At 60.0% G+C, this 57,671-nt stretch carries 45 protein-coding genes, 4 tRNA genes and 1 pseudogene (1 of these 50 running past the window's edge); 22 read left to right on the forward strand and 28 right to left on the reverse strand.

Going from position 1 to position 57,671, the window contains the following annotated elements; all coding sequences use genetic code 11:
* The 4 genes from dnaA to gyrB all read left to right on the forward strand — a co-directional run bounded on the left by dnaA (position 1) and on the right by gyrB (position 6,075).
* Positions 1-1,371, forward strand: a complete 1,371-nt coding sequence (dnaA, locus tag KYK33_RS00005; RefSeq protein ID WP_005893135.1) for a chromosomal replication initiator protein DnaA — start codon at positions 1-3, stop codon at positions 1,369-1,371.
* Positions 1,372-1,454: 83 nt separating this feature from the next.
* Positions 1,455-2,558: a DNA polymerase III subunit beta gene (gene dnaN, locus KYK33_RS00010; RefSeq protein WP_042043994.1), complete on the forward strand. Its 1,104-nt coding sequence runs from the start codon at positions 1,455-1,457 to the stop codon at positions 2,556-2,558.
* Positions 2,559-2,560: 2 nt separating this feature from the next.
* On the forward strand, positions 2,561-3,664 hold the full coding sequence (gene recF, locus KYK33_RS00015) for a DNA replication/repair protein RecF (RefSeq protein ID WP_224431645.1): 1,104 nt from the start codon (positions 2,561-2,563) through the stop codon (positions 3,662-3,664).
* On the forward strand, positions 3,661-6,075 hold the full coding sequence (gyrB, locus tag KYK33_RS00020) for a DNA topoisomerase (ATP-hydrolyzing) subunit B (RefSeq protein WP_224431646.1): 2,415 nt from the start codon (positions 3,661-3,663) through the stop codon (positions 6,073-6,075). The genes recF and gyrB overlap by 4 nt, the downstream gene beginning before the upstream one ends.
* Positions 6,076-6,192: 117 nt before the next feature.
* On the opposite strand, the gene KYK33_RS00025 is transcribed toward gyrB, so the two are convergent.
* Positions 6,193-7,191 carry a GlxA family transcriptional regulator gene (locus tag KYK33_RS00025; protein WP_224431647.1) on the reverse strand — a complete coding sequence of 333 codons (999 nt, stop codon included), beginning with the start codon at positions 7,189-7,191 and terminating at the stop codon, positions 6,193-6,195.
* Positions 7,192-7,277: 86 nt separating this feature from the next.
* Complete coding sequence (locus KYK33_RS00030) at positions 7,278-8,048, reverse strand: MBL fold metallo-hydrolase (protein ID WP_042043986.1); 771 nt, start codon at positions 8,046-8,048, stop codon at positions 7,278-7,280.
* A gap of 264 nt (positions 8,049-8,312) precedes the next feature.
* Here KYK33_RS00030 and KYK33_RS00035 point away from each other — a divergent pair, with 264 nt between their 5' ends.
* Together KYK33_RS00035 and KYK33_RS00040 are read left to right on the forward strand one after the other, a co-directional pair.
* On the forward strand, positions 8,313-8,726 hold the full coding sequence (locus tag KYK33_RS00035; protein WP_042043983.1) for an Hsp20 family protein: 414 nt from the start codon (positions 8,313-8,315) through the stop codon (positions 8,724-8,726).
* 75 nt (positions 8,727-8,801) lie between these two features.
* Positions 8,802-9,239, forward strand: a complete 438-nt coding sequence (locus tag KYK33_RS00040; protein WP_042043982.1) for an Hsp20 family protein — start codon at positions 8,802-8,804, stop codon at positions 9,237-9,239.
* A 63-nt stretch (positions 9,240-9,302) separates the two neighbouring features.
* Here KYK33_RS00040 and KYK33_RS00045 read toward each other — a convergent pair whose 3' ends face one another.
* Positions 9,303-10,574 (reverse strand): valine--pyruvate transaminase, encoded by a 1,272-nt coding sequence (locus KYK33_RS00045; protein ID WP_224431648.1) that lies wholly within the window; start codon positions 10,572-10,574, stop codon positions 9,303-9,305.
* Between the two features lie 283 nt (positions 10,575-10,857).
* Between KYK33_RS00045 and KYK33_RS00050 the strand changes: the two genes are divergently transcribed.
* Positions 10,858-11,091, forward strand: a complete 234-nt coding sequence (locus KYK33_RS00050; RefSeq protein WP_224431649.1) for a hypothetical protein — start codon at positions 10,858-10,860, stop codon at positions 11,089-11,091.
* Here KYK33_RS00050 and KYK33_RS20170 read toward each other — a convergent pair.
* From KYK33_RS20170 to KYK33_RS00090, 8 genes and pseudogenes are all read right to left on the reverse strand, one after another.
* Positions 11,057-11,466 (reverse strand): annotated as a pseudogene (locus tag KYK33_RS20170) (AraC family transcriptional regulator); the annotation flags it as partial. The gene KYK33_RS00050 and the pseudogene KYK33_RS20170 sit on opposite strands and share 35 nt — an antisense overlap.
* A 115-nt stretch (positions 11,467-11,581) precedes the next feature.
* The gene (locus KYK33_RS00060; protein WP_042043976.1) at positions 11,582-12,265 is read right to left on the reverse strand and encodes a response regulator; all 684 of its coding nucleotides are present in this window, start codon (positions 12,263-12,265) and stop codon (positions 11,582-11,584) included.
* Between the two features lie 45 nt (positions 12,266-12,310).
* Positions 12,311-14,926, reverse strand: coding sequence for a sensor histidine kinase (locus KYK33_RS00065; RefSeq protein ID WP_224431651.1), 2,616 nt, complete (start codon positions 14,924-14,926; stop codon positions 12,311-12,313).
* A complete protein-coding gene (locus KYK33_RS00070) occupies positions 14,919-15,443 on the reverse strand; it encodes a potassium-transporting ATPase subunit C (RefSeq protein ID WP_224431652.1) in 525 nt (174 codons plus the stop codon). The genes KYK33_RS00065 and KYK33_RS00070 overlap by 8 nt, the downstream gene beginning before the upstream one ends.
* Before the next feature lie 85 nt (positions 15,444-15,528).
* Complete coding sequence (gene kdpB / locus KYK33_RS00075; protein ID WP_042043972.1) at positions 15,529-17,583, reverse strand: potassium-transporting ATPase subunit KdpB; 2,055 nt, start codon at positions 17,581-17,583, stop codon at positions 15,529-15,531.
* Complete coding sequence (kdpA, locus tag KYK33_RS00080) at positions 17,580-19,259, reverse strand: potassium-transporting ATPase subunit KdpA (protein WP_042043971.1); 1,680 nt, start codon at positions 19,257-19,259, stop codon at positions 17,580-17,582. Before kdpA ends, kdpB begins: the two co-directional genes overlap by 4 nt.
* Positions 19,260-19,652: 393 nt before the next feature.
* Positions 19,653-21,002 (reverse strand): glutathione-disulfide reductase, encoded by a 1,350-nt coding sequence (gene gorA, locus KYK33_RS00085; protein WP_224431653.1) that lies wholly within the window; start codon positions 21,000-21,002, stop codon positions 19,653-19,655.
* A gap of 136 nt (positions 21,003-21,138) precedes the next feature.
* Positions 21,139-23,106 carry an ATP-binding protein gene (locus KYK33_RS00090; RefSeq protein WP_224431654.1) on the reverse strand — a complete coding sequence of 656 codons (1,968 nt, stop codon included), beginning with the start codon at positions 23,104-23,106 and terminating at the stop codon, positions 21,139-21,141.
* A gap of 203 nt (positions 23,107-23,309) precedes the next feature.
* On the opposite strand from KYK33_RS00090, the gene prlC reads away from it, so the two are divergent.
* The 3 genes from prlC (at position 23,310) to KYK33_RS00105 (ending at position 28,857) form a co-directional block, all read left to right on the forward strand.
* Entirely contained in the window at positions 23,310-25,352 is a 2,043-nt protein-coding gene (prlC, locus tag KYK33_RS00095; RefSeq protein WP_224431655.1) for an oligopeptidase A, read from the forward strand.
* 133 nt (positions 25,353-25,485) lie between these two features.
* On the forward strand, positions 25,486-28,035 hold the full coding sequence (locus tag KYK33_RS00100) for a putative bifunctional diguanylate cyclase/phosphodiesterase (RefSeq protein ID WP_224431656.1): 2,550 nt from the start codon (positions 25,486-25,488) through the stop codon (positions 28,033-28,035).
* A gap of 51 nt (positions 28,036-28,086) precedes the next feature.
* Entirely contained in the window at positions 28,087-28,857 is a 771-nt protein-coding gene (locus KYK33_RS00105) for a class I SAM-dependent methyltransferase (RefSeq protein ID WP_157014104.1), read from the forward strand.
* Between the two features lie 87 nt (positions 28,858-28,944).
* Here the strand turns inward: KYK33_RS00105 and KYK33_RS00110 are convergent, their stop codons facing one another.
* Genes KYK33_RS00110 through rhlB form a run of 3 tightly spaced genes read right to left on the reverse strand, consistent with a single transcriptional unit; the run spans position 28,945 to position 32,022 of the window.
* Positions 28,945-29,202 carry a Rho-binding antiterminator gene (locus tag KYK33_RS00110; protein WP_224431657.1) on the reverse strand — a complete coding sequence of 86 codons (258 nt, stop codon included), beginning with the start codon at positions 29,200-29,202 and terminating at the stop codon, positions 28,945-28,947.
* 22 nt (positions 29,203-29,224) lie between these two features.
* Positions 29,225-30,721 (reverse strand): guanosine-5'-triphosphate,3'-diphosphate diphosphatase, encoded by a 1,497-nt coding sequence (gene gppA, locus KYK33_RS00115; protein WP_224431658.1) that lies wholly within the window; start codon positions 30,719-30,721, stop codon positions 29,225-29,227.
* Positions 30,722-30,732: 11 nt separating this feature from the next.
* Positions 30,733-32,022 carry an ATP-dependent RNA helicase RhlB gene (rhlB, locus tag KYK33_RS00120; protein ID WP_042043964.1) on the reverse strand — a complete coding sequence of 430 codons (1,290 nt, stop codon included), beginning with the start codon at positions 32,020-32,022 and terminating at the stop codon, positions 30,733-30,735.
* Between the two features lie 114 nt (positions 32,023-32,136).
* On the opposite strand from rhlB, the gene trxA reads away from it, so the two are divergent.
* From trxA to fre, 5 genes are all read left to right on the forward strand, one after another.
* Positions 32,137-32,463, forward strand: a complete 327-nt coding sequence (trxA, locus tag KYK33_RS00125; protein WP_042043962.1) for a thioredoxin TrxA — start codon at positions 32,137-32,139, stop codon at positions 32,461-32,463.
* Between the two features lie 208 nt (positions 32,464-32,671).
* Positions 32,672-33,937, forward strand: a complete 1,266-nt coding sequence (rho, locus tag KYK33_RS00130) for a transcription termination factor Rho (RefSeq protein WP_042043959.1) — start codon at positions 32,672-32,674, stop codon at positions 33,935-33,937.
* Between the two features lie 243 nt (positions 33,938-34,180).
* The gene (locus KYK33_RS00135) at positions 34,181-35,194 is read left to right on the forward strand and encodes a hypothetical protein (RefSeq protein WP_224431659.1); all 1,014 of its coding nucleotides are present in this window, start codon (positions 34,181-34,183) and stop codon (positions 35,192-35,194) included.
* A gap of 32 nt (positions 35,195-35,226) precedes the next feature.
* Entirely contained in the window at positions 35,227-36,714 is a 1,488-nt protein-coding gene (gene ubiD / locus KYK33_RS00140; RefSeq protein WP_224433065.1) for a 4-hydroxy-3-polyprenylbenzoate decarboxylase, read from the forward strand.
* Positions 36,715-36,764: 50 nt separating this feature from the next.
* Positions 36,765-37,463 (forward strand): NAD(P)H-flavin reductase, encoded by a 699-nt coding sequence (fre, locus tag KYK33_RS00145; protein WP_042043957.1) that lies wholly within the window; start codon positions 36,765-36,767, stop codon positions 37,461-37,463.
* 87 nt (positions 37,464-37,550) lie between these two features.
* Here fre and ubiK read toward each other — a convergent pair whose 3' ends face one another.
* Entirely contained in the window at positions 37,551-37,808 is a 258-nt protein-coding gene (ubiK, locus tag KYK33_RS00150) for a ubiquinone biosynthesis accessory factor UbiK (RefSeq protein WP_224431660.1), read from the reverse strand.
* Between the two features lie 291 nt (positions 37,809-38,099).
* Here ubiK and KYK33_RS00155 point away from each other — a divergent pair, with 291 nt between their 5' ends.
* Positions 38,100-40,526, forward strand: a complete 2,427-nt coding sequence (locus tag KYK33_RS00155; RefSeq protein ID WP_224431661.1) for a VolA/Pla-1 family phospholipase — start codon at positions 38,100-38,102, stop codon at positions 40,524-40,526.
* Positions 40,527-40,750: 224 nt separating this feature from the next.
* On the opposite strand, the gene glpG is transcribed toward KYK33_RS00155, so the two are convergent.
* Both glpG and glpE read right to left on the reverse strand, forming a co-directional pair.
* Positions 40,751-41,584, reverse strand: a complete 834-nt coding sequence (glpG, locus tag KYK33_RS00165; protein ID WP_224433066.1) for a rhomboid family intramembrane serine protease GlpG — start codon at positions 41,582-41,584, stop codon at positions 40,751-40,753.
* 29 nt (positions 41,585-41,613) lie between these two features.
* Positions 41,614-41,937 carry a thiosulfate sulfurtransferase GlpE gene (glpE, locus tag KYK33_RS00170; protein WP_042043952.1) on the reverse strand — a complete coding sequence of 108 codons (324 nt, stop codon included), beginning with the start codon at positions 41,935-41,937 and terminating at the stop codon, positions 41,614-41,616.
* A gap of 173 nt (positions 41,938-42,110) precedes the next feature.
* Here glpE and KYK33_RS00175 point away from each other — a divergent pair, with 173 nt between their 5' ends.
* Positions 42,111-42,704 carry a LysE family translocator gene (locus tag KYK33_RS00175; protein ID WP_224431662.1) on the forward strand — a complete coding sequence of 198 codons (594 nt, stop codon included), beginning with the start codon at positions 42,111-42,113 and terminating at the stop codon, positions 42,702-42,704.
* Between the two features lie 35 nt (positions 42,705-42,739).
* Here the strand turns inward: KYK33_RS00175 and KYK33_RS00180 are convergent, their stop codons facing one another.
* The 6 genes from KYK33_RS00180 to KYK33_RS00205 all read right to left on the reverse strand — a co-directional run bounded on the left by KYK33_RS00180 (position 42,740) and on the right by KYK33_RS00205 (position 48,691).
* On the reverse strand, positions 42,740-43,621 hold the full coding sequence (locus KYK33_RS00180) for an AraC family transcriptional regulator (RefSeq protein WP_224431663.1): 882 nt from the start codon (positions 43,619-43,621) through the stop codon (positions 42,740-42,742).
* A 42-nt stretch (positions 43,622-43,663) separates the two neighbouring features.
* Positions 43,664-44,365, reverse strand: coding sequence for an ABC transporter ATP-binding protein (locus tag KYK33_RS00185; RefSeq protein ID WP_042043951.1), 702 nt, complete (start codon positions 44,363-44,365; stop codon positions 43,664-43,666).
* Between the two features lie 10 nt (positions 44,366-44,375).
* Positions 44,376-45,143: a high-affinity branched-chain amino acid ABC transporter ATP-binding protein LivG gene (gene livG / locus KYK33_RS00190; protein WP_042043949.1), complete on the reverse strand. Its 768-nt coding sequence runs from the start codon at positions 45,141-45,143 to the stop codon at positions 44,376-44,378.
* Between the two features lie 91 nt (positions 45,144-45,234).
* Positions 45,235-46,491: a high-affinity branched-chain amino acid ABC transporter permease LivM gene (locus tag KYK33_RS00195; RefSeq protein ID WP_224433067.1), complete on the reverse strand. Its 1,257-nt coding sequence runs from the start codon at positions 46,489-46,491 to the stop codon at positions 45,235-45,237.
* 85 nt (positions 46,492-46,576) lie between these two features.
* Positions 46,577-47,503, reverse strand: coding sequence for a high-affinity branched-chain amino acid ABC transporter permease LivH (gene livH, locus KYK33_RS00200; RefSeq protein WP_042043944.1), 927 nt, complete (start codon positions 47,501-47,503; stop codon positions 46,577-46,579).
* Between the two features lie 69 nt (positions 47,504-47,572).
* On the reverse strand, positions 47,573-48,691 hold the full coding sequence (locus KYK33_RS00205; protein WP_224431664.1) for a branched-chain amino acid ABC transporter substrate-binding protein: 1,119 nt from the start codon (positions 48,689-48,691) through the stop codon (positions 47,573-47,575).
* Between the two features lie 420 nt (positions 48,692-49,111).
* Between KYK33_RS00205 and KYK33_RS00210 the strand changes: the two genes are divergently transcribed.
* The gene (locus KYK33_RS00210; protein WP_224431665.1) at positions 49,112-50,116 is read left to right on the forward strand and encodes a substrate-binding domain-containing protein; all 1,005 of its coding nucleotides are present in this window, start codon (positions 49,112-49,114) and stop codon (positions 50,114-50,116) included.
* A gap of 177 nt (positions 50,117-50,293) precedes the next feature.
* Here KYK33_RS00210 and KYK33_RS00215 read toward each other — a convergent pair whose 3' ends face one another.
* Genes KYK33_RS00215 through KYK33_RS00225 form a run of 3 tightly spaced genes read right to left on the reverse strand, consistent with a single transcriptional unit; the run spans position 50,294 to position 55,084 of the window.
* Positions 50,294-53,374: a multidrug efflux RND transporter permease subunit gene (locus tag KYK33_RS00215; RefSeq protein WP_042043939.1), complete on the reverse strand. Its 3,081-nt coding sequence runs from the start codon at positions 53,372-53,374 to the stop codon at positions 50,294-50,296.
* A 15-nt stretch (positions 53,375-53,389) separates the two neighbouring features.
* Positions 53,390-54,496, reverse strand: coding sequence for an efflux RND transporter periplasmic adaptor subunit (locus KYK33_RS00220; RefSeq protein WP_042043937.1), 1,107 nt, complete (start codon positions 54,494-54,496; stop codon positions 53,390-53,392).
* 24 nt (positions 54,497-54,520) lie between these two features.
* Positions 54,521-55,084: a TetR/AcrR family transcriptional regulator gene (locus tag KYK33_RS00225; protein WP_042043935.1), complete on the reverse strand. Its 564-nt coding sequence runs from the start codon at positions 55,082-55,084 to the stop codon at positions 54,521-54,523.
* Between the two features lie 235 nt (positions 55,085-55,319).
* On the opposite strand from KYK33_RS00225, the gene KYK33_RS00230 reads away from it, so the two are divergent.
* The 4 genes from KYK33_RS00230 to KYK33_RS00245 all read left to right on the forward strand — a co-directional run bounded on the left by KYK33_RS00230 (position 55,320) and on the right by KYK33_RS00245 (position 55,772).
* Positions 55,320-55,396 (forward strand) — tRNA-Arg (locus KYK33_RS00230).
* Between the two features lie 48 nt (positions 55,397-55,444).
* A tRNA-His gene (locus KYK33_RS00235) sits at positions 55,445-55,520 on the forward strand.
* A 32-nt stretch (positions 55,521-55,552) separates the two neighbouring features.
* A tRNA-Leu gene (locus tag KYK33_RS00240) sits at positions 55,553-55,637 on the forward strand.
* A 58-nt stretch (positions 55,638-55,695) separates the two neighbouring features.
* A tRNA-Pro gene (locus KYK33_RS00245) sits at positions 55,696-55,772 on the forward strand.
* Positions 55,773-55,858: 86 nt separating this feature from the next.
* Here KYK33_RS00245 and pyk read toward each other — a convergent pair.
* Positions 55,859-57,310, reverse strand: a complete 1,452-nt coding sequence (pyk, locus tag KYK33_RS00250) for a pyruvate kinase (protein ID WP_224431666.1) — start codon at positions 57,308-57,310, stop codon at positions 55,859-55,861.
* A gap of 82 nt (positions 57,311-57,392) precedes the next feature.
* On the reverse strand, positions 57,393-57,671 hold the end of the coding sequence (locus KYK33_RS00255) for an MFS transporter (RefSeq protein ID WP_224431667.1). It continues 1,059 nt past the right edge of the window; the window shows 279 of its 1,338 coding nt (coding positions 1,060-1,338); its start codon lies off the right edge, out of view; the stop codon is at positions 57,393-57,395.

The raw sequence follows: 57,671 nt of genomic DNA on the forward strand, positions 1-57,671 counted from the left end.
GTGACTGCTTCGCTATGGCAGCAGTGCCTTCACCGGCTGCAAGATGAATTGCCCTCGGCAGAATTCAGCATGTGGATCCGGCCGCTTCAAGCGGAGTTGAGTGACAATACTCTGACCCTGTATGCACCGAATCGCTTCGTCCTGGACTGGGTACGTGACAAGTACCTGCTCCGGGTCAATGGCATCATCACCGAGATCTGTGGTGTTGATGGCCCCACCCTGCGTTTTGATATAGGCAATCGTCCCCACCCCGTCGCCGTTGCGAGAGCCCCGGTGCGCGGTGCCGCGCCTGTGAATAACTTGCAGAAGAGCTGGGAAAGCAAGGACGCCGCCAAGCCGGAACCGAACCACAAGAGCAACACCAACGTAAACTACACCTTCGAGAATTTCGTCGAGGGTAAGTCGAACCAGTTGGCCCGTGCGGCGGCCCGTCAGGTGGCCGATAATCCGGGCGGGGCCTATAACCCCCTGTTCCTCTATGGCGGCACCGGTTTGGGCAAGACCCACCTGCTGCACGCCGTTGGCAATGCCATCAAGGAGCGCAAGAAGGATGCCAAAGTCATCTATATGCACTCCGAGCGCTTCGTCCAGGACATGGTGAAGGCGCTGCAGAATAACGCCATTGAAGAGTTCAAGCGTTATTACCGTAGCGTCGATGCCCTGCTCATCGATGACATCCAGTTCTTCGCCAACAAGGAGCGCTCCCAGGAGGAGTTCTTCCACACCTTCAATGCCTTGCTGGAAGGTAACCAGCAGATCATCCTGACCTCGGATCGCTATCCCAAGGAGATCAACGGGGTCGAAGATCGCCTCAAGTCCCGCTTCGGTTGGGGGCTGACGGTGGCGATCGAGCCGCCGGAGCTGGAGACCCGGGTGGCCATTCTGATGCGCAAGGCGGACGAGAACCAGGTCCATCTGCCGGACGAGGTCGCCTTCTTTATCGCCAAGCGACTGAGATCCAACGTCCGTGAACTGGAAGGCGCCCTCAACCGGGTCATCGCCAACGCCAACTTCACCGGCCGGGCCATCAACATCGACTTCGTGCGTGAGGCATTGCGCGACTTGCTGGCGCTGCAAGAGAAGCTGGTGACCATCGACAACATCCAGAAGACGGTGGCCGAGTACTACAAGATCAAGCTGGCTGACCTGCTCTCCAAGCGGCGTTCCCGCTCGGTGGCCCGCCCTCGTCAGCTCGCCATGGCCCTGGCCAAGGAGCTGACCAACCACAGTTTGCCGGAAATAGGGGATGCCTTCGGTGGCCGTGACCACACCACAGTCCTTCATGCCTGTCGCAAGATAGAGCAGCTGAAGGAGGAGAGTCACGACATCAAGGAAGACTATTCCAACCTGATCCGTACCCTTTCGTCCTGATCACGGAACGGAGTGCACAGATGCAGCGCGAATATTCCAACCTGATCCGAATCTTTTCCTCCTAATCACAACGGAGAGCACAGATGCAGCTCGAAATTAGCCGCGAGGCCCTGTTACGTCCCCTGCAACTGGTGTCCGGCGCCCTGGGTGGCCGACCGACACTGCCCATCCTCGGCAATGTCCTGCTCGAGGTGAGCCATGGCTTGCTGTCGCTGACCGGCACCGATCTCGAAGTCGAGATGATAGGGCAGGTCCATCTAGAAGGCGCAAGCCAGGATGGCCGCACGACAGTGCCGGCTCGCAAGCTGCTCGATATCTGCCGCGGCCTGCCGGAAGGGGCTGAGATACGCTTCAATACCGAAGGCGAGCGACTCATCATTCGTTCCGGTCGCTCCCGCTTCAACCTGTCGACCCTGCCGGCGACCGAATACCCCAATATCGAAGATTGGGAATCCGTGCTCGAATTCGACATCAGTCAGCTGGAGCTGAAGCGACTGATCGAGGCGACCCAGTTCTCCATGGCCAGCCAGGATGTGCGTTACTACCTCAATGGCATGCTGTTCGAGAGCGAGGGCCACGGCCTGCGCACCGTCGCGACCGATGGTCACCGTCTCGCCACTTGCCGCCGGGAGGTCGTGGAAGATTCGCTGCCCGATCATCAGGTTATCCTGCCCCGTAAAGGGGTGCTGGAGCTGGTGCGGCTGCTGGAGGCGGAAGACAAACCGGTACGCTTGCAGATTGGTCGCAGCAACCTGCGCGCCGCCCTCGATGGTTTTATCTTTACCTCCAAGCTGGTGGATGGCCGCTTCCCCGATTGGCGCCGTGTCATCCCCCGTGGCAGCGACAAGGCCCTGATCGCCGGACGAGAAGATCTGCGTCAGGCATTTTCCCGGGCCGCCATTCTCTCCAACGAGAAATTCCGTGGGGTGCGTCTCAATTTGCAGCAGCATTTGCTGCGGATCACCGCCAATAACCCGGAACAGGAAGAAGCCGAGGAGCTGCTTGACGTACAATATGACGCCAGCGAGCTGGAGATCGGCTTCAACGTCTCCTATGTGCTCGACGTGCTGAATACGTTAAAATGTGACCAGATCCGGGTCAGCCTGAGTGACTCCATCAGCAGTGCCATTATTGAGGATTTTGATAGTCAGGACGCTCAATACGTGGTCATGCCGATGCGGATCTAGTCGTGTCCCTGGTCAAGCTCCAGCTCAACGACTTTCGCAATATCCAGCAAGCCAGTCTCACGCTGTCCCCCGGACTCAATATCCTGGTGGGGTGTAACGGCAGCGGCAAGACCAGCGTACTGGAGGCTATTCACTACCTTGGTCTGGGCCGCTCCTTTCGCACTCATCTCACTGGGCGAGTTGTCCGTCAGGGCGAGAAGGGATTTGTCTTGTTCGCCCAGTGCGAGCTCGACGGGCGCACCGTTCCCATCGGTCTGGCCAAGGAAAAAAACGGCGACACCCAGCTCAAGATCGCCGGGGCCCAGGCCCAGCGGTTGGCTGACCTGGCCGAGCTGCTGCCAGTGCAGTTGATCCATCCCGATGGCTTCGACCTGCTGACCGGCGGTCCCCAGCCACGTCGTGCCTGGCTCGACTGGGGCGTGTTTCACCAGCAGCCGGGATTCTTCTCCTTGTGGGGGCGAGTACGGCGGCTGCTCAAGCAGCGCAATGCCCTGCTGCGCACTGCGACCCAGTATCGCCAGCTGGCATTCTGGGATCAGGAACTGGCTCGGCTAGGTGATGAATTAGCAGGCTTTCGCGCCAGCTATTGTCAGGCTATTACGCCGCTCATCCAGGAGATGACGGCGGATTTTCTGCCGGAGTTCGATATCAGCCTCGGCTTTTATCGCGGCTGGGAGAAGGATACCCCCCTCGGCGATCTGCTGGCGGCGGGATTCGAGCGGGATCAAAACCTGGGTTATACCGGCGTTGGCCCTCAGAAGGCCGATGTGCGCCTCAAGGCGAATGGAGTACCCGCTCAGGATATTTTGTCCCGGGGTCAGCTGAAGTTGTTGGTCTGTGCCATGCGACTGGCCCAAGGGCTCTATTTGAATCAACATAGCAGCCGTGGCTGTATTTTTTTAATTGACGATTTTGCCTCTGAACTGGATATCGACAAACGCCGTCTGTTGGCCGCAAGGCTGAAGCAGTGTGCGACTCAGGTGTTTATCACCGCCATCGATACCGGCCAGCTCGCAGACATGATGGATGCGAATGACTGCAAGTTGTTCCACGTGGAACAAGGCAAGATCTCCGAAACGCTAGAGAAGGCAGAGAGTAAGCTATGAGTGAAAATACTTACGACTCCTCGAATATCAAGGTGCTTAAGGGGCTGGATGCAGTCCGTAAGCGCCCGGGGATGTATATCGGCGATACGGACGATGGCTCGGGTCTGCACCACATGGTGTTCGAGGTCGTCGATAACTCCATTGACGAAGCTCTGGCTGGCTACTGTTCCGATATCCAGGTCAAGATCCATTCCGATGGCTCCGTCTCAGTGCGTGACAATGGCCGGGGCATCCCGGTCGACATGCACGAAGAAGAGGGTCGATCCGCTGCCGAAGTCATCATGACGGTACTGCACGCCGGCGGTAAGTTCGATGACAACTCCTACAAGGTATCCGGCGGCCTCCATGGCGTGGGTGTCTCCGTAGTTAACGCCCTGTCTGACAAGCTGCTGCTGACCATTCGTCGCAACGGCCATGTCTATGAGCAGACCTACCACCTCGGTGAGCCGCAGGCGCCGCTCAAGCAGATCGGCGACAGCTCGTCCGGCACCGGTACCGAAGTGCGTTTCTGGCCGAGCTCGACCATCTTCAGCGACACCCTGTATCACTACGATATTCTGGCCAAGCGTCTGCGGGAACTCTCCTTCCTCAACTCCGGGGTCTCTATCCGCCTCGAAGATGAGCGTGATGGCCGTGAGGTGCACTTCTGCTACGAGGGGGGCATCAAGGCCTTCGTCGAATACCTGAACCAGAACAAGACGCCGATCCACCAGAAGGTGTTCCACTTCACCACCGAGCAGGACGGTATCGGGGTCGAAGTCGCCATGCAGTGGAACGACGCCTATCAGGAAGGGGTGTACTGCTTCACCAACAACATTCCCCAGCGCGATGGCGGCACCCACCTGGTGGGCTTCCGTACCGCACTGACCCGTACCCTCAACACCTATATGGACAAAGAGGATTACAGCAAGAAGGCCAAGTCGGCCGCCAGTGGCGACGACGTGCGTGAGGGTCTGATTGCCGTCATCTCGGTCAAGGTGCCTGATCCCAAGTTCTCCTCCCAGACCAAGGACAAGCTGGTCTCTTCCGAAGTGAAGACCGCCGTTGAACAGGCGATGGGTGAGAAGCTGAGCGAATTCCTGCTGGAAAACCCGGGCGATGCCAAGATCGTGGTCAACAAGATCATCGATGCGGCCCGTGCCCGTGAAGCAGCCCGCAAGGCCCGTGAGCTGACCCGTCGCAAGGGCGCGCTGGACATCGCCGGCCTGCCCGGCAAGCTGGCAGACTGCCAGGAGAAAGACCCGGCCCTCTCCGAACTCTACATAGTGGAAGGGGACTCTGCTGGCGGCTCCGCCAAGCAGGGTCGCAACCGTAAAAACCAGGCCATCTTGCCGCTCAAGGGCAAGATCCTGAACGTGGAGCGGGCCCGTTTCGATCGCATGATCTCCTCCCAAGAGGTGGGCACCCTGATCACGGCCCTGGGCTGTGGCATCGGTCGTGACGAATACAACCCGGACAAGCTGCGCTATCACAACATCATCATCATGACGGATGCGGACGTCGATGGTGCGCACATCCGTACCCTGCTGCTGACCTTCTTCTATCGCCAGATGCCGGAAATCATCGAGCGTGGCTATGTCTATATTGCCCAGCCGCCGTTGTATAAGGTCAAGAAGGGCAAGCAGGAGCAGTATCTGAAAGACGAGAGCGCCCTGCTGCAGTACCAGACTGCCATGGCGCTGGACGGTGCGACCCTGCACGTCAACGAGTCTGCACCGGCCATCGGTGGCGAGGCGCTGGAGCGACTGGTCAACCAGCACCGTGCCGTGTCTCACCTGATCACGCGCATGTCCCGCCGCGCCCCGGATGCCGTCCTGACCCAGCTGATCTATCAGCCTGAGTTGAACGAAGTCCTGCTGGCCAGCGAGAGCGATCTGCTGGCCTGGTGCCAAGCCATGGAACTCGTGCTCAACGAGAGCAACCATGGCATCCAGTACCAGATCCAGGTGCGCCGTGACGAAGAGCGTCGTCTGTTCGTACCCCACGCCGTGGTACGTCAGCACGGTGTCGATCGCGAATACCCGATCAGCTATGACTTCCTGCAGTCCAATGAGTACCGCCAGCTGGTCTCCCTGGGCAAGGAGATCGCCAACCTCATCGAGGAGGGTGGTTTCATCAAGCGGGGCGAGAAGGTGAAGCCGGTCGACAACTTCGTGGAAGCCGTCGAGTGGCTGATGGGCGAAGGCAAGCGTGGCATCTACATCCAGCGCTATAAAGGGTTGGGTGAGATGAACCCGGAGCAGTTGTGGGAGACCACCATGGATCCGGAAGCGCGTCGCATGTTGCGCGTCACCATAGAAGATGCCGTCGGTGCCGACCAGCTGTTCTCCACCCTGATGGGGGATGCGGTCGAGCCGCGTCGTGAATTCATCGAGACCAACGCCCTGCGGGTGGCCAACCTCGACGTCTAAGCAATGCCCGTTGCATCAACGCAACCCTGAAAAAGCCGGTCCCTGTGACCGGCTTTTTGTTTGCGTGGCGTTTGCCAAAGGGCAGCGAAATGGCTGAACAATGCGGTGAGAAAGTGCCTAGACCCTGTCGAGCAAGGGCGCCGGATCCCGGCCTCGGAAGGTTCGGCGCCACTCACTTGGCGAGACCCCGAAGCGGACACGAAAGTGCTGGCGAAGGGAGGTTGCGGTACTGAAGCCCACCAGCTCGGCGATGCGCTCTACGGCGTGGCTGCTGGCTTCCAGCAGCTCCTGACTGCGTCTGAGGCGCTCGGCAAGCAACCACTCCCCGACGGATAGACCGGTTGCCTGCTGGAAGCGACGGGTAAAGGTGCGCCGGCTCATCAGGCAGTGGTCGGCCAGGCTGTCGAGGGTATGGGGCTGCGCCAGATGGGTACGCAAGTGATCGAGCAGCTGGTTGATGCGGGCATCCTGGGTCGATGCTGGCACGGGTCGCTCGATGAACTGGGCCTGACCGCCTTCTCTGTGGGGCGGGATCACCAGTCGCCGCGCCAGCTTGTTGGCAAGGCGGCTGCCATAGTGCTGGCGCACCAGATACAGGCAACAGTCCAGACCGGCCGCCGTGCCTGCCGAGGAGATCAGCCGATCATCATCCACGTAGAGTGCATTGCTATCGAGCTGAACACGGGGAAAGCGCTGGACAAAATCCTGTTCAAACTCCCAGTGAGTGGCAGCCCTATGGCCATCGAGGATCCCTGCATAGGCGAGCACGTAGGTGCCAAGGCAGAGCCCGACTATCTGAGCGCCCCTCGCTCGGGCGGCGACCAAGGCTTCAAGCAGCGCGGGCTCTGGACGCTCGGCCGGGTTGCGCCAGAAAGGGATGATGATGATATCGGCATCCGCCACAGCCGCCAGCGGCAGCAGGCTGTCGATGAGGAAGCCTTGGGGAGATCGCAGTTGACCAGATTCACCGGCGCAGAGCCTGAGCTCGAATAACGGCGGGCCCGGCAACATGCTGTCACCGAAGATGAGGCAGGGTACCGAGAAGTGGAAGGGGCTGAAGTGGTTGAAGGCCAGGATGGCGACGACCGGCACTGTGGTGGAAGTAGAGGTGGGCATGAGGCGGATCCCTGGCGACTCTTTGCGCCATCATATGCGGGTTGACGGAAAAGTCGAAGGGCCATGGCATGCCATGGCCCTCCTGTTTAGAGGTGGATCACTGCACCGTCTGCCGGTATCAGCACCCGGTCCGTCATTGCCTGCTCTGTCAGAAAGTCGCTCAGCTCGGCACGGGATAGCATGGCGTGATTGACCGCCTCCATGTGGCTGGCAATCAGGGTGGCCTGCGGCGCCGCCTGGTAGACAGCATGGAGATCTTCCTTGTTCATGATGATGGAGCCCAGGCCGGGGATCTGGGCATCGCCGCTGTTGAGGATGATGACCTCGGGCTGGTGGCGCTGCAGGCTCATGGCCACATCATGATTCCAGACGGTGTCTCCTGCCAGATAGAGTGATTTCTCCTGGGGATGGTTGAAGATGATGCCACACACCTCACCCAGCCTGTCTCCCAGCGCACCCATGATCTCATCGCTGCCATGCTGGCCCGCCGTCTTGAGCAAGCTGATGCCTGAGAATGTCAGCTCCTCTTCCAGGATGCGCACATCCTCGAAGCCGGCCGCTTGAATGGTTTCGGCATCTTTCTGGTGCTGCACGAACAGAGGCAGTCTCTTGGGGATCAGCCGCTGGGCTGTCTCATCCCAGTGATCGAGGTGATCGTGGGTGACGATGACGGCATCGACATCGAGCAGCTGGGCCATGGGCAGGGGCAGCTCGACCAAGGGGTTGCGCAGATGGCTGTTGGCCGTTCCTTCGAAGGCGGGATAGCTGCCCTTGGGGGCCAACATGGGATCCACGAGGAAGCGTGTACCGGCATAGTCGATGAGCAGGGTGGCATTACGAACCTGAGTAATCTTCATGGCTGACTCCGTGATATGGGTGAATGTGCGACCAGTATGGGGGAGTCTATGGATCGGCAGCAGTGGCCCATGGGTCGATATTCGATACAATCGGGCCAATATTGCTGAACGGGAAAGTGATATTTCTTTTATGACCGACTCTTGAAAGCCGATTTGATGACCTTATATAGAGGATAAGGCTGAAACGCTCACTAGAGGTTTCGACCAGGTGCCCGTCCACTGGGAGGGCAAACAGCAAGCTATCGCTCAAAAGAGGATACTTTTATGCGTTCTATCGATTTTTCTCCGCTCTATCGTTCTGCTATCGGTTTCGATCGTCTGGCCAATCTCATTGAGTCGGCGGCCAGCAACGGCAATGCCGGTTATCCCCCCTACAACATCGAACAGTTGGGCGAAAATGACTACCGCATCAGCATGGCGGTGGCGGGCTTTACCCAGGATGAGCTGGAGTTGAGCTTCCAGGAGAACCTCCTGACCGTGAAGGGGAGCAAGCAGGCCGACACCGATCGCAACTATCTCTACCAGGGCATCGCCGAGCGTGGTTTCGAGCGTCGCTTCCAGCTTGCCGACTATGTGCGAGTCAAGGGGGCAGATCTCAAGAACGGCTTGCTCCATATCGAGTTGATGCGTGAAGTGCCTGAGGCGATGAAGCCGCGCAAGATTGCCATCAACGGTTGAGACCCTGTGAATTGTTCGGGTGCCGTCACCGGGCTCGTTGAAAACTGACCTGTTGCTTATTAGAAGGATAGGATTATGCGCAACCTCGATTTATCTCATCTCAATTCCAATGCCGTCGGCTTCGATCGCATGGCTCATGAACTGAAAGCACTGCATGAGCAGAAGAATGCGTATCCCCCTTACAACATCGAGAAGCGGGAGCAAGACAGCTATCGCATCACCATAGCCGTCGCTGGTTTTGAGCAAGACGAACTGGAGCTTGAAACCGAACTGGGCACCCTCAAGGTGAAGGGCCGCAAGGCGGCCATTAAAGAGGATCGCCACTTCCTCCATCAGGGGATTGCCGAACGTGACTTCGAGCTGGCCTTCAAGCTGAGCCAGCATGTCGAGGTGCAGGGGGCCAGACTCGAGCATGGTCTGCTCACCATCGACCTGGCCCGTGAGCTGCCTGAAGCGCTCAAGCCACGCGCCATCCCCATCGGCAAACCTGACGCAATGACATTGCCGAGTTAAGCCAACCAGTCATGAAAAGGCCTGCATATTTGCAGGCCTTTTTTGTGTCTGTCCGTTGCGGGGTCAACCAGCCCTGGCCCGAGTCTCGGCCCCATAGAGTGCATTGATCTCCTCGGCCAGAATGGCAACACCACGGCGCACCAGCTCTTCATTCTGGGCATAGTTCAGGCGGATGCACTCCTGACTGTGACGCCAGCTCGGATCCTCTATGCCCGGGAAGAAGTAGTGGCCAGGCACGATCAGCAGGTTCTTCTGCTTGAGGCGCTCGTAGAGCTCCTGACAGTGGATCGGCAAGTCTTCGAACCAGAGCCAGAGGAAGAGGGCACCCTCCGGCTTGTGGATATGGAAGCGTGAGTCCGGGATCGCATCGCGCAGCAAGCTGACGGCCAGGTCGGCTCGCTGGCGATAGAAGGGCTTCACCACCTCTTCACTCAACTTGATGATCTCGCCACTCTCGATCAGCGGTATGGTCAATGCCGGTCCCAGGCTGCCCGGCGCCAGATTGATGATGCCGCTCAGGTTGGTGATGGCCTGGATGATGGGTTCATCGGCGATGACGATGCCGCAACGGGTGCCCGGCAGGCCCAGCTTGGAGAGGCTCATGCAGAGGATGGTGTTGAGGTTCCAGAATGGTTTGGCCTGGCTGAAGATGATCCCGGGGAAGGGTACCCCATAGGCATTGTCGAGGATCAGCGGAATGCCCTTGTCGCGGGCGATCTGGTCCAGATGCTCTATCTCTTCATCGGTCAATACATTACCGGTCGGATTGGTGGGGCGAGAGACACAGATAGCACCTATGTCATCCCCTACACGCAGACTCTCGAAGTCGACATGGTACTTGAACTGGCCATCCGGCAGCTTCTCTATGGTTGGCTTGTAGGCAACGAAGTGATCCTCCCCAAGGGCGGAGTCACCGTAGCCGATATATTCGGGGGCCAGGGGGAAGAGGATCTTCTTCTTGCGGCCATCGGCGAAATCACCGGCCAGCAAATTGAACAGATAGAAGAACGCGGTCTGGCTACCGTTGGTGAGGGCTATGTTGCGAGCCGAGATATCCCAGCCCAGCTCGGCCTTGAGCAGCTTGGCCAATGCGTGGGTAAACCTGTCTTTGCCCTGGGGACCATCATAGTTGGCCATGGCCTTGATCAGTTCACCACTGTCGAGCAAGGTCTGTGCCTCCTGCTGGAAGCGCTCCAGCATGGCCGGTATGGGGGCCGGGTTTCCGCCCCCCAGCATGATGGCGTCCGGATTGGTCAGCCCCTGATTGAGATCATCCATGAGTTGGGTGATACCAGCGTGGCGAGTGAACTTCTCGCCGAATACAGAAAATTCCATTCGGTAACGCTTCCAAAAATCGGCTACGGGGATGTAGCACATTAGCTCAGTTTAAAAGCGGGTGTCGATGAAAAAATCCCTTGTTCCACGTGGAACAAGTTGGCCTATTTCCCTGGTGGTGAGATTCGCCAAGATGTGGCTTAAATTTGTACAACGATTGAGTTCCGCTTGGCTATAAACATGAGGTTTATAAGTAAAATATATAAATATCAATATGTTGTGATTATGGCATGAGAATTGGAATAGTCAGGCTGTCATAGCGACTCACACCGGAGAAACGAATATGAAGAGCCTGATCACTACCTTGATATTGAGCACCCTGAGCCTGTCTGTCATGGCCGATGATGCCGCCAGACCCGAACTGGATCTGGCGAGTTTGCAGCAAGAGATCCACGAGCAGCAACAGCAGGCCTCCCGGTCCGTGGTGGCCGATGCCATGGTCAATCTGAGACAACTTCCCCTTGATACCCTGGTGACAGAGATCAGCCCGGCCGTGTCGACCTCTCCTCGCAGCTGAGTTGCTGCATCTGAGTCGGTTGGCGGAAGAGAGCGATGAAGGCGCTGCCGCTGGCAAAGCCCAGCGCTGTGGCCACCCGGCTGATGGGCATGGCTTTGGCCAGCAGCGCCAGGGCGTGTAGCAGGCGCTATTGCTGACGCCAGGCCTGATACGTCATATCGGTATCGCGCATGAAGATGTGACCTGTGCTCTTGTCACTGGCACCTGCCCGTTCGGCCAGCCGGTTGAGCCGATCGGGCTGTGGCGTGCAAGAGAAGGCGCGATAGGCGAGCACGCCACGCATCAGCACTGGGGAGTGCCCGCGGGGATCCAGGCGGCCTGACTGGGAGAGAGCAGGCAGATTCGGTTATCCAGCTCGATGCTCATCGAACTGGCCGACTCTCTGCTGCTCAGCCGGGGTTGGCAGTGGCTGCGATTGCGCAGGACCTCGGGTTTTTGCTTGGGGGTTGTGGTTTGCTTACTTGGCTGTGACGACGTTCCACGTGAAACGTCAGCTGCCGATAAAACGGTAGCCGATCCCGGGCTCCGTCTCGATCAGGCTGGGTTGCTGGGGGTTATCCCCCAGCTTCTTGCGCAGGCTGGCGATGACGATTCGCAGGTAGTGGGTATCTTCCTTGTGGCTGGGGCCCCAGATCTCATTGAGTAGCTGGGTCTGCAAGACCAGTTTTCCCGGGTGGCAGACCAGGGTCTGCAACAGGGCAAACTCCTTGCGCGAGAGGGTGATCTCCTCGCCGCGCAGGCTCACCCTGTGATTGCCTATCTCCAGGGTTAGATCGCACTGGGGGAAGTGGCGGCAGTCGCCACTGCTGGCACCCGCCCGCTGCCTGAGCAGTACCCTGATCCGGGCCATCATCTCCCCAATGCCGAAGGGTTTACTCATGTAGTCGTTGGCGCCCGCATCCAGCAGCCTGACTTTCTCCTGCTCCGAATCCCGCGCCGACAGGATCAAGACAGGGTGGGGGTGATGGGCCCGAATGGCCTGCAACACCGTCAGACCATCGCCGTCGGGCAGACCCAGATCCAGAATGACCAGGTCAGGATTGAGGTGACGATACTGGGCTAACCCCTCCTGCACGCTGGCCGCTTCGCTCACCTGATGGCCTTCGGCGATCAGGCTGATGCGCAAAAAGCGCCGGATCGGGACCTCGTCATCTATGACCAAGATATGGGCCATCTGCTCTCCTGAAGTTCATTTTCACTCCCTGTTGTTGCTGTCCCATCATGGTCTGGCCATCTCCATCTCAGCCTGCCCATCGGGTGCATTGAGGGCCAAAGGCAGAGAGATACGCATGCAGGTGCCGTTGCCATTGGGGCCGGCGAAGGCCCAGATACGACCGCCATGGGCCTCTATCATAGCGCGAGAGATGGCCAGGCCAAGCCCGGTGCCACGACTGCCACTGTCTCCCACGGGTTGGGTGTAGAAGAGATTGAAGATCTTGTCTCTGTCTGCGGCGGCGATGCCGACCCCGATGTCGATGATATCCATGATGAGATCGGGCTCGGCCAGCATGACTCGAAACTCGATAGGCGTGCCAGCCGGGGAGTAGCGGGAGGCGTTATCCAGGATGTTGACCAGCACTTGCTCGAGCAGGGCGCCGTGGACATAGAGGAGAGGCGGGGTCTGATCGAAATGGATCAACAAGGCATGCTGGCGCCAGGACGTATCGAGTCGGCGACGGGCACTCTCCACCAGATCGGCCAGACTCACCCAGTCGCGCTTGAGCTGGAAGTCCGGGGAGCCAATGCGGGTCATATCCAGCAGGTTCTGCACATAGCTGTGCAGACGTTGCGCCTCTTCCTGCACCGAATGGAGCAGCTCATCCCTGTCCTGTTGACCAATTCTGTCGCCGTACTCCAGGAGCGTGCTGCCAGCCCCCATGATGGCGGCCAGTGGTGTCTTCAGGTCATGGGAGACGGAGGAGAGCAGGGCGGCTCGCATCCTGTCCGTTTCCGCCTGCAACTGGCTCTGGGCCAGCCGCTCATTCAGTTCGATACGGGCAAGGGCGGCACGGATATCGGTCAGCAGGGCCTGCAACTGGTGTTCGGCAGAGGCAGAGAGGGGTTGGGCCAGACGGATACCAAGGGCCAGTTCGGGGGTGAGGGGGTGATACTGAGCCTCGGCGGCGTTGAGGGTGGCGGTGTAGGCCCCGGCGCTCTGTTGCTGGGAGAGGCTCCAGTCGATGGCTGCCTTGTCGGTCTGGCCGGGCAGGTAGGGGATGGTACCTGCGCGATCCTGATAGAGGTTATCGATGGCGAAGGCGGGTTGGGCCAGGGCCAGGGAGATGGCTTGCGCACCTTGGCGCAACACCTCCTCCGGACCGTTGGCACTGGCCAGCTCCTGGCTGAGGGAGAGCAGGGCGGTGCCGAGCTGCTGTGTCTCACGCAACCCGATCAGTTGCTGACGTTGGCGAGAGGCGAGTCGCCCCGCCGCTATGCCGACGATGAACAGCACGAACAGGGTCAGCAGGTCGCTGTGACTGTGTACCGTCAGGGAGAAATAGGGGGCGGTGAACAGCAGGTTATGGGCGAGAAAGCCCAGAATGGCGGCCAGAATGGCGGGCAGCTGACTGGTGGTGAGCGCCGTGGCCAGCACCCCCAGCACAAACAGCAGTGGCAGGGAGGCGGCGGGTAACCAATGAGACAGACCCCAGGCAATGGCCGAGGTGATGGCCATGATGGCAACCGCCAGCAGGCACTGACCGATCTGTCCGGGGGGGGCTTCACGCAGCACGGGGCCCCCGTGATGGGGGCCCGTATCGACCAGGGTAATCTCCAGTCCCCTGGCTCGCTGCAACAGGTGCTGCACCAGGGATCTGCGCCAGGGGGCCTTGTGGGGCTTGCCAAGCAGCAGCTGCGAGGCCTGCTGCTGGGCCGCCGTCTCCATCAGGGTATCGGCTACCGCCGGGCTGGAGAGGGTCAGCACCTTGGCACCCAGTTGGGCGGCCAGGGCCAGGGCCTGCTCCAGTTCGGCCGACCGCTGCCCGCGACTATCCACATGCACCACCAACCAGGGCAGCTGGCGGCGCTGGGCGAGGCGATGGCCGTGTCGCACCAGAGCCGGGCCATGTTGTTCACCGAGACAGACCATCAGCTTGCCGCGCAGGGGCTGGGTACTCTTGCCGGCCGCCTGCCACTGCAACTGCAGATCTCCCTCCACATGACTGGCCGCGGTCTGCATCGCAAGTTCGCGCAGGGCGGTGAGGTTGTTGAGAGAGAAGAAGGAGTGCAGGGCCGCCATGGCCTGCTGGGGCACATAGACCTTGCCCTCACGCAGGCGATCGAGCAGCTCGCGCGGAGGCAGATCGATCAGCACCAGGCTGTCAGCTTCCAGCAAGACGCTGTCTGGCAGCGTCTCCCTGACCCTGACCCCCGTCAGTTGCCATACCAGATCGTTGAGGCTCTCCAGATGCTGCACATTGAGGGTGGTATAGACGTCGATACCGGCATCGAGCAGCTCCTGCACATCCTGCCAGCGCTTCTCATGGCGGCTCCCCGGGGCGTTGCTGTGTGCCAGTTCATCGACCACGGCGATGGCGGGTTTGCGGGTCAGCAGGCCATCGAGATCCATCTCATCGAGCCGTTGCTGACGATGCAGATGGGTCTTGCGCGGCAAGATAGCCAGCTGATCGAGCAGGGCCAGGGTCTCCTGGCGGCCATGGGTCTCCACCACACCTATCAGTATGTCCGTCCCTTCCCTGGCCTGTTCCCGTGCCGCCTGCAACATGGCGTAGGTCTTGCCTACGCCAGGGGCCGCGCCCAGAAAGACCTTCAGCCTGCCTTTGCTCTCCTCTGCCAGGCTGGCCAGCAGGGCATCGGCCCTCTGCTCATCACGCATCCTTTTCCTTATCGAGCACCAGATTCAGCTCGAGAATATTGACGATTTGCGGGCCTAGGATACCAGCTTGTGCCCGGGACTTGACCAGCTCCGTCAGCTGTTCTGGATCCAGTTGCCTGGCCTGGGCGACGCGGGCCACCTGAGCCAGCACGGCATCGAGGGGCAGCTGCGGGTCCAGCCCTGAACCTGAACGGGTCAGCATGGCGGGGGAGTTATCCTGTCCGGCGGCGGCTTGCTGATGGGCAAACTCGGCGCGCAGCGGGGAGCTCATCCCCAGATTGCTGCCGCCACCCCCCACGCTGGCATAGGCGCTGGCGGAGGGGCGGGAGTGGAAGTACTCCTCCTTGCTGAACGACTGGGCCAGCAGGGCGCTACCGACAAGCTTGTTCTCCTGGCTGATAATCTGGCTGCCATTGGCCTGCCAGGGAAAGATGAGCTGGGACACCAGGGTGACGGTCAGCGGGTAGGCGACGCCGAGCAACAGGGTCAGGGTGAGCAGTGTTCTGATGGCTATCATGATTTGTCCTTCTTCCTGGCGTTCGGCCGGTGACGGCGAACGCGATGAATCGGGGGCCTGCATCAGTGGCCCCCATGGGGTTTTGCTACACCAGGCCAAAGCCGGTGACGACGAGATCGATGAGCTTGATGCCGACAAAGGGAACCAGCAGCCCGCCGAGGCCATAGACCAGCAGGTTGCGGCGCAGCAGGCTGGCGGCACTGCCACTCAGACTGACGCCACGCAGGGCCAGAGGCACCAGCGCCACAATGATCAGGGCGTTGAAGATGATGGCCGACAAGATGGCGCTCTGGGGGCTGCCAAGCTGCATCAGGTTCAACGCATCGAGCTGCGGATAGGCGGCAATGAACAGGGCGGGCAGTATGGCGAAATATTTGGCCACATCGTTGGCGATGGAGAAGGTCGTCAGGGCTCCCCGGGTCACCAGCAACTGCTTGCCGACCTGCACCACGTCCAGCAACTTGGTGGGGTTGGAGTCCAGGTCAATCAGGTTGCCCGCCTCCTTGGCGGCCTGGGTGCCCTCGTTCATGGCCAGACCCACATCGGCCTGGGCCAGGGCCGGGGCGTCATTGGCGCCATCGCCGCACATGGCCACCAAGCGTCCACCCGCCTGCTCCTGACGGATATAGGCCAGCTTCTTCTCCGGCGTTGCTTCGGCGATGAAGTCATCCACCCCGGCCTCGGCGGCGATGGCGGCGGCGGTGAGCGGGTTGTCCCCGGTGATCATCACGGTGCGGATGCCAAGATGGCGCAACATCTGGAAGCGCGCCTTGATACCGGGCTTGATGATGTCCTTGAGGGTGACGGCCCCGAGCAATTTCTCCTGATTGCAGACCAGCAGCGGGGTGCCACCCTGACGCGCAATCTTCTCCACCGCCAGGCGGATTGGCTCGACCAGCTGTTTGGGGGTCATTCCCAGATAGGCGAGGACGGCATCGACGGCCCCTTTGCGATACTGAAGATGACCCCGATCCAGCCCGCTCAACCGGGTCTCGGCACTGAAGGGGATCAGGCGATCATCCGGGTCCAGGCTAGGCCTGGTCTGGCTCTTGGCCGCCAGGGTCAGGATGGATTTCCCCTCTGGGGTGTTATCGCCAAGGGAGGCCAGCATGGCCGCCTGAGCCAGCATGGCGGGTTCTATGCCGGGCGCCGGAATGAACTCGTCCGCCATGCGGTTGCCGAAGGTGATGGTCCCCGTCTTGTCGAGCAAGAGCGTGCGAACGTCCCCGGCCGCTTCGACCGCCCGACCCGATTTGGCAATGACATTGAGCTTTACCAGCCGGTCCATGCCGGCGATACCGATGGCGGAGAGCAGGCCGCCGATGGTGGTCGGGATCAGGGTGATAAAGAGCGCGATCAGATAGAGTCTGGGCACCTGGCTGCCGTTGTAGCCGAGGAACCAGGGCAGGGTTGCGACCACCAACAAGAAGATCAGGGTCAGTCCGACCAGCAGGGCATCGAGGGCCATCTCATTCGGGGTCTTCTGGCGTTTTGCTCCTTCGACCAGTGCAATCATTCTGTCGAGGGTGCTCTCGCCTGGATTCTGGGTGACGCGCACCCAGATCCTGTCCGACACAACCTGGGTGTTGCCGGTGACACCACTGCGATCCGTACCGGACTCGCGAATGACGGGGGCAGATTCCCCGGTGATGGCGGCCTCGTTGACCGAGGCGATCCCGGCGATGACCTCACCATCCGCCGGTATGGTCTCGCCACTGCAGACCAGCACCATGTCCCCCTTCACCAATTGACTGGCGGGGATCCAGCTGCCGAGACTGTCCTCCGGGGAGCTGACCCAGCGTGCCTGAAGCTGGCTCATGCCCGCCTTCAGGCTGTCGGCCCTGGCTTTGCCTCTCCCCTCGGCCAGCGCCTCGGCAAAGTTGGCAAACCAGAGGGTCAGCCACAACCAGGCCGTGAGCTGCCAGGCCAGGCTGGCAGTTACCCCGGAGAGGGGCTGGCCAAGCAGGGACTCTATGGTAGCCATCAGCGCCGCCAGCCAGAGCGTAAAGAGGATGGGGCTGGCCAGCAGCGCCTTGGGGTGGAAGCGCCGCAGCGCCGTGATGGCGGCCTGGGCCAGCAAGGAGTGACTCTTGCCGCTGGTGGCGTCCCCGGTCAGCGAATTGGCATTGGATAGGCTCATGGTTGAACTCCTAGCAGCAGATGTTCGGCGACGGGTCCCAGTGCCAGCACGGGCAGGAAGGAGAGGCCGCCCATCAGCAGGACAGTGATGATAAGCAAGGTAATAAACAGCGGGCCGCGTACCGGGAAGTCCCCATCGCCCCGCTCCTGGGTGGGTGCCTTGGCGAGTTGGCCGGCGATGGCGAGTACCGGGATGATGTAACCAAAGCGACCAAGCAGCATGGCCAGGGCGATGGCGACACATTGCCAGCTGTCGGCGGCGCCGAAACCGGCGAAGGCGGAGCCGTTGTTGCCCGCCGCCGAGGCGTAGGCATAGAGCAGCCGAGACAGGCCGTGGGGGCCATCGTGACCGATGATGGCTTGCGAGCCGGGCATCAGCAGGGTGAGGCCACCGATCACCAATACCCCAACCGGCATGACCAGCATGCTGGCAACGACCCACTTCATCTCAGTGATGCCGAGTCGCTTGCCGAGGTAGCTGGGGGTGCGCCCCACCATGAGCCCGCACAGGAAGACGGTCAGCAACACGAACAGCATCATGCCGTAGATACCGGCACCGACGCCGCCAAACACCACCTCGCCCAGCAACATGTTGATCATGCCGACCATGCCACCCAGGGGGGTGAAGCTGTCGTGCATGGCATTGACCGAACCGTTGGAGGCGGCAGTGGTCGCCACTTCCCAGATGCTGGACAGCACAGGGCCGAAGCGGCTCTCCTTGCCCTCCCAGTTACCCGCCTGACTGCTCAGTTGCGCCAGATTGGGATCTGCCTTGAGCTCCTGGCTGATGGCGAGGCTGAGCCCCAGTACCAGCAGCAGGGTCATGGCCGCCAGGATGGCGCGGCTGTGGCCCGCATCCTTCACGTAGCGGCCGAGGGTGCAGACCATGGCGGCGGGCAGGGTCAGCAGGGTGACCATCTCCAGCCAGTTGGCGAGGGCGGTCGGGTTCTCGAACGGATGAGCCGAGTTGACCCCGAAGAAGCCGCCCCCGTTGGAACCGAGCTGCTTGATGGCAATCTGCGAGGCGGCAGGACCCAGCGGCATAAGCTGCTCCTGTCCTTCCACACCATGGAATGGCAGGTAGGCAGACAGACTCTGGGGAACCCCTTGCCAGACCAGCAGCAGGGCCATGATCAGCGCCATGGGCAGCAAGACATAGAGGCAGAAGCGCACCAGATCGCGCCAGAAGTTGCCCAGATGATGGGTCTGCTGGCGGGACAAGCCACGGAACAGGGCGATGGCCACAGTGGCCCCGGTACCGGCCGAGACGAAGTTCTGGGTCGTGAGCCCGACCATCTGGCTGAAATAGGAGAGGCTGGCTTCACCGGAATAGGCTTGCCAGTTGGTGTTGGTCATGAAGCTGACCGCGGTATTGAGGGCCAGGGACCAGCTCAACCCTGGCAGCTCTTGTGGGTTGAGGGGCAGCAGTCCTTGGGCCATCAGGATCAGGAACAGCAGACCGGCACCTGCGCCGTTGAAGGCGATCAGACTCAGGCCATAGGACTTCCAGTCCTGCTCCCGGCCATCGGTGCCACAGCAACCCAGGGTGAGGCGCTCGAGGGGGGCCAGCCAGCTGACCCGTCCCTCGAAAACCCGGTGAATATAAGCACCCAGCCAGGGGGCGGGGAGCAGTACCAGCAGCACGAAGGCGGCCGGGTAGAGATAGGCTTGCCACATGATGGTTTCCTCACTCATGGCTGCGCGTCAGAGCGCGAGCCAAGTAACAGACGAGGGCGAGGACAAGCAGTAGATACAGCCAGTTCATAGCGACTCCATAGCGAAATTTCCAAGGTCGGATTTGACCCTGAAAGCATATGGAACAAGGGCGTAAAGGCGCCATAAAGTGGCCGGTGGTTGGCGTAAAATTACCGTAAAAAGATAGGGTTAACGTAATTTCATCGCAGCGTGCATCGCTGGTGCGGCAGAAAGAAAAACCCGGCACTTGGCCGGGTTTGAGACTCAGAAGTGGACCTTGTCGAATGGTCACGAACTCTTCGGCATTGGTGGGATGAGTATTGCAACGCAGTGTCCGAAGCATTCCTGATGGTGATAGATCCGCTTCGGATGCTCTTAGCGCATCGTCACGAACTCTTCGGCGCTGGTCGGATGAATGGCGACGCAGTTGTCAAAATCCGCCTTGGTGGCGCCCATCTTCATGGCCACGCCGAAGCCTTGCAGGATCTCGTCCATGGCGAAACCTATGCCGTGCAGGCCGACCACCTTCTCCTCTGGCCCGACGCAGACCAGCTTCATGCGGGTGGGCTGGCGATGCTGGGTCAGGGCCGAATACATGGCGGTGAACTGGCTGCGATAGACCTTGACCTGGCTCTCGCCATACTCGGCGATGGCCTCGGGTTCGGTCAGGCCTATGGTGCCGATGGGGGGGTGGCTGAACACCACGGTCGGCACCAGATCGTAGTTGAGGTGCTCGTCTGGCTTGTTGTTGAACAGCCGCTCGGAGAGGCGACGGCCGGCGGCGACGGCTACCGGGGTGAGCTGGATGCGGCCGGTGTTGTCACCCACCGCATAGATGCCGGGGACCTGGGTGTTCTGGAACTTGTCGGTCTGGATATAACCCTTGGCATCCAGGGTGACCCCGGCAACGGCCAGGTTGAGCCGGTCGGTGGCAGGCGCGCGACCTATGGCCCAGATCAGGCAGTCGACGGTCAGATGGCGGCCATCTTCCAGTTGCAGGGTCAGGCTGTCATCGGCGTTCTTGATGATGGCTTTGGGCACGGCATGGGTGTGCAGCTTGGGGCCTTCGGCGGCCATGATCTCGACCAGGGTCTCCTGGACCATGGGATCGAAACTGCGCAGCGGGCCCTGCTTGCGCACCACCAGGTGGGTCTCCGAGCCCAGGGCCTGCATGACACCGGCGATCTCGACGGCGATATAACCCGCACCGACCACGGCGACGCGCTTGGGCTGACTGCTCAAGGCGAAGAAGCCATCGGAATCTATGCCATGTTCGGCACCGGGAATAGTGGGGACTTCCGGATGACCGCCGGTGGCGATCAGTATGTGATCGGCGCTGTACTGCTCGCCATTGACCTCGATCGTCTTGCCATCGATGAAGCGGGCGAAGCCCCTGATGACGGTGATCTTGTTCTTGCCGAGCACATTTTCATAGGAGTGGTGAATGCGGCTGATGTAAGCCTGGCGTGACTCGACCAGTTTGGCCCAGCTGAAGTGGTTGAGTGTGGTATCGAAGCCGTAGTCGGCGCCATATCTGAGCGCATCGGCGATCTGGCCGGCATACCACATGGCTTTCTTGGGCACACAGCCGACGTTGACACAGGTACCCCCCAGCTCTTTTGCTTCGATCAGGGCTACTTTTTTGCCATGCATGGCGGCGCGATTGGCCGAGGCGATACCGCCACTGCCGCCGCCGATGGCGATATAGTCAAAATGCTGTGCCATGGGTGTGGCTCTCCACTTGTTTAGGGTGCAATACCCGATGATGGGGACAAAAGCACCGGCTCACAAGAGCCGGTGTCCAGTTATCTGTCGATGGGTGCCATCGAACGCCAGCATCAAACGGGCAGCCAGGTCGGGCTCAGCTGACCTGCATGGGGACGCTGATGTGGAATTGGGCACCGTGGCCGGGGTCGCTGCTGCAGTGAATGCGGCCGCGCAACAGCTGCACCACCAGGTTGTAAATGATGTGACAACCGAGCCCGCTTCCCCCCTGGCCACGCTTGGAGGTGACGAAGGGATCGAAGATGCGCGGCAATATGGCGGCCGGGATGCCACGACCGTTGTCCGAGTAGTCGATCACCAGCCTCTCATCCCGGCGCTCTACCCTGATGGTAATCTTCTTGGGTCTGTCCCAATCGTCGAAACCGTGATGGATGGAGTTGAGGATCAGGTTGGAGTAGATCTGGGTGAAGCTGCCGGGGAAGGAGTAGAGGCTGAGCTTGGGATCGCACTGTATATCCAGCTCGCACTGGGCCTTCTTGAGCTTGTGACCGAGGGAGACCACCACCTGATGCAGGTTGTCGGAGACATTGAAGCTGTATCGCGCCTCCGAGGATTGATCGACCGCCACCTGTTTGAAGCTGGCAATCAGCTCGGAGGCCCGACGCAGATTGCTCTGCAACAGCTGCATGGACTCATCCAGATTGAGGGTGAATTCGTTGAGATAGCTGCGTGACAGCTGTTTGGCATCAAGGTGCTGTTTGAAGGCGGTCACCTGCTCCTGCAGATAGGAGGAGGCGGTCACACTGATGCCGATTGGCGTGTTGATCTCATGGGCAACCCCGGCCACAAGGGATCCCAGAGAGGCCATTTTTTCCGACTCCACCAGGGTCTGCTGGGCCTGCTTCAGGTCATCATAGGCCTGACCCAGCTGCTCGTTGGCGTCGCTCAGGCTGCGGGTACGCTCCTGCACTTTCCCTTCAAGCTGCTCGTTGAATTCGGTGATCTCCCGCTCGATCAGCTTGAGTCGGGTGATGTCATAACCAAAGCCTATCAAGTATTTGAGCGCTTCTCCCTCATAGAAAGGGGCGAAGGTCCACTGCAAGGTGAGCTCGCCGCCGTCTTGATCGCGCATCAGCAACTCTTCATCCTCAATCTTCTCCTGCGCCGCTATGCGGGCCCGGATGGGGTCGCGCTGGGCCTCATCCACGAACAGCTCCAGCCAGTTGTGACCCTGGATCTCCTGCTGGTGGTAGCCGGTGAGCAGAATGGCTGCCGGATTGACGCTGGCGATGGTGAGATCGGGATCCAGGCAGCAGATGACCATGTTGGCCGAGTTGATCAGGGTGGCGGAGAAGTCGCGCTCTTGCTGCAACTGCTCGGCGGATTGATGGCGAGCCATGAGTTCATCCTGCAAGCGGCTGCGCATCTCGTTGAGGGTGGCAACCAGGGTATCGAGCTCATCGGGCTTCTTGCGGGGCAGGGGGCGCCCCTCCAGGGTGAGGGAGATCGCGAGGCGATCCAGATTGAACTGCTCCGTGTACTGGGCGATGCGGTGCAGGTGCCTGATCACCAGATAGTAAATGATGAACAGTATGCAAAACGAGACCACCAGGGTCTTGATGGTCTGGCTGACCAGTATTAGCACGGACTTTTCTATAAGCCTTTGATAAACCTGGTCAAGAGAGGCGGCGACGAAGAGCTTGCCGACCAGCTCACCCTGATAGGTCAGGGGAAACTCGCGGGAGATGTCATAGCTGTCCCGCTCTGCCCCCTGGGTCAGCAGCGGTACTTCCGAGCTACCCAGCATCTCCTTGACCATGACGAACTGCATGTTAGGCAGGTTCATGATGCCCTCTATCTGCACCTTGACCTGCTCTTCATCCAGGTTCCACAGGCTGGCGGAGATGGGTTGGAGAAAGGAGGCGTGGATCTGGTCAATGCTGCCCTCGATGAGCGCCACATCCTTGCGGTAGTCCCAGACGAGCTGCAGCGCCGTGATGATAAAGGCCAGGGCCGTGCTGCAGATGAGGATGTAAGAGAGCAGCCGATAGGAGAGTCCGTTAAAGCCAAAGGCTTTTGCGGTCTGAGGGAAGAGTCCTGACATGGCGTCCTTGCGGTCTGGATAGTGAGGGGCTCAGTCTAACCGCTTCGTTTCCGGCTGTCGTGGGGGTTTGCCACAAGCTGTGCGCGAGCCGAGGGTTTGCAGGCAAAGGCTTGATTATTGCTGTCGGAGCCTACATCTTAGATGGTCCAAGCAAAATAATAAGGCTTCTGGACAGCAGGGGCTTAGAGATGAGGTACGACAGGATGAATAACCCTTTGCTGACAATGGACTCCTTGCCGCTTTTCAGCCGCATTCAGCCTGAGCATGTCCAGCCTGCCGTGGCGCAGGCGATATCTGATAGCAAACAGAAGATCCAGGATGTACTGACCCAGACGGAATCCCACACCTGGGACAGCCTGATCGCCCCTCTGGAGGAGGTCAACGATCGCCTGGCCCGCATCTGGTCACCCGTCAGCCACCTGAACGCCGTCATGAACAGCGAGGCGCTGCGTGCCGCCCACGATGCCTGCCTGCCGCTGTTATCCGAATTCCAGACCTATGTCGGCCAACATGAGGGGCTCTACCAGGCCTATCGCGAGCTGGCCCAGAGCGATGATTTTCCCCGTCTCGGCGCCGCCCAGCGCAAAGAGATAGAGAACACCCTGCGCGATTTTCGTCTGTCCGGCATCGGCCTGCCTGCCGAGCAGCAACTGCGCTACGGCGAGATCCAGGCGCGCCTCTCCGAGCTGGCCTCCCGCTTTAGCAACAATGTGCTGGATGCGACCATGAGCTGGAGCAAGCTGGTGACCGACGAGGCCGAACTGGCTGGCTTGCCCGCGAGCGTGCTGGCCGCCGCCAAACAGTTGGCTACGGCGCGGCAGCAGCAGGGCTGGCTGTTTACCCTGGATATTCCCTCCTACCTGCCGGTGATGATGTATGCCGACAGCCGGGCGCTGCGTGAAGAGCTGTATGCGGCTTACTGCACCCGCGCCTCGGATCAGGGCCCGAATGCGGGCAAGTGGGACAACAGCGCCATCATGACCGAGCTGCTCTCCTTGCGCCGAGAGCTGGCTCAGTTGCTCGGCTTTGCCAATTACGCCGAGTTGTCCCTGGCCACCAAGATGGCGGACAAACCGGAACAGGTGGTGGGCTTCCTCACCGACTTGGCCGAGAAATCCCTGCCCCAGGGGCGGGTCGAACTCGACGAAATCCGCGCCTTCGCCGCCGAGCATCATGGCCAGAGTGAGCTCTCAGCCTGGGATCTCGCTTATTACGCCGAGAAGCTGAAGCAGCACAAGTTCTCCATCTCGGATGAACAGTTGCGCCCCTATTTCCCGGCGGGCAAGGTCGTCCATGGCCTGTTCGAGGTGGTACGCCGGGTCTTTGGCATGAAGGTGCGCGAGCGTTACGGCATCGAGACCTGGCATCCGGATGTGCGCTTCTTCGATATTTTCGACAGTGAAGACGAGCTGCGTGGCAGCTTCTATCTGGATCTCTATGCCCGGGAACACAAGCAGGGCGGGGCCTGGATGGATGTCTGCCTGGGTCGTCGTTATCGTCAGGATGGCTCACTGCAAAACCCGGTGGCCTACCTGACCTGCAACTTCAATGGCCCGGTCGACGGCAAGCCGGCACTCTTCACCCACAACGAAGTGGTGACCCTGTTCCACGAGTTTGGCCACGGCATACACCATATGCTGACCCAGATAGATGTGGCCGGGGTGGCGGGCATCAATGGTGTGGCCTGGGATGCGGTCGAGCTGCCCAGCCAGTTCCTCGAAAACTGGTGCTGGGAGTCCGAGGCGCTGTCCTTCATCTCCAGCCACCATGAGACGGGGGACCCTCTGCCCGAGGATCTGCTGGTCAAGATGCTGACGGCCCGCAACTTCCAGGCGGCGATGCAGATGCTGCGCCAGCTGGAATTTGCCCTGTTCGACTTCCGTCTGCACCAGGAGTTTGATCCGGCCAAGCCGGATCAGATCCCGGCGTTGCTGGCCGAGGTGCGCAGCCAGGTCGCCGTGCTGACGCCTCCCGCCTTCAACCGCTTCCAGCACAGCTTCTCCCACATCTTCGCCGGTGGTTACGGGGCTGGCTATTACAGCTACAAGTGGGCCGAGGTGCTGTCGGCGGATGCCTTCTCCCGTTTCGAGGAGGAGGGGATCTTCAACCCCCAGACGGGCCAGGCGTTCCTGACTCATATTCTGGAGAAGGGAGGGTCCAAGGAGCCGATGGAATTGTTCCGTGCCTTCCGGGGGAGAGAGCCTCAAGTGGATGCACTTTTACGCCATAGCGGGATCGCAGCCTGATTTTCGTAATAAAAAGGGACCTTTGGTCCCTTTTTTAACGTAATTTGAATGCCTTACGATGACCCGATTTGCACTGACCTGCGCTCTTGAGTAGAGTCGCCCTTCGTACTTAAAGGAGAGAATGCATCTTGCCATGAGGCGAGCACTCACATCTGTCTACCGGATCATGTCAAACCTGTCTCACACCAGTGGGCTGGGGTATTTTGACAGCTTCGTGACTGAACTCGCGGCGGCGGTACAGGCAGACGTTGTATTGATCGCGGGGCGAGATAGCAGCGGTCTGGGGTTCGAGATCCATGCTGCCTATCCGGCCACCCTGGGCATGAAGGGGGAAGTGTTCCCCATCGCCGCTACGCCCGGAGAGATAGTGCTGCAACAAGGTGAAGCCTGGTTCAGCGATCGCTTACCCCAGCTGTTTCCCCTCGCCACCATCTTCATGACCCATGATGAGGTGCGCGGCTATGCCGGCATCGCCCTCAAGAATGCCCATGGCGAGACCATAGGCCTCTGCAGCCTCTGGTTCCATCAGGGCCAGGAGTGCATGGACAGGGTGATGAGTGTGCTGCGCCTGCTGGCCCCCCTGGCTGGCCGCGAGCTGGCTCTCGGCCTGCCTCAGACCCCGAGCCCCTCTCTCCTTCCTTCCCCCGCCATGGATGCCATGCTGGCACATGCCCCGGTCGGTATCGGCAAGCTGGATCTGCAGGGGCGGCTCCTGTGGGCGAATCCGGCCATCGCCAACATCTTGGGTTATCGCGAGGGGGAGTTGCTGCACAGAACGGCCGCCGAGCTCCACCACCCGGAGGATTGGCTGCGCAGCCTGGCGAGCTATGGGGAGCTGGTGCGTGGGGAGCGCAGTGCCGTCACCCTGGAGAAGCGCTACCGCCACAAGGAGGGCCATGACCTCTGGGGCCGGGTCACCCTGACCCTGGTACGCAATGATCGCCAGGAGCCGGAACACTTGATGTTGCTGCTGGAGAACATAGATGACGCCCGCCGTCATGCCGAGCAGCTCAAGCTCTCCCACCGGGTCTATGACAATCTCTCCGAAGCCATACTGGTGTGCGATGCCGAGAGTCGCATCATCTCGGTCAACCCGGCCTTCGAGCGGATCACCGGCTATTGCAGTGAGGAGGCTTGTGGTCAGCGCCCCAGCCTGCTCAAGTCAGGGCTCCATGATGAGGCCTTCTATGCCGACATGTACCATACCCTGTCCCGGGTCGGTATCTGGCGTGGCGAGGTGTGGAACAAGCGCAAGAATGGCAAGCTTTACCCCCAGCAGCTGATGATCAGCGCCCTGCGCGAAGGGGGCAAGATCACCCAATATATCGCCATCTCCAGCGATATTTCCCAAACCAAGCTTGCCGAACAGAAGATTGCGACCCAGGCCAACTACGACAACCTCACCGGCCTGCCGAACCGCTGGCTGTTTGGCCGCAGCCTGACCCGCTTCTGTGAGCGGGGCGAGCGCTTCGCGCTCATGGTGCTGGATCTCAACAACTTCAAGGCGGTCAACAACAGCATGGATCACCATGTGGGGGACGCCCTGCTGCGGGAGGTCTCCGATCGACTGGTGAGCCGGGTACGCACCGAGGATCTGGTGGCCCGCATCGGCGGTGATGAGTTCGCCTTCCTGGTGCCAGGCATCGTCAGTCGCCGCCAGGCTGAGGTGTTTGCCAAACAGGTGCAGGGCAGCTTCGCCCGTCCGTTCATGCTGGCCAATCAGCAGCTCTATGTGACGGCGACCATAGGTGTCACCCTCTGCCCGAGCGATGGCAGCGAGAGCGATGAGTTGCTGCGCAATGCCGAGCAGGCGCTGTTTGCTGCCAAACGTAAGGGGCGGCCCCTCGACAGCTACTGCGCCGCCATGCGTGAAGAGGTGCGCCAGCGCCACCAGATGCAGCAGGATCTGGCGGAGGCCATCAAGCAAGAGCAGCTGACCATGGCGTATCAGCCGATCTGGGACAATCGCAGCGGGCGGGTGGCCAAGCTGGAGGCGCTGGTGCGCTGGTATCACCCGCAGTGGGGGCAGGTATCACCGGCTGACTTCATTCCCCTGGCAGAGGAAGCGGGCCTGATCCAGAGTCTGGGAGCCCTGGTGTTGTGGCAATCCTGCCGCGATCTGGCTCGCCTGCAGGGCTCGGGTTTCCCCGAGCTGCAGATGTCCATCAATCGCTCCACCCTGGAGTTCCAGACCATAGATCCCCAGGCCTCCGAATGGTTGAGGGTGATTGAGCACTTCCAGCTGAGCCCGAGCGACATCATCATCGAGATCACCGAATCGCTGTTGATGGAGAGCAGCGATCAGCACAGGATCCGCATCGAGGCCCTGCGTCAGGCTGGCTGCAAGCTGGCCATCGACGACTTCGGCACCGGTTATTCGGCACTCACCTATCTGCGCACTTTCCCGGTGGATCTGGTCAAGATAGACCGCAGCTTCGTGCGCCACATCCCCTTCAATGAACAGGACAGCATGCTGCTCGATGGCATCATCAACATAGTGCACAACCTCGGCATGCAGGTGGTGATCGAGGGGGTGGAGACCCAGGAGCAGCTCAACTTCCTCTGCCACAAAGGCTGTGCCTTTACCCAGGGCTATCTGCTCAGCAGGCCGCTGGCCTTCGATGATCTGGTCAATTATCTGGAACTGAATCGGAACGGCATGAGCCTGCCCATCGTGAGCTGAGTTGCCGCTTCTGCTATCATGGCCGCCATGTCCGCTGCCATGAGTGCCCCCATGTATCCAATCCTGGTTTCCTGTGAAGCCCCTGCCCGCGCTGGTGAGCTCCATGACCTGCATCAACGGCTGGCCGGGGTCAGCTTTGCCGCTCCCTTCGCCCTGGTCCTCACCGAGACCAGACTGGAGCTGCGCAAACTGGATGAAGAGAAGCTGGGGGCCGTCTTTGTCGATTTCGTGGAGGGCGCCGTGGCCCACAGACGCAAGTTTGGTGGTGGCCGGGGTCAATCCATCGCCAAGGCGGTTGGCCTCAAGGCCGGGGCCAATCCGACCGTGGTCGATGCGACCGCTGGCCTGGGACGCGATGCCTTCGTGCTCGCCTCACTCGGCTGCAAGGTGACCATGATAGAGCGCAGCCCTGTGGTGGCGGCCTTGCTGGCGGATGGTCTGGTGCGGGCGGCGCAAGATCCCTATATCGGTGCCTGGGTGAGCGAGCGGATGCAGCTGATCCAGGGCCCCGCTGCCGAGCAGTTGCTGGCCCTGTCCGAGCGACCCGAGGTGGTCTATCTCGATCCCATGTTCCCCCACAAGCAAAAGTCGGCGCTGGTGAAGAAGGAGATGCGGGTATTCCAGTCCCTGGTGGGGGCGGATCTCGATGCGGATGCCCTGTTGCCGGCGGCGCTCAAGATGGCGCAGCGACGGGTGGTGGTGAAACGGCCATCTTATGCGGGCTGGCTCGATGAGAACAAACCCAGCATGGCGATCGAGACCAAGAACAACCGCTTCGATGTCTATGTGATGGCGGCGCTGACCCAGGTCGTCGCCGACTGAGCGGGTCCATCCCGACTACCCCAGTGACAAAGAGAGAGGGCCAGCAATCGCTGGCCCTCTCTTCGTTCGCCGCAGGCTTGTCCCGCATCAGTCGGCCTGGGCCTTGAAATGGATATGGCGCGGCTCTCCCTGCCACGTCAGATCGAGGCTGATCAGCTCAGCCAGGCTGAGCCATTCGCCACTTGCCAGCAACAGAAACTCAACCCCATCCCGAGCCTGAATGGTTTCAATCTTGTCCTGCCAGCAGCGGTTATCCCGGGTGGTGAGGGTCAGTGGCAGTTGCCAGCGTGCGGCAATTTCGAGCCAGTCGTAGAGGTCACAGCTGATGGGCTGATAGTCTGCCATGGCGCTCTCCTTGGGGTTGCCTTCAGGCTTCCAGTTCCAGTAGCTGGGTCGGCCAGCCGAGTTTCTGCTGGCGCTCGACCTCGAGCCGCAGCTCGCTGGCACGCAGGTAGTGTTCGTCCAGCCAGCCCTTGGGCAGACTGAGGGTGAGGGCATCTTCGTCCGCGGTCAGGGTGAACTGGGGCACAGTGCCTTGAGTGCGGCGCATGCAGAGGATCAGCGAGATGCGCAGTATGCGGGCAAGGCGGGTGGCCTGGCGGGCAGTGACGGCACCCTGGCGGTCCAGAGGTTCCTGCTTGAACTCATCCCGCTGGTTGAGCAGCAGGGCGGACAGCAGTTTTTTCTGGGCAGGGGTGAAGCCCGGCATGTCGATGTTGTCGATGATGTAGGCCGCATGCTGAGGGGCCTTCTTGTACTCGATGCACAGGCCTATTTCGTGCAGCAGGGCGGCGTAGCGCAAGATGGGGCGACCGTAGCGTTTGGAGAGACGCCAGGCAGGTTGCAGCTGGTTGAATGCCTCGACCGCCGTATCCCTGACGCGCTCGGCGTGTTCCCTGTCGAGTTGGTAGCGGCTGATCAGGCTGTCTGCGGTGCGATCCCTGGCATCACAGTCATGATTATTGCCGAGCAGACCGTAGATGAGTCCCTCGCGCAGGGCGCCCCCCGCCAGGGTCATGCTCTCGATGCCGAGCACCTCGAAGATGGCGATCAGGATGGCGAGACCCGAGGGGAACACGGTCAGCCGTTCGGCCGCCAGCCCCTCAAGCCGCAACTTGTCGAGGCGACCACAACCGATGGCTTGCTCCATGAGCTCTTGCAGCTTGGGCAGAGTAACCCGCTCGCTCTTGCCTTGGGCCAGCATGATCTCTTGCAGCGCCTGGACGGTGCCCGAGGCGCCGACACAGGTGCGCCAACCCAGGGCGCGGTAATCCTCAGCGACCGGTGTTAGCACGGCCTTGGCGGCGGCGATGGCCTGGTTGAAGCGGGCCTCGCTCAGCTCGCCATCACCGAAATGATTGTTGAGCCAGGTGACACAGCCCATGTGCAGGCTGTTGAGCAGCTTGGCTTCGCTGTGTTCGCCGATCACCAGCTCCGTGCTGGCGCCGCCGATGTCGATCACCAGGCGATTGCCTTCCCCGGCGGAGGTCCAGGAGACCCCTTCGTAGATGGTTTTCGCCTCTTCCTCGCCGGAGATGACCTCGATGTTGTGATTGAGGACACGTTCGGCCTCGCTCAGGAACTCATCGACGTTGGTTGCCAGACGCAGGGTCGCCGTGCCTACCACCCGAATGTTATCGGCGGGAATGTCCTGCAACTGTTCGGCAAACAGGCGCAGGCAGTCCCAACCTCGGGCCATGGCAGCCTGGCTTAAGCGAAATTCCTGATCGAGACCGGCGGCGAGGCGCACCTTGCGCTTGACCTTGGTGACGGTACGCAAAGCGCCAGCGACCTCGCGCACCACCAGCATATGGAAGCTGTTGGAGCCGAGGTCGATGGCAGCATAGAGCGGCGAGTTGTGCAACTTGGCTGCCCTTAGTTCTTGCGAGGCGGGCGACGGCGGTTGTTGCTGTTGCCACCACCCTGGCGATCCCGCGAGTTGCGGTTCACCGGTTGGCGGTTGCGGTGGATCCGTTTCGGTGCGGTTGCATCATCCAGCAGCGCATCGCGGTCGTATTTGCTGACCGGGATGGCATGGTGGATGTACTCCTCGATGGCCGGCAGGTTGAAGGCATAGTCTTCACAGGCCAGGCTGATGGAGTGACCGCTCTTGCCGGCGCGGCCGGTACGACCGATCCGGTGCACGTAATCTTCGGCATCGTCGGGCAGGTCGTAGTTGAAGACGTGGGTCACGTCCGGGATGTGCAGACCACGGGCGGCCACGTCGGTGGCGACCAGGATGTCGAGCTTGCCCTGAGTGAAATCTTCCAGGATCTTCATCCGCTTCTTCTGCGGCACGTCACCGGTCAGCAGACCGGCGCGGTGGCCGTCGTTTTCCAGCCAGGCTTGCACGTCTTCACAGACATGTTTGGTGTTGGCGAAGACGATGGCTTTATCCGGCCACTCCTCTTCCATCAGGGAGAGCAGCAACAGCATCTTGTCTTCGTTGGAGGGGTAGAACAGCTCCTCCTTGATGCGCACGCCCGTCATCTGCTCCGGCTCGACTTGCACATGTTCCGGGTGGTTCATGTGTTCGTAGGCCAGCTCCTGCACCCGCAGGGAGAGGGTCGCGGAGAACAGCATGTTCAGACGCTCGGTGGCTTCTGGCATGCGGCGGAACAGGAAGCGGATGTCCTTGATGAAGCCCAGATCGAACATGCGATCCGCTTCGTCCAGCACCACAACCTGGATGCAGCCCAGATCGATCACCTTGGACTTGAAGTAGTCGATGATACGGCCGGTGGTGCCGATCAGGATGTCGACCCCCTGTTCCAGCACGGCCAGCTGCTTGTCATAACCCTCGCCGCCATAGGCGAGGCCGAGCTTGAGCCCGGTCGAGGCGGACATGCTCTCGGCATCGTTGTAGATCTGCACCGCCAGCTCACGGGTCGGTGCCATTATAATGGCGCGAGGCTGGTTGACCAGGCGCGGCTTGGTCAGCGGATGGGTCAACAAATAGTTGAAGGTTGCAGCCAGGAAGGCAAGGGTCTTGCCTGTACCCGTCTGGGCCTGTCCGGCGAGGTCATGACCTTCGACCAGCAAGGGCAGGGACAGTGCCTGGATGGGGGTGCAATAGTGAAATCCCTTTGATTCCAGACCAGCCAGAACTTCGGGTTCGAGGCCCATTTGGGCGAATTTATCGGTCGTTAAGTGTGTTTTGCTCATGGCGGTAGGTTATCAGGTTAGGCTTGCAATAATAAACAGGATCATTTCAAATAGGGCAACTATTGCCTTCGTTGACGTCTCAATTAAGGCCTTATTTACTGACTGGAGTTGGAGATGAGTGACAAGATTGTTCAGCTGAGCGATGCCAGCTTCGAGGCAGATGTAATCAAAGCCGCTGGCCCTGTTCTGGTCGATTTCTGGGCAGAATGGTGTGGTCCTTGCAAAATGATTGCTCCCATTCTGGACGAAATCTCCCAAGAGTATGAAGGTCGTGTGACCGTGGCCAAACTGAACATCGACCACAACGCCGAGACCGCCCCCAAGTACGGCATCCGTGGTATTCCCACCCTGCTGCTGTTTAAAGACGGCGCAGTGGCCGCCACCAAGGTCGGCGCCCTGTCCAAGACCCAACTCAAAGAGTTCCTGGACGGCAACCTGTAATTATCAAGAAGGAGCGCATTGCAATAATGCGCTCCTTGTGTTTTATGACCTAGACGCTCACCCCGATTGGTGCTAATTTAACGCTCGTTTGCTAACCGTTTTGTCTGACGCTTTGCTTAACAACAGTCTGGCGAATCCAATCCTATCGGCATCAATCCAGCAGACTGTCTCGTCCCCATTCAATCCTTGCTTACAGACTTTCACCACTATGAATCTGACTGAATTAAAGAACACTCCTGTGTCTGAGCTGGTCAAGCTCGGCGAAACCATGGGGTTGGAAAATCTGGCTCGGGCCCACAAAAAAGATATTATTTTCGCGATCCTCAAGGCACACGCCAAGGGTGGTGAGGATATCTTTGGTGACGGTGTGCTGGAAATCCTGACCGATGGCTTTGGCTTCCTGCGCAGCGCAGATGGCTCCTATCTGGCTGGCCCGGATGATATCTATGTCTCCCCAAGCCAGATCCGCCGCTTCAACCTGCGCACCGGCGATACCATCTCCGGCAAGATCCGGCCACCGAAAGAGGGCGAACGCTACTTCGCGCTGCTCAAGGTCAACGAGGTCAACTACGACCGTCCGGAAAACGCCCGCAACAAGATCCTGTTTGAAAACCTGACGCCGCTGCACGCCAACGAGCGTCTGCGCATGGAACGTGGTAACGGTTCGACCGAAGACATCACCGCCCGTGTACTGGATCTGGCGTCCCCCATTGGTCGTGGCCAGCGTGGCCTGATCGTGGCGCCCCCCAAGGCCGGTAAGACCATGCTGCTGCAGAACATCGCCCAGAGCATCGCTTACAACCACCCTGACTGCGAACTCATCGTGCTGCTGATCGACGAGCGTCCGGAAGAAGTGACCGAGATGCAGCGCATGGTGAGAGGGGAAGTGATCGCCTCTACCTTCGACGAGCCCGCCTCCCGCCACGTTCAGGTTGCCGAGATGGTGATCGAGAAGGCCAAGCGTCTGGTCGAGCACAAGAAGGATGTGGTGATCCTGCTGGACTCCATTACCCGTCTGGCCCGTGCCTACAACACCGTCATCCCCTCATCCGGCAAGGTACTGACCGGTGGTGTGGATGCCAACGCCCTGCACAGGCCCAAGCGCTTCTTCGGTGCCGCCCGTAACGTTGAGGAAGGCGGCAGCCTGACCATCATCGCGACCGCACTGGTCGACACCGGCTCCAAGATGGATGAAGTCATCTACGAAGAGTTCAAGGGTACCGGCAACATGGAACTGCACCTCTCGCGCAAAATTGCCGAGAAGCGTGTCTATCCTGCCATCGATATCACCCGCTCCGGCACTCGCAAGGAGGAGCTGCTCACCGCTCCCGACGAGCTGCAGAAGATGTGGATCCTGCGCAAAATCATCCACCCCATGGGTGAGATCGACAGCATCGAGTTCCTGATCGACAAATTGGCAGCGACCAAGACCAACGACGAGTTCTTCGACTCCATGCGTCGTCAGCAGAAGTAAGTGCTCGCCGAGTGCTGTGCAAACCGCGACCTTTTGGTCGCGGTTTTTGTTTATCCGCGCCCTGGCTCCTTGTTGCGCAGGGGGCTGGCAGGTTAAACGTGGCCAGCGAGTCCTGAGTTGTCGGCAGATGGCGGATGGATTGGCCAATTTGGCCGCAAGATGCCGCAATCCGCGTGGGATCGCGGTTTTGGGTAAAGGATTTGCCGTACTATGAAGCCTGGATGTCACATGGATAGAGACGTCATGAAAGGATTGGTTTTTTTATTGCTGGCCAGCCTGCTGGCGGGAACGGCCATGGCCACCCCCGTCAGCAAGCCACCCCCGATCAAGAGTGCCCTGGTCGCCGATGAGGGACTGCGCGAGAGCCAGCGTTATCTGCTGGAGCAGCTCCAGGCCGGTCGGTTTGATGCGGTGGATACCTTGCTCGCCTCCCTGAGCCTGGGCCAGCGTGAGTTTCTGCTCTACCAGCTGCTCAGCGACCTGCAGCACATACCCGCCACGGCGCCATTGCAATACTGGGTGCAGACCCAGTCAACCAAGGCACCTCAATGGCTGGTCGAAGGGGAGGTCGATGGCTTCCTGATGCAGCTGCCTGCCTATGACTTTCCCGCCGAGGCCCGTCTGTTGCTCACCCACTGGCAACAGCAGAACTGGCAGGCGCAGTATCGCCAGGCACTGAGCAATGGCAGCTTCGAATGGAAGAGCGTCTACAACAGCCGCAACCCCCTCCTGGCCCAGCAACAGCAGGCCTTGCTCCAGGCGATAGCCCAGTTGCCCGCCGGTTTGCTGTACAAGCAGGCGCAAGCGCTGGGCAAGCTGAACATATTCCTGCCCGATAACCGGCTGCTGAGCCAGCTGTTGCTGCGTACTGGCGAGCCATCCCTGTTTCTTATGCTGTGGCGCCAGCCAGTGGACGATGACAGTCTGGTGGCCCTCAAGGCATTGTCTTCCCTGCAGCAAGGGGACACGGCGAGCGATCTGCTCATCGCCGCGACCAGGAATCCCAAGCTGAAACGGCCAGCCCTGAAGGCGCTGAGTCAGCTCTCGCCTCTGCCCATCAAGGCCCAGGACTTCCTGCTGGCCGAACTCGGCAACAGCCAATATGGCGGTCTGGTCGCCAGCCTGCTGCTCGAGGTCGATGAACCCAGACTGCTGGTACGATTGGCCGATGAATTGACGCGCATGGAGCGGCGGCCGAACATCTCCCTGCTGTTGGCACCCGATACGGGTACAACAGGGACTCCGCCGGGGTTATAATGCCCCACCTCCTGAATCCAGCCGGTACCCGCATGAAATACAAGGACTTGCGTGATTTTATCGCGCAGCTCGAGAAGAAAGGCCAGCTCAAGCGCATCAGCCAGGAGATAGATCCCTACCTGGAGATGACCGAGATCAGTGACCGAACTCTGCGGGCCGGTGGCCCGGCGCTGCTGTTCGAAAATCCCAAGGGGTATGCGATGCCCGTGCTGACCAACCTGTTTGGCACCCCGGATCGCGTCGCCATGGGCATGGGCCAGCAGGACGTGAGCGCCCTGCGTCAGGTCGGCACCTGGCTCTCTTATCTGAAAGAGCCCGAGCCGCCCCGCGGCCTCAAGGAGCTGATGGAGAAGCTGCCCATCTTCAAGCAGGTGCTCAACATGCCGACCAAGCGGGTCTCGTCGCCCCCTTGCCAGCAGCTGGTGCTGGCAGGGGATGAGGTGGATCTGGACAAGTTGCCCATCCAGCACTGCTGGCCTGGGGATGTCGCCCCGCTGGTCACCTGGGGGCTCACCATCACCCGTGGCCCTTACAAGCAGCGTCAGAACCTCGGTATCTATCGTCAGCAGAAGATCGCCAGGAACAAGCTGATCATGCGCTGGCTGGATCATCGCGGCGGCGCCATCGATTTTCGCGAATGGCAGGAGGCCCATCCAGGCAAGCGCTTCCCGGTGGTGGTGGCCCTCGGTGCGGATCCCGCCACCATACTGGGCGCCGTGACCCCGGTGCCTGATTCGCTCTCCGAGTATGCCTTCGCTGGCTTGCTGCGGGGCAGCCGCACCGAGGTGGCCAAGGCCCTGAGCTGCGACCTTGAGGTGCCCGCCAGCGCCGAAATCGTGCTGGAAGGCTACCTTGAGCCCGGTGAGATGGCGCCGGAAGGCCCCTATGGTGACCACACCGGTTACTACAACGAGGTGGATGAGTTCCCGGTGTTCACCGTCACCCATATCAGCATGCGTCGGGATGCCATCTACCACAGTACCTATACCGGCCGCCCGCCCGATGAGCCGGCGGTGCTCGGCGTGGCCCTCAACGAAGTATTCGTCCCCATACTGCAAAAGCAGTTCCCGGAGATAGTGGATTTCTATCTGCCGCCTGAGGGGTGTTCCTACCGGATGGCGGTGGTGACCATCAAGAAGCGCTACCCGGGCCATGCCAAGCGGGTGATGCTGGGGGTCTGGTCCTTCCTGCGCCAGTTCATGTACACCAAGTTCGTGATCGTCTGCGACGATGACATCGATGCCCGTAACTGGCAGGATGTGATCTGGGCCATCACCACCCGCATGGATCCTGCGCGGGACACCACCCTCATCGAGCATACTCCCATCGACTATCTCGACTTCGCTTCGCCCGTCTCGGGCCTGGGCTCAAAGATGGGGCTGGATGCCACCAACAAGTGGCCGGGGGAGAGCAATCGCGAGTGGGGCCAGCCGATAGTTCAGGATGAAGCCGTCAAGCAGAAGATTGATGCCATCTGGTCTGAACTGAATATTTTCGACGACGCGACCCCAGGGTCATGAGTCTGAATCAATAAAAGGAGCGGGCCGGCCGGCCCGTCGCAAGGAATAGAATGCAACGTATCAAGTGCCGCGTAGCGGAGCTGCGTGAATATGTCGATACCATCTGGCACGTGGCCCTGACGCCACAGCAAGAGGTGAATTTCAAGCCGGGCCAATATCTGCTGGTGGTGATGAGCGATTCGGACAAGCGACCCTTCTCCATCGCCAATTCGCCGACCCGGGAGGGGGTGCTGGAATTGCAAATCGGGGCGACTCCTGAAAACGCCTACGCAGGTCAGGTGCTGGCCCGCATGCGCGAGCAGGGCGAAATCGAGGTGGAGCTGGCGGCTGGCAAGGCCTTCTTGCGTGACAGCTCGCCCCGTCCGCTGATCCTGATGGCGGGAGGCACCGGCTTCTCCTATGCCCGCTCCATACTGGAGTCCCTGATTGCCAACGGCAGCAAGCGTCCCGTCTTCCTCTACTGGGGCGTGCGTCAGGCCCATTGGCTTTACGAGCAGGCGGAGATGGAGCGCTGGGCCGCCAGCTACGAGCCGCTCACCTTCATCCCCGTGGTGCAGGAGCCCGAGGCTGACTGGGGCGGTCGCACTGGCCTGGTACACAAGGCGATCATGGATGATTTCGTGAGTCTGCATGACTACGACATCTATGTGGCGGGCCGCTTCGAGATGGCGGGCGCGGCGCGGGAAGAGTTCAAACTGCTGGGTGCCGAGCCTGAGCGTATCTTCGGCGACGCCTACGAATTTATCTAAATGAAGCTTTCTTGCCGATAAGTTCGCGGATAAAACAAACCCCAGCCTGGCTGGGGTTTGTTATTTTCTGGCGCGAGAGACCAGGGCTTATTCGCTCTTGCCGCTCAGCTTCTGCTCGAGTTGCTCCAGCTTGGCTTCCAGGGCGGTCAGTTTTTCACGGGTGCGCAGCAGCACCTTGGTCTGCACATCGAACTCTTCACGGCTGACCAGATCCAGTTTGCCGAGCTGCGCTTGCAGCACCTGGCGGATCTTCTTCTCCACTTCTTCGCCCATGGTACGAATGCCGGGGGGCAGGGCGTTCTGAACCTGCTTGGCAATATCTTCCAGTTTCTTCGGGTCGATCATCACATCTTCTCCTCATCTGATGGCGCCATTCTACCGACTATTTGCCTGCTTTGCCGAACCCTGGGGGATTTTTGCGACACTGTCCGATCCGGCTGGCTGGTCGGGGCAGGGGCCGTCGTGGTCGCTGATAACCTATTGAGTCTGTCTAAAATGCAATTCCTTGACCTTGTACACAAAAAAATCAGATCAGATGACTGACCAGATGGGTGATATTTGTTGCTTGCCTGTTAATATGTTGGTGGCGGCGGCAAAGCGTCGACTCGTATGGATAACAACTAAAGAGACATGGATATGAAAAAGAAGCTTGTTTATGTAGCCGTGCTCAGTGCTCTGCTGGCGGGTTGCGGTGGCAGTGACAGTAAGGATGACGACACCTCCAGCTACCTGGACTATCTGCTAACCGGCTCCAATGCGGTGCGGCCGAGCGCCCTGGCCGCCCGGGCCAGCGATGGTACCCTCAAGTTTTCCACCGAGACGGCGGATCGCTCCAACCCGGTGTCAGCCCTGTCGACCCTGGATGGCTGGTCCACCACCCAGGCGATCCAGATTGTGCCTGTCACCGGTTCGGGTACCCAGGTGCCTGCGCCCGCCGCGGCTGAATTCGGTGCCTCGGTCGCTCCCCTCTATCTCTTGGAGCTGGAGTTCGACAGCGCCACCTTGCGCCCGAGCGGCGTCAAGAAGCTGCTTAGCTACGGCAGCGACTACGTGGTCGCCAGCGCAGGGGGCAAGCTCAACCTGGTGCCGCTCAAGCCGCTCAATCCCTCCTCCTATTACATGATTGTCGCCACCGATAGTCTGAAAGACAGCGATGGCAAGGCACTGCAGGCCGGTAGCGATTACAGCAACTTCAAGGGCAGTGCAGGCAGCACGGTTCAGGAGCAGACCATCAATGGCCTGATCACCCTGCAAGAGGCGCTGTTCAAGGGCGCTACCGGGGTGAGCAGCGACCATGTCATCTTCTCCGACTGGTTCGGTACCCAGTCCGGCGCCGATGTGTTGCTGGCGGTGAAAGGGGCCGCGGCCTCCATTCTCAAGAGCCCGACCCTGGATGCGGCCGCCCTGTGGAAACAGGATGCCGAGGGCAATGACAGCCTGCCGCTCACTTACACCATGACGGGCCTCAATGCCGGGGTCGATTTCCTGACCCAGCTGGCGGGTGAGCCCTTCCTGCCGGACGAGCAGAAGTCCCTGCTGGAGAGCGTCATTGGCGCTAATCCTCAGTTGAGCGGTATCGCGGCTGCGACCAAGGTGTACACGGGGGCGGTCAAGCTGCCTTACTTCCTGGCAACACCAACCAGCGCCGGCTCCTGGGACAAGGCGAAGACTCAGTCCTGGCACGGTGCCATCCCCAGCCTCTATGCCATCGCCAATGCGCTCAAGGCCAATGACAGCGAGGTGATCGGTGGTCTGGTGGGGGCGGGCGTGGATCCGGCTTTGCTGGGCGAATTGATTGCCGATCCGACCCGTCAGGCCGAGTTGCTGGCCGAGGCGAGCAAGCTGATCGGCGCGACCATCACCTCGGGTGGCAAGCCGCTGGATGCCGAGCAGAACATAGGCCGCTTCAACCCGCTGCCGGCCCTGACCGAGGTGCAGGACGTGCCGATGCGCATCTTCTCCGCCGCGCCGCTCAGTGCCGTCACCGACGTCATCATCTATCAGCACGGCGTCACCTCGGTGAAGGAGAACGCCTACGCCATCGCCCTGAGCCAGATTGGCGCCGGCCTGCAGGCCAAGAAGAACGTGGCCATAGTGGTCATCGATCATCCACTGCACGGGGAGCGCGGCTACGCCCTGACCGGCAGCCTGGATTCGGTTACCACCGAGAGCAATCCAACCCCCTATCTGAATCTGAGCTACCTGACGGTGGCACGGGACAACCTGAAACAGAGCGTGGCCGACTTGCTCGGGCTGCGTCTGGCGGTGGGGCTGGCCAATGCCAAAGGCCTGGGCACCCAGCTCGGCGGCGCCGGGCTCAAGGTACACTTCCTTGGCCACTCCCTGGGGGCCATCTCGGGAGCCGATCTGCTCTCCGTCACCAACCAGGACATCGGCAACCCCTTGGCAAATGCCCTGTTCAAGTTCGACACCGGCGGCCTGGGCATGCCCGGTGGCGGCATAGCCCCCCTGCTGCTCAACTCGCCGACCTTCGGCCCGACCATCAAGATGGGCGTGCTGACCGCAGGCAGCCCGGCGCTCAAGGCTGGCTTTACCGCCTATGCGCCCAGCTGCCAGACGGCGGTGCCAAGCTGCTTCGTCAACGAGTTCCTGCCGAGCCTGGACGCCGCCACTCAGGCGAGCGCGGCCAGCACGTTGCAGACTTACAGCTTCGCCGCCCAGTCGGTGCTGGATTCGGCTGATCCCATCAACCTGGTGTCAGGCATCAAGGCGGACTTCCCGCTGTTTGCCTCCGAGATCGTGGGGGATGGCGCCAGCAGCCTGCCGGATCAGGTGATCCCGAACAGCATTGCGACTGCGCCGCTGGGTGGCACAGAGCCGCTGCTCAAGCTGCTCGGCTTGCAGCCGCTGACGGCAACCGGCGCGGCCAACCACCATGCGGTGCGTATCCTGGCGGGGGGTCACAGCTCGCTGTTGGCACCGGATGAGCACTTCGATCCGACCGGCAAGGTGACCACCGAGCTGCAGACCCAGTTCGCCAGCTTCTTCATGAGTGGCGGTACCGCGGTCAAGGTCACGGATCCTACGCTGATCAAGCAGTAAGTGTGCAGGCTCGAGTGAGCCAGCCAGCAAAACGCCGCCCTCGGGGGCGGCGTTTTTTATGGCGCTCTTTTGATGACGCTATGTTGCTGAAGCCCGACTAGGCCAGCTTGTGATGGCGGTCCAGCCAGCCTTGCAGCAGGCCGACCAGCAGACCCACCAGATGGGCGATGTTGGCGGCGGTATGGCTGCCGAGCAGGTCGAGAAAAACCTTATGACAACAACGACTAGGCCAGCTTGTGGTGGCGGTCCAGCCAGCCTTGCAGCAGACCGACCAGCAGACCCACCAGATGGGCGATGTTGGCCGTGCTGGTACCGAGCAGGTCGAAGAAGCCTAGCACCAGCCAGAACAGCATGAAGCCCATCAGTGCCGGGGGCAGGGCGAAACCGGACTCCGGTTGCAGGCGGCCGCGCAGCCAGAGGTAGCCGAGCAAGGCATAGACCACACCGGAGAGGCCGCCAAACAGCGGGCCGCTGGCGAAGAACTCGGCGATGTTGGGCAGGGCCGCCCCGACTAGCAGCAGAATAAACAGCTTGCCACTCCCCAGGCGCTGCTCTATCTGGCCACCCAGATACCACCACCACAGCAGGTTGAACACCAGATGCAATATGGAGAAATGGATGAAGGCCGGAGTCAGGTAACGCCAGGCCTGCCAATCGGCAAACTGGGCCAGGGTCGGGTGAAATGCCAGCAGATCATAGATGGGCAGGCCGATCGCCTGCAGGGCATAGATAGCGAGACAGGCGATGATGACCAGCAGGGTGAGTGGCCCGGCGTGGTGCAGGAAATCGGTGATGGGATCCGTCATGCCCTTGCTGTAGTCGATGCGGACATCGGCCCGGCCGGATTGCCAGGAGGCTTCCATGTAGCGGGGGTGACTGGGCTCGGCCAGGAAACGCTTCACCTCTAGCTGGGCCTGGGCGACACGCTGCTCGTCGGCGAGCCAGACACTGACGCCAAGCTCTGACTGGGTCAGCTCGCACGGGATCCCCAGAGTGCTGAGGTAGTCGACCAGCGCCTGGGCCATGCGGGCGTTGTCCAGTACCAGCAGCTGTATCATGCCTGCCGGGACGTGCTCATCGGCGCCGCTCATGCATCGCCCGCCTGGATGGGGAACTCCTTGCGCCACGCCTCAAAGCCGCCATCCAGGCTGTAGACCTCCTCGAAGCCCTGTTGCAGCAGGTACTGGGCTGCACCCTGGCTGCTGTTGCCGTGATAGCAGATGACGATGACGGGGGTGTCGAAGTCCACCTCATCCATGAAACGCACCAGACTGCCGTTGGTCAGATGAAAGGCGCCCACCGCATGAGATGTCTCGAATGACTGGGGATCGCGAATATCGACGAGTCTTGCCTCGCCCGCGGCGAGCTTGGTGTGGGCATCCTGGGCGCTGATGTGGGCGAATTGATCCATGACCTTGTCCTGATAGTAACGATAGGGTTGCAGTTTACCCCATGAGCGCGCCTGCGCTAAGGGGGCAATCTCCTCTGGGCATCTCGGCGAGGGCCTGAGCGCAATTTTCTTCAATACCCGGGCCTGTCATGGCCGCTAGGGTGGCCTCCTCTCATCTTGTTGGAGTGTCATTGATGGAAACGAGTCTGCTGTTATCCATGGCCGGGTTTGCTCTGGCCATGTCCATTACCCCGGGTCCCGTCAATCTGGTGGCCCTCAGCAACGGGGCCCGATATGGCTTTCGTGCCAGCCTGCGGCACGTGGTCGGGGCTACCCTGGGTTTCATCTTGTTGTTATTGCTGATGGGATTGGGCCTGGGCACCCTGTTATCGAGCTGGCCGGTGTTCGGCAGCGCCATCCGTTGGGGCGGGGTGGGGTTTCTCTGCTACATGGCCTGGTTGCTGCTGCGAGATGACGGCACGCTGAGTGCTCAGGAGGGCAAGCCTCCGGCATTCTGGTATGGCGCCATGATGCAATGGCTCAACCCCAAGGCGTGGCTGGCGGCCAGCATGGGGGTTGGTGCCTATGGCGCGCTAGGAGGGCTGGGGCAGGTACTGCAGTTTTGCTTGTTGTACCTGGTGATCTGTCTGGCATCGATTGCCTGCTGGGCTTATGCAGGCAGCCAGTTGCGGGAGGCATTGTCATGCCGGCGTCGACTGCGCTGGTTCAATCGCGCCATGGCGGCGCTACTGCTGCTCAGCGGCCTCTATCTGGTGATGGAACCCTGATCTTGAGCACTCTGGGCCACTGGCCTGCTTCCCCATCACTCATCGCAGTGGACGTCTTGGCGCGACATCTGGGCACGATACTGGCCCGGAGTGGCGGCGACCAAGCGTTTGAACTGGCGCTGGAAGTGGGCCTGATCGGCGAAGCCACTCGCCAGGGCGACATCGGCCAGGGATTGCCCCCGCTGTAACAGCATGCGAGCGTGGCGAATACGCTGGTTGAGCAGGTAGGCGTGGGGCGTCATGCCGTAATGACGGTTGAAGGCGCGCACGAAGTGGGAGGGGCTGAGTTCGGCCACGGCGCTTAGCTGTTGCAAGCTGAGCGCATTGGCGCAGTCGTCCTGCATCAGCTCGGCGGCCCGTTGCAGGCGCGGGGGCGGGCGATCATCCCACTTGGCCGGGGTCAGGCGATGCAGTAGCTGGTGGCCGAATCCGTGGCAGGCCACCTGTTTGGCCAGGGTATCCTGGCTGCTATCGACCAGGATGCGATAGAGGCTTGCCAATAGGGAATAGAGCAGGGGATCCCGACTGGCGGTCATGTCGAAGGGGCGAAATTCGCTGCCCAGACCCGCGTCTTGTTGCTGGCCCCCCAGCCAGTCGAGGTCGAGATAGAACATCAGATAGGACCAGGGCTGATCCGAGACGGGGTTGCAGGCATGGACCTCTTCCGGGTTCATCAGCACCAGCGTGCCGCTGCCAACGCTCTGCCAGCTGCGCTGATTGAGGTAGTGGCTGTGGCCGCCGGTAATGGCACCGATGGAGAAGTGGGCATGACTGTGTTTGTCATAGCAGACGCGCCGGCCATCTTGCACCGAGCGCGCCTCGATAAAAGGCAGTTCAGGGTCACGCCAGAACCTGTGACTGTCCGGGGTGCCCCTGGGGTGGCTCACGACCTCATCACCGAGCAATATCCGGGGCATGGCTGCCATGGATAGCAGGATGAAATGGGTAAAGGAGCCATGTCAGCCGCCCAGATAGGCTTGGCGCACTGCGGGATTTGACAACAAGGCGGCGCCCGAGTCTTGCAGCACCACCCGGCCGTTCTCCAGCACATAGCCTCTGTCCGCCAGCTTGAGTGCCTGGTTGGCATTTTGCTCCACCAGGAAGATGGTCATGCCCTTCTCCCTCAGCTGTAAAATGGTGTCGAAGATCTGTTGGATGATGATGGGGGCCAGGCCGAGGGAGGGCTCGTCGAGCAGCAGCAGGCGCGGCTTGCTCATCAGGGCCCGACCTATGGCCAGCATCTGCTGCTCGCCCCCGGACATGGTGCCCGCCCGTTGTTCCAGCCGTTCATGGAGCCGTGGGAACATGGTGAACACCTGTTGCAGCAGACCCTCTTGCTCATGCTTGTCGACGAAGAAGGCGCCCATGCGCAGGTTCTCCTCCACCGTCAGTCGGGCGAAGATACGCCGCCCTTCTGGCACCACGGCGATGTCTTTGCGCATGATGCGGGCCGTGGTGAGGGAGGTGATCTCTTCTCCCTCGAACCAGATGCTGCCGCTACTGGGTTTGGGTTCGCCACAGAGCGTCATCAGCAGCGTAGTTTTACCGGCGCCGTTGGCCCCGATCAGGGTGACTATTTCGCCTTCTTTTACCTCGACACTGACGTCGTGCAGGGCCTGGATCTTGCCGTAATGGGTCGATACGTTGCGAAGTTCTAACATCTTTTTGTCCTTACGACTCGCCCAGATAGGCCTTGATCACTGCCGGATTATTACGGATTTCCTCCGGTTTACCCTGAGCCAGTGGGGTGCCCTGGTTGACCACGAAGATGCGGTTGGAGATCTCCATCACCAGCTTCATGTCGTGCTCGATGAGCAACACAGAGACACCGAACTCATCGCGCAGCCCGACGATCAGCTCGTTGAGCTCGTCGGTCTCATGGGGGTTGAGACCGGCTGCCGGCTCATCGAGCATCAACAGTGCTGGCTTGGTGGCCATGCAGCGGGCAATCTCGAGGCGGCGTTGCTGGCCATAAGCCAGGTTACCCGCGGGACGGTTGGCAAGATCCTTGAGGCCCACCTTTTCCAGCCAGAAGGCGGACTGATCCAGCCCCTCCTGTTCGGCGCGGCGAAAAGCCGGGGTCTTGAACAGACCGGAGATAAAACCGGTGTTGAGGTGACGATGCTGGGCGACCAGCAGGTTTTCTACTGCCGTCATGTCCTTGAACAGCCGTACGTGCTGGAAGGTGCGCACCACCCCCTTGCGGGCGATCAGATGGCCGGGTAGCCCCTGGATCTCCTCGCCACGGTAACGGATGGTGCCACCGCTTGGCCGGTAGAAGCCGGTCAGGCAGTTGAAAATAGTGGTCTTTCCGGCCCCGTTGGGACCAATGATGGAGATGACCTCGCCCTGGTCGACATCCAGTTTGACGCCGTTGACGGCCAACAGGCCACCAAAACGCATCGACAGATCAGAGACCTCTAACAACTTCTGATTCATTTTTGCAGCTCCACTTGCTGGGCCAGGGGCATCACGAGCAGCCCATCCAGGTGACGCATCGACAGATCAGAGACCTCTAACAATTTCTGATTCATTTTTGCAGCTCCAGATGGGGGCGAGTCATTGGCAGCAGACCCTGTGGACGCCAGATCATCATGAAGACCATCAGCAGACCGAACATCAGCATGCGGTATTCGTTGAACTCGCGAGCCAGCTCGGGCAGTACCGTCATTACGATGGCGGCCAGCACCACGCCGATCTGGGAGCCCATGCCACCCAGCACCACGATGGCCAGCACAATGGCGGACTCGATGAATACGAAGGACTCGGGGCTGATAAAGCCCTGGCGCGAAGCAAAGAAGCTGCCCGCGAAGCCCGCGAAGCAGGCGCCTATGGTAAAGGCGGTCAGCTTGATGATGGTGGGGTTGAGCCCCAGTGATTTGCAGGCGATCTCATCTTCACGCAGCGCCTCCCAGGCACGGCCAAGGGGCATACGCAGCAGGCGATTGATGACGAACAGGGTGGCAATCACCAGCAGCAAGGCCATCAGATAGACGAAGATCACCTTGTGGTTGGCGTTGTAGGTGATGCCGAAGAAGTCGTGGAAGGTGCCGAAGCCGCCGTCCTTGACGGTGCGGTTGAACTCCAGGCCACCCAGAGTGGGTTTGGGAATACCTGATATCCCGTTCGGGCCACCGGTGAGGGAGGTGAGGTTGTTGAGCAAGATGCGGATGATCTCGCCAAACCCCAGGGTCACTATGGCCAGATAATCCCCCCTCAGCCGCAGCACGGGGAAGCCGAGCAGGAAGCCGAACAGGGCGGCCATGCCCCCCGCGATGGGCAGGCACTCCCAGAAGCTCAGCCCGAAGTAGGTGTTGAGCAGGGCATAGCTGTAGGCGCCGACCGCGTAGAAGCCGACATAACCGAGATCGAGCAGACCCGCCAGACCGACCACCACGTTCAGCCCCAGACCCAGCATCACGTAAATGAGCGTAAGAGTGGCGAGATCCACGGCACCACGGGAGGCCATGAAGGGCCAGCTTACCGCCAGCAGCAGGGCGATGAGCGCCGCCGTGTTGTAGAGGCGTGGCGCCTGCTCCGGGCTGGGCAGCACCAGCTTGGAGACGCCGCTGGTGGACCCCTTGAACAGTCCCAGGATCTGGCTGCGCAGCAGCTGGAAGCAGAACACCAGCGCCGCCCCACCCAGCAACCAGATCAGGGAGACATCGAGTCGACTGATGACCAGCAGACGGGTGCCTTCCGTCTCAAGCTTGAAGCCGAGCAGCCAGAAAGAGAGCAGCATCAGCACCAGGCTGGCGACGCAGGCGTGAATGAATTGACGTTTCATCATACCTTCTCGACCTCCGGGCGACTCAGGATGCCAATGCTGGCCATGGAGAACGACATCAGGCCGATGATATATGCATGTTTCATCATACTTTTTCGACCTCCGGGCGACCCAGGAGACCGGTGGGCATAAAGAGCAGCACCAGGATGAGCAGGGCGAAGGCCATGACGTCCTTGTACTCGGTGCTGAGGTAGCCGGCGGTGAGCGCCTCGACCACGCCGAGCAACAACCCCCCTATCACGGCACCGGGAATGCTGCCGATGCCCCCCAGCACCGCGGCGGTGAAGGCTTTCAGACCGGCCATAAAGCCGAGGTAGGGGTTGATGACGCCGTAATACATGCCAAGCAGCACACCGGCGACGGCGGCCAGGGTGGCCCCCAGCACGAAGGTAATGGAGATGACCACATGGGTGTCTATGCCCAGCAGGTTTGCCATCTTGATGTCTTCCGAGCAGGCGCGGCAGGCGCGGCCCATACGGGAGCGGTTGATGAACTGGGTCAGCGCCAGCATGGTGATGAAGGTCACCACGAAGATGATGAGCTGCATATAAGAGAGACTGGCCTGGAAGCCATCTTCTGAGCCAAAGTTCCAGCCGCCACTGATCAGGGTCGGCATGGCGATGTCCCGGGATCCCTGGGCCATGCGCATCATGTTCTGCAAGAAGATCGACATGCCGATGGCGGAGATGAGGGGGATCAGACGGTTGCCGCCGCGCAAGGGGCGGTAGGCGACCCGCTCTATGGTCCAGCCATAGGTGCCGGTCACTATGATACTGATGAGAAAGGCAGACCCAAGCAGTATGGCGGTGGTGTCTATACCCATCATCATGAGGGCGGCCATGACCATGAAGGCCACATAGGAGCCAATCATGTAAACCTCGCCATGAGCGAAGTTGATCATGCCAATGATGCCATAGACCATGGTGTAGCCGATGGCGATCAACGCATAGGTGCTACCTATGGTTAATCCGTTCAGCAACTGCTGAACCAAATAAAGAATATGTTCGGACATACTGCGTTCCCTGTACTTGCCCGCAAAGACGTGAGGGGGTGAGCATGCTCACCCCCTCCGGCAGATTTATTATTTGAGTTGAGTAGAGGTGCCGTCGGCATGCCACTCGAACATGCCGAACTCGAAGCCTTTCAGGTCGCCATTTGCAGCCCAGGTGAGGGGGCCCATGACGGTGTCTATGGTGCTGCTCTTGATGGCCTTTTCCACGGCAACCGGGTCTTCACCCGCTTTCTCTATCCCGGCGGCCAGGGTCTGGACTGCCGCATAGGTGGTCCAAACGAAGGGACCGGAAGAGTCCTGACCTTTGGCCTTGAAGGCCGCGACGATCGGGGCGTTGGCTGGCACCAGATCATATTTGTTCGGCAGCGTCACCAGCAGACCCTCTGAGCCCTTGCCACCGATGGCGGAGATGTCCTTGTTGCCTACCCCTTCCGGACCCATGAATTTGACTTTGAAGCCTTTCTCATTTGCCTGGCGCAGGATCAGGCCCAGCTCCGGGTGGTAGCCGCCGTAGTAGACGAAATCGACGTTCTCTTTCTGCAGCTTGGCGATCAGGGCGGAGAAGTCCTTGTCGCCTGCGGTGATCCCCTCGAAGGCCACGACTTTGACGCCAGCCTTGTCCAGAGTGGCTTTCACGCTGGAGGCGATGCCTTCACCGTACTGCTTCTTGTCATGAATGACGGCGACACGCTGGGGCTTGACCACGTCGATGATGTACTTGGCGGCAGTCGGGCCCTGATCGCTATCCAGACCTATGGTACGCAGCACCATCTGGTAGCCACGCTCGGTGATCTTGGGGTTGGTGGAGGCGGGGGTGATCATCAGGACGCCTTCGTCTTCATAGATGTCGGAGGCGGGCAGGGTGTTATCGGAGCAGAGGTGGCCAACCACAAATTTGACACCGTCGTTGATCACCTTGTTGGCGACCGCGACCGCTTGCTTGGGATCGCAGGCATCATCATAGATGACGGCCTCGATCTGCTTGCCCTTGATGCCGCCAGCCTTGTTGATCATCTCGACGGCCATCTTGCCGCCGGTGAATTGCATGTCGCCATATTGAGCGACCGGGCCGGTGACCGGGCCTGCAATGCCAATCTTGATGGTATCGGCGGCATAGGCCATGGAAACAGAACCAAACAGCGCCATAGAAACCGCTGCCCTGACTGCAACCTTGCTCCAGTTATTCATAGATTCGTCCCTTTAATCAGTGGATTGTTTCACACCGGGCAGACTTCCCGCTTGTCCGGCAATGGTAAGGTTCTATCATTCCTGCCCCAGTAATAACAAGCTGTTAAAGATATGGCATAAGGGGGGTTAGGTGGGGGTTAGATGAAGCTTGCTACTATGTATAGACATTTACTTGGTGTTTCATGCTGTTTCGTGTGGGCAACATAAAGTTAACATTCGAATCTTGTTGATTTGATAGCGGAAAAACCTGACGAGTTTTTACTCTGATGAGGCTCCCATTTCGTTCAAAATCTGTTTGCGCAAACTCTGGGCAGCACCTAGATTAGCCAGCATCGGCAATCGCCTGATAGCTCCCGTTAATTTCAAGCCTTTATTCGGGAAATCTGCTAAGGTTCCGCTTTTGATATTCAGGAGACAGAGATGGCCACTATTAAAGATGTCGCCGCGCGCGCAGGCGTATCCATCTCCACCGTCTCACATGTACTCAATCACACCCGTCGGGTCAGCGAAGAAGCAACCCAAAACGTGCTTGAGGCGGTGGCAGAGCTCAACTACGCACCCAATTCGGTGGCGCGCAGCCTCAAGATAAATTCGACCAAGACTATCGGCATGCTGGTCACTACCAGTGCCAACCCCTTCTTCGCGGAGGTGGTGCGCGGGGTCGAGGCTTACTGCTTCGAGCAGGGCTACAGCCTGATCCTCTGCAATACAGAGAACCAGCCGCCCCGTCAGCAGCATTATCTGAGAATGCTGATGGAGAAGCGGGTCGATGGCCTGCTGGTATTGGGCACCGACATCGACACCCCCCTGCGCGACATGCTGCGCATCCACAAGAATGTGCCTCAGGTGGTGCTGGATTGGGGAACCGAGTGCGATTTTGCCAACGTCATCAATGACAACGCCCGCATCGGTGCCCGCATGGCGGTCAGCCACCTGCTGGAGCAGGGTCACCGCAATATCGCCTGCATCACGGGTCAGCTCGACAAGCCAACCACCCAGCAGCGACTGGATGGGGTGCGCGATGCCCTGACCGAGCAGGGGCTCACCTTGCAGGATGAACAGATCTTCGAGGGTGACTACGAGAGTCAGAGCGGCTTCGACCAGATGCTGCATATCCTGGCGCTCGAGCCGCGTCCGACCGCGGTCTTTGCCTTCGACGATCCCATGGCGATAGGCGCCATTTGCGCGGCCTGGGAGGCCGGGGTCAAGGTGCCGGACGATATCTCCGTCATCGGCTATGACGATGTGGAGATGGCACGCTTCTCCAGCCCGCCGCTCACCACTATTCGCCACCCCAAGGCCGAACTGGGTCTGCTGGCGGTGCAACAGCTGGTGAGCCGGATCCGCAACAAGGAGCTGGAAGTCGAATCCATGACGGTGCAGCCCGAACTCATCGTGCGCCGCTCGGTCAAGTCCTTGCGCTAAACCCCTTGGGTGCTACCCATCGAGAAACGGCCACCCCTGCGGGTGGCCGTTTTTATGGGTGATGGTCGGGGATGACCCTGAGCGGCACTTATTGTTGCAGACCCTGCATTGAAGGCTCGACTCCCGCCCAGAAAAAAGGCCCCTCGCGGGGCCTTTTCATTCATATGGAGCAGGGGATCAGTGACCGCCCTGTGCCTTGGGAGGGACCGACTCGTCGAACTCCTTGAGCGGCTCATGTTTGGACGCCAGGAAGGTGTAGATAACCGGCAGTACGAACAGCGTGAACAGGGTGCCGATGGCCAGACCGGCGACGATGACGATACCGATACTGAAGCGCTGGGCTGCGCCAGCACCGGCGGCGTACAGCAGCGGGATCAGACCCGCTATCATGGCCGCCGTGGTCATCAGTATGGGGCGCAGTCGCACCTTGGCTGCCTGCATCACCGCTTCCATACGGTTCCTGCCGTGCAGCAGCTGTTCTTCTTTGGCTACCTCACAGATCAGGATGCCGTGCTTGGTAATCAAACCAACGAGGGTGATCAAGCCCACCTGGGAGTAGATGTTCATGGTCGCCAGACCCCAAGCCAGGGCGATCAAGGCGCCACTGATGGCCAGGGGAACCGATACCATGATCACCAGCGGGTCACGGACGGATTCGAACTGGATGGCCAGCACCAGGAAGATGATGGCCAGTGCCAGCGCGAAGGTGGCATAGAGCGCATTGCCTTCGGTGACAAACTGACGCGCCTCACCCATGAAATCGTAACGATAGCCCTGGGGCAGGGTGGAAGCCGCTTCCGTTTCTAACCAGCCGATCGCATCGCCCATGGCAACACCCGGAGTAGGTACTGCACCTATGGTCGCCGAGTTGAGCTGGTTGAAGTGGGGCAGGGCGCGTGGCTCACCGACCACATCTATGGTGATCAGGCTGCCAAGGGGCACTGAGCGGCCATCGGCGGCGCGCACATAGTAGCCCTTCATCGACTCGGGGTTGAGGCGGTACTTGCGTTCCACCTGCGGGATCACCTCATAGGAGCGGCCATCCAGATCGATACGATTGACGTAGCCATCCGCCATCATGGTGCCCATGGTGACGCCTATGTCCTGCATGGTGATGCCGTAGGCACCCGCCTTGTCCTTGTCGATGCTGATCTTCATGGTGGCAGAGTCGTAGTTCAGATCGAGATCCGAGTAGACAAACTGACCACTGGCCTGAGCGGCGGCCAGCACTTCGCTCGCCACGATGAACAGGCTTTCAAAGCTGTTTGGTGTGGTGATGACGAACTGGATCGGCAAGCCGCTGGACGCACCTGGCAGTTCGGGGAACTGGAAGGTGGTGATGGACATGCCTGGCACATTTTTGACAATGGCTCCGACTCGATCCAGCACCTCTTTCTGGCTGGCTTCCCGCTCGCTCCAGGGTTTCATGGAGGCGATACCGAATGCCTGGTTGGCATTGAACAGGCCGGAGAAGACCTGGGAGTAGGCGATCTCGGGCTGATCATCCAGCACCTTGTTCACCTCCGCCATGGTGTTTTCGATGTAGTCCAGGTTGGCGTTCGAGGGCGCCGTACCCAGCACCGCCATGACCCCTTTATCTTCGGAGGGGGCCAGTTCGCTCGGGATGAACTTGAACAGCAATGGCAGACTGCCAAAGACGATGACCGCGAAGACGATGACCACGATGCGTTTTTGCATCACGGCATGGAGCATGCGGTCGTAGCGATCCGTCATGCGCTCGAGCAGATGATGCACAGTGCTCTCGAATTTGCTCGGTTTGGCATTGGCCTTGAGCATCACGGAACACATCATGGGGGAGAGGGTCAGGGCGATGATGCCCGACACGAACACGGCCCCCGCCAGGGTCAGCGCAAACTCCTTGAACAGCGAGCCGGTGATGCCGCCCATCAGTGCGATAGGAGCATACACGGCCGCCAGGGTCAGGGTCATGGCGATGACGGGCACGGCTATCTCCCGGGTGCCTATGATGGCGGCCCGGAAGGGCTCCTCACCCTCCTTGATATGCCTGTCCACGTTCTCCAGCACCACGATGGCGTCATCCACCACCAGACCGATGGCGAGCACCATGGCAAGCAAGGTCATGAGATTGATGGAGAAGCCAAAGATGTCCATCACCATCACGACCCCGATGAGACTCAAGGGGATGGTGATGATGGGGATGATAACGGCGCGGAACGAGCCCAGGAACAGGGTGATCACCACCAGTACGATGGCCGCCGCCTCAATGATGGTCTTGATAACCTCGTGGATCGATTCATTGATGGCCACGGTCGAGTCATAGAGGACGTTCATCTCCATGGTGCTCGGCATGTTGCGTTTGAGGCTTGGCAGCATCGCCAGCACATCGTGGGCGATGTTGATCGGGTTGGCGGTCGGGGAGGCGTTGACGGCCATGACCACGGCTTCGCGGCCGTTGGCGGTGGCACGATAGATGTCGTGGCTCTTCTCCAGGCTGACTTTGGCGATGTCGGACAGACGGATCACCTTGCCTTCCCGGGTCGATACAACCAGTCGTTCCAGTTCGGCAGTATTGGTGACTTGAGTCTTGGCATCCCCGTTGAACAGCATGAAATAGCCGGTGGACTGACCGGTTGCCGACTGATAGTTGTTGCTGTTGAGCACCGTCATCACGTCAGTTGCGGTCAGGTCGAAGGCGGCCATCTTGGCCGGATCCAGCCAGACGCGCAGGGCAAACTCGGTACCGCCATACAGATCCACTTTGGAGACGCCGCCCACAGTGAACAGCTGGGGTTTGACGACCCGCTCCAGGTAGTCGGTGATCTGGCTGGAGTTCAGCTCAGGACTGGTGACACCCAGATAGAGCACCGCCGTGGTCGACCCTGTGGAGGAGGTGACCGAAGGGTCTTCCGACTCTTTGGGCAGCTGGGAACGTACCGAGTTCACCTTGGCCAGTATGTCTGACAGCGCGGCGTTCGGGTCGGTATTCAACTTCATGAATGCCGTCACGGTCGAGCTGCCCAGCTGGCTGGACGAGGTCATGAAGTCGATGTTGTCGGCCTGGGCTATCGCCTGTTCCAGGGGTTGGGTGATGAAACCCTGGATCAGATCCGAGCTGGCGCCGTAGTAGCTGGTGTTGACCGTGATGACGGTATTGATCACCTCGGGGTATTCGCGCACCTGCATCTTGAAGATGGCCTGGAAGCCGAGCAAGGCGATCAGAAAACTGATCGAGATTGCCAGCACGGGCCGCTTTATGAATATGTCAGTAAATCGCATTACAGATCTCCGCGCTTACAGCATCGGTGCTTGTGCCGGGACGGCCAGGGCATCGTTTTTCTCAACTTTGACCTTGGTGTCGTTACTCAATCGCACCTGTCCAGACAGCACCACTTCATCACCGGCCTTGATGCCGCTCAGGATATGGGCGTCATTGCCGCGGCGCTCGCCAACCTTGACCACATGTTGGGTGACACGTTTGACGCCGTCCTTCTCCTGGATGACGTAGACGTTCTGGCCATAGAGGGTGAAGGTGATGGCATTTTGGGGCAGCACGACCTGGTCTTTGATGGTGGGCAGCACAATGCTGGCGCGGGCAAACATGCCGGAGCGCAGTTTACCGCCATTGTTCGGGATGTCCGCCTGGACCTGGATCAGGCCGCTCTGATAGTTGACCGCCGGCTCGATGGCGCTGATCTTGCCGCTGAACTCGGTTTGCGGGTAAGCATCCACGCTGATCTTGATGGTCTGGCCCAGGGATATCTTGGAGATATCGGTCTGGGGCACGGTAAAGCGCAGACGCATCACGCTGATATCTTCCAGACGCACTATCTCGGTACCCGGTTCCATGTACTGGCCGAGGAAGACATTACGCAGACCGACGACACCCGCGAAAGGCGCGCGTACTTCCCGGCGGGCTATGGTCGCCTTCAGACTCTCAATATCGGCCTCCAGGGAGCGATAGCTGGCCTCGGCATCATCGAGCTGGTCACGGGAGATGGAGTTCTTCGTATAGAGGTTCTTGTAGCGCTCGAACTTGGCTCGGGCGGCAGGCAGTCTGGCGGTGGAGGAGCGCAGGTTGGCTCTCTCAACACCCGAATCCAGGCTGATCAGCAGTCGATCGGCGGTGACGGCCATGCCTGATTCGAAGGCGATCTTGTCTATGGTACCCGCCAGTTCGGTCGACAGCGTGACCCCCTGGTTTGGTTCGACGAAGCCAATTGCCTCTATGGTCGGGACCCAGTCCTGGGGCTTGATAACCATGGAGGTGACAGGGAATTCGGGCTCTGGCCTGTTGGCCATGAACTCGGCGATCTTCTTCTGCTTGAACATATTGAAGCCGATAACACTGCCAAACAGGGCCAGCGCGATCAGCAACATGATGGCCATCCACTTTTTCATGAACAGATTCCTGATAGAGAAGTTTTAGGGTTGTAATATGGCTTGCCAACTGGCGCGTATCACGGCTTCCTGCTGTGTATCGGTCAGGGTCAACTTATGCCCCCTGCATTGTTGTAGCAAGAGGGCAACACTGTCCAGGCTGAGGGATTGCAGCACCCTCAGCGGTAAATCGATAAACAGTCCTGTTATACGACCTCGCTCAAAAAACCGATCTAATGGTTCCCATAGCGCCATGATGACGGGGTCGCGTTCCAGTTCCGAGGCCAAAGGCGAGCACTCATACTGCAGTTTGCAGATGATGGCATTCGGGTCGGACGTAAAAATGTGATGAATATTGAGCCACAACTGTCGGTATTGCTCGAAAGATGTCTCTTCTATATTCACGTCATTCAGTATCTGCTCACGGCACCCCATGATGGTGTGCCGATAAAGCTGGCGGATCAAATCTTCCTTGTCGCTAAAATAACGATAAATAGTTCCAGTTGCTACCTTCGCTTGCTTGGCGACCATGGCAATGGAGAGCCCATGGAAGCCCTGCTCGGCGAGAATATCGTGTGCGGCATCGAAGATGCGCTCTTTCTTGTTCATGGTCCTTGGGATGCCACTGAATGAACGTTCATTCATTTTAGGGGCATGTGAGGGCAAGTCAAGGAGGTAGAAGCAGTAGAAACAGGGGATCCTGGTGCCAAATCAGGCCTAATGGCTGATTAGTTGTTACAAATGCTGCCAAGTGATTGAAAAAACAGCACTTGAATCAATGAAATAAAAAAAGAGTAGACAAGCAGGCTCAGGTAATGAATAATCCGCCCCGTTCGACAGCGTGGCGCCCGTAGCTCAGCTGGATAGAGCGCTGCCCTCCGGAGGCAGAGGTCACAGGTTCGAATCCTGTCGGGCGCACCATCAAACGTGCGCTGATTAGCGGGCGTGTTGTGGAACAAAACAGCTGTGGTGGCTGTAGCTCAGTTGGTAGAGTCCCGGATTGTGATTCCGGTTGTCGTGGGTTCGAGCCCCATCAGCCACCCCATTTAAGCTGTAGAGTGACAGTTAGTTCGGTATGCGAAGGTGGCGGAATTGGTAGACGCGCTAGCTTCAGGTGTTAGTGCCTTAGGGTGTGAGGGTTCGAGTCCCTCTCTTCGCACCATGCTGACTGTAAGCAAAGGATGACAAAGTCATTTTTTGTGTGGCAGTACAAAATTTCTCGGTGATTAGCGCAGCCCGGTAGCGCATCTGGTTTGGGACCAGAGGGTCAAAGGTTCGAATCCTTTATCACCGACCATCTTTAGAAAAACCCCGCTTAGGCGGGGTTTTTTGCATTCCGGATCCTGCGATTCGGCCCTCTCTGTTCAGAGCCAGGCCTCGCCATCAGCAGGCAAACGCCACAGGATCAGTGCTCAGGGGCACTAGGCGACAGACATCCTCATGACCATATCCCTCCAAGGCATCAAGTTGGCTGATCAACAGAGAGTCGAGCCCGGTCAGCTGGTTGGCCTGGCGCAAGGTGGCGATCAAGTGGTCATGGCGACTATCTGTCTGCGTCTGTTCGAAGTAGATGGGGCGCACGCCACGCAGTATGGCCATCTGATTGAGCAAGGGCCTATCGCTGGAGAGGGCCCAGAGCGGGTTGTCGAGATGGGTGCGGGAGAGGGCGATGACGGCAGCGCCCTGGCGAGTCAGCACGGCAATACCGCACCCCTTGTTCTGTCCGAAGGCGGAGATCATGGCAGCCAGCGCCATGCCGTGGCCGGGTTGCTCCTGTGAGCCGATCTTCTGCCAGAGTGGCTGCCCGAATAGCGCCTCTTGCTCTGCACCGAGGGCGATGCGGGCCATGGCCTCAACGGCTTCACCAGGATAACTGCCTGCGGCAGATTCCGCCGAAAGCATCACGGCGTCGGTACCGTCCATGACCGCATTGGCGACATCCAGCACCTCGGCCCGGGTTGGCATGGGGTTGGTTATCATGGACTCCATCATCTGGGTCGCCGTGATCACCGGGCGACCAAGCAGGCGACAGCGCTGGATTAGTCTCTTCTGGACGCCGGGCAGTCTGGCGTCGCCTATCTCGACGCCCAGATCCCCTCTGGCCACCATGATGATGTCGGCGGCGCGGATGACGTCATCCATGGCCTCGACGGAGGCGACCACCTCGGCCCGCTCCACCTTGGCAACGATGGCGGCCCTGCTGCCGGTGGCCCGGATCAATTGCCGCGCCTCCTGCAAGTCTGCCGCACTGCGCGGGAAGGAGACGGCGACGAAGTCGGCGCCCAACTGGTGCGCCGTCACGATGTCCAGCTTGTCTTTCTCAGTCAGGGCCGGTGCGCTCAGGCCGCCCCCCAGCACGTTGATCCCCTTGCGATTGGACAAGACGCCCCCGATCAATACTCGGGTGTAGACCCGGTTCTTTGCAATGTGCTCCACCTTGAACTGCAGGCGGCCATCGTCGAGCAACAACATGTTGTCGACCCTGACCTCATTGACCAGTTCGGGGTAATCGAGGCCGACGCGCTCCTGGTTGCCCTGCGTGGGATCCAAACTGGCATCCAGAATGAAACCATCCCCCGGCAGCAGTCGTATGCTGCCCTCTGCGAAGCTGGCGATCCGGATCTTGGGGCCTTGCAGATCGGCCAGTATGCCGATGTGCACCCCGAGCCGGGTCGCAACCTCGCGGATCCGCCGGGCGAGTTGCTGATGCTGTTCACTGGAGCCATGGGAGAAGTTGAGTCGAAACACATTGGCTCCCGCCAGGATCAATTTTTCCACCATCTCCCTGGAGGAGCTGGCCGGGCCTAGGGTAGCGATAATCTTGGTTTTACGCATGGGGTGGACTCTCTGTCTGGGGGCGTGACATAAAAAAGGTGGTCAAGAGACCACCTTTTTATTGGGTTCATTTGCGTGATGGTCAGTAGTTGACGACTTTTTTGGCTTTCCACACCGTCAGGGCGAGCAACATGGAGATGACCGAAGCACCAAGCCAGAAGTACTGGGCACTGCTGAAGTCGTAGTGAGTGACCCCGTCGACCACGCTGGTCTTGATGAGGGCGGCGGAGACCAGCTCCTGGCCGGAGGCGGCGATGTAGGAGCAGAGGCCGATGAAGCCTTTCACGGCGCCGACGGCGGTCTTGGGCATCAGGTCACAGGCGGTCAGACCGGCCAGGAACACCACCAGACCACCGATGGA

The organism is Aeromonas rivuli, assembly GCF_020149575.1.
Lineage (GTDB): Bacteria > Pseudomonadota > Gammaproteobacteria > Enterobacterales > Aeromonadaceae > Aeromonas > Aeromonas rivuli.

Excerpts from the sequence above, each read along its gene's own strand:
- glpG (WP_224433066.1), bottom strand. The coding sequence starts at position 41,584 with ATGATACAGCTGCTGGTACTGGACAACGCCCGCATGGCCCAGGCGCTG.
- glpE (WP_042043952.1), bottom strand. The coding sequence starts at position 41,937 with ATGGATCAATTCGCCCACATCAGCGCCCAGGATGCCCACACCAAGCTC.
- pyk (WP_224431666.1), bottom strand. The coding sequence starts at position 57,310 with ATGCGTAAAACCAAGATTATCGCTACCCTAGGCCCGGCCAGCTCCTCC.
- gorA (WP_224431653.1), bottom strand. The coding sequence starts at position 21,002 with ATGGCACAGCATTTTGACTATATCGCCATCGGCGGCGGCAGTGGCGGT.
- KYK33_RS00110 (WP_224431657.1), bottom strand. The coding sequence starts at position 29,202 with ATGGCAGACTATCAGCCCATCAGCTGTGACCTCTACGACTGGCTCGAA.
- KYK33_RS00215 (WP_042043939.1), bottom strand. The coding sequence starts at position 53,374 with ATGCGATTTACTGACATATTCATAAAGCGGCCCGTGCTGGCAATCTCG.
- trxA (WP_042043962.1), top strand. The coding sequence starts at position 32,137 with ATGAGTGACAAGATTGTTCAGCTGAGCGATGCCAGCTTCGAGGCAGAT.
- fre (WP_042043957.1), top strand. The coding sequence starts at position 36,765 with ATGCAACGTATCAAGTGCCGCGTAGCGGAGCTGCGTGAATATGTCGAT.
- livG (WP_042043949.1), bottom strand. The coding sequence starts at position 45,143 with ATGAATCAGAAGTTGTTAGAGGTCTCTGATCTGTCGATGCGTTTTGGT.
- KYK33_RS00070 (WP_224431652.1), bottom strand. The coding sequence starts at position 15,443 with ATGATAGCCATCAGAACACTGCTCACCCTGACCCTGTTGCTCGGCGTC.
- livH (WP_042043944.1), bottom strand. The coding sequence starts at position 47,503 with ATGTCCGAACATATTCTTTATTTGGTTCAGCAGTTGCTGAACGGATTA.
- KYK33_RS00135 (WP_224431659.1), top strand. The coding sequence starts at position 34,181 with ATGAAAGGATTGGTTTTTTTATTGCTGGCCAGCCTGCTGGCGGGAACG.
- KYK33_RS00100 (WP_224431656.1), top strand. The coding sequence starts at position 25,486 with ATGAGGCGAGCACTCACATCTGTCTACCGGATCATGTCAAACCTGTCT.
- KYK33_RS00155 (WP_224431661.1), top strand. The coding sequence starts at position 38,100 with ATGAAAAAGAAGCTTGTTTATGTAGCCGTGCTCAGTGCTCTGCTGGCG.
- KYK33_RS00210 (WP_224431665.1), top strand. The coding sequence starts at position 49,112 with ATGGCCACTATTAAAGATGTCGCCGCGCGCGCAGGCGTATCCATCTCC.
- KYK33_RS00185 (WP_042043951.1), bottom strand. The coding sequence starts at position 44,365 with ATGTTAGAACTTCGCAACGTATCGACCCATTACGGCAAGATCCAGGCC.
- gyrB (WP_224431646.1), top strand. The coding sequence starts at position 3,661 with ATGAGTGAAAATACTTACGACTCCTCGAATATCAAGGTGCTTAAGGGG.
- KYK33_RS00050 (WP_224431649.1), top strand. The coding sequence starts at position 10,858 with ATGAAGAGCCTGATCACTACCTTGATATTGAGCACCCTGAGCCTGTCT.
- KYK33_RS00025 (WP_224431647.1), bottom strand. The coding sequence starts at position 7,191 with ATGCCCACCTCTACTTCCACCACAGTGCCGGTCGTCGCCATCCTGGCC.
- KYK33_RS00035 (WP_042043983.1), top strand. The coding sequence starts at position 8,313 with ATGCGTTCTATCGATTTTTCTCCGCTCTATCGTTCTGCTATCGGTTTC.
- KYK33_RS00045 (WP_224431648.1), bottom strand. The coding sequence starts at position 10,574 with ATGGAATTTTCTGTATTCGGCGAGAAGTTCACTCGCCACGCTGGTATC.
- KYK33_RS00065 (WP_224431651.1), bottom strand. The coding sequence starts at position 14,926 with ATGCGTGATGAGCAGAGGGCCGATGCCCTGCTGGCCAGCCTGGCAGAG.
- KYK33_RS00195 (WP_224433067.1), bottom strand. The coding sequence starts at position 46,491 with ATGAAACGTCAATTCATTCACGCCTGCGTCGCCAGCCTGGTGCTGATG.
- KYK33_RS00220 (WP_042043937.1), bottom strand. The coding sequence starts at position 54,496 with ATGAAAAAGTGGATGGCCATCATGTTGCTGATCGCGCTGGCCCTGTTT.
- KYK33_RS00090 (WP_224431654.1), bottom strand. The coding sequence starts at position 23,106 with ATGTCAGGACTCTTCCCTCAGACCGCAAAAGCCTTTGGCTTTAACGGA.
- KYK33_RS00205 (WP_224431664.1), bottom strand. The coding sequence starts at position 48,691 with ATGAATAACTGGAGCAAGGTTGCAGTCAGGGCAGCGGTTTCTATGGCG.
- KYK33_RS00060 (WP_042043976.1), bottom strand. The coding sequence starts at position 12,265 with ATGGCCCATATCTTGGTCATAGATGACGAGGTCCCGATCCGGCGCTTT.
- rho (WP_042043959.1), top strand. The coding sequence starts at position 32,672 with ATGAATCTGACTGAATTAAAGAACACTCCTGTGTCTGAGCTGGTCAAG.
- KYK33_RS00105 (WP_157014104.1), top strand. The coding sequence starts at position 28,087 with ATGTATCCAATCCTGGTTTCCTGTGAAGCCCCTGCCCGCGCTGGTGAG.
- dnaN (WP_042043994.1), top strand. The coding sequence starts at position 1,455 with ATGCAGCTCGAAATTAGCCGCGAGGCCCTGTTACGTCCCCTGCAACTG.
- kdpB (WP_042043972.1), bottom strand. The coding sequence starts at position 17,583 with ATGAGCCTATCCAATGCCAATTCGCTGACCGGGGACGCCACCAGCGGC.
- KYK33_RS00040 (WP_042043982.1), top strand. The coding sequence starts at position 8,802 with ATGCGCAACCTCGATTTATCTCATCTCAATTCCAATGCCGTCGGCTTC.
- kdpA (WP_042043971.1), bottom strand. The coding sequence starts at position 19,259 with ATGTGGCAAGCCTATCTCTACCCGGCCGCCTTCGTGCTGCTGGTACTG.
- KYK33_RS00180 (WP_224431663.1), bottom strand. The coding sequence starts at position 43,621 with ATGCCCCGGATATTGCTCGGTGATGAGGTCGTGAGCCACCCCAGGGGC.
- ubiK (WP_224431660.1), bottom strand. The coding sequence starts at position 37,808 with ATGATCGACCCGAAGAAACTGGAAGATATTGCCAAGCAGGTTCAGAAC.
- KYK33_RS00225 (WP_042043935.1), bottom strand. The coding sequence starts at position 55,084 with ATGAACAAGAAAGAGCGCATCTTCGATGCCGCACACGATATTCTCGCC.
- rhlB (WP_042043964.1), bottom strand. The coding sequence starts at position 32,022 with ATGAGCAAAACACACTTAACGACCGATAAATTCGCCCAAATGGGCCTC.
- KYK33_RS00175 (WP_224431662.1), top strand. The coding sequence starts at position 42,111 with ATGGAAACGAGTCTGCTGTTATCCATGGCCGGGTTTGCTCTGGCCATG.
- prlC (WP_224431655.1), top strand. The coding sequence starts at position 23,310 with ATGAATAACCCTTTGCTGACAATGGACTCCTTGCCGCTTTTCAGCCGC.
- ubiD (WP_224433065.1), top strand. The coding sequence starts at position 35,227 with ATGAAATACAAGGACTTGCGTGATTTTATCGCGCAGCTCGAGAAGAAA.
- KYK33_RS00030 (WP_042043986.1), bottom strand. The coding sequence starts at position 8,048 with ATGAAGATTACTCAGGTTCGTAATGCCACCCTGCTCATCGACTATGCC.